Origin of the sequence: Ureibacillus suwonensis (genome assembly GCF_042655065.1) — a bacterium.
GTDB lineage: Bacteria > Bacillota > Bacilli > Bacillales_A > Planococcaceae > Ureibacillus > Ureibacillus suwonensis.
This window is the reverse complement of sequence record NZ_JBHSNQ010000075.1, coordinates 1-44,038: the sequence shown is the minus strand read 5'-3', so window position 1 is coordinate 44,038 and position 44,038 is coordinate 1. Positions and strand designations below refer to the sequence as shown.

Sequence of the window (44,038 nt, the reverse complement as noted above, 5' to 3'; positions counted from 1 at the left end):
CGCCCTTGTTGGTTCGAAATCAAACCATTGACGTGTTTGTCAAGAGCGATTGCGGCGGCATTTCCTCTAGTTTCGCTAGATCACATCCCTCCAAAACTAAGTTTTCATAGATTTTTTGACACTACCTTATTTTGTCCAAAAAGTTCACATTTTCTACACAACCAATAGTATATAACATTGTGAGGAGTTTCACAATATTTTTTGTGAATGATTTCACAAAATCTGATTTTATTGACGAATAAGAAAATTCAGAGTAGGATTTCTTTGAGTGAGGTGAACAGAAGTGAATCCGCTGGTTGAATTTTGCATTTCCAACTTGGCCATGGGATCGCAAGAAACTTATGATGTTTTGGAAAACGATCCGAATATCGATGTGCTTGAATATGGTTGCTTAAGTTATTGTTCACGATGCGCCGAAAAATTGTATGCGCTCGTGAATGGAGATATAGTCGAAGCTGATACACCTGAAGAATTGACCAAAAAAATATATCAACATATTGAAGAAAATCCGCTTTTTTAATGCAATAAATGGGGGGCTGTTTTGAAAATGGACAGCCCCTTTATGTTTTTCTAAATCTCCAAACCGCTTAAATCGTCTACAACATAAGTCGGTTGCAGCTCTTTTTCTTTCACGGTCTCCGTTCTCACAACCCCGGTATTGACATGGACGGTATCACAACCGAAACGGATTCCGCATAAAATATCCGTATCGTAATTGTCTCCAATCATCAGCATCTCTTCTTTCGCATACCCGTATTCCTGCCGGATCATGTCGAGCATCACCGGCGACGGCTTCCCCATAAAAACCGGCTCCACATTGCACACTTGGCTGACAAGCTTGACAAACGATCCGTTTCCCGGGTGGAATCCTTCCTCCGTCGGAAACCGGATATCCTCATTTGTCCCAATTAATGCGGCTCCATTTTGTACCGCAAGACAAGCCTTGGTCAGCTTGTCATAAGTAATTTCCCGGTCAATGCCCATCACCACCACATCGGGTTGCTCTTCCACCACCGCAATATTCTGCTGCTTGAAGGCATGGCGGATGCCATCCTGTCCAATGACAAACACTTTCGCCTTCCCGAAATGTTCCCTCACATATTTGGCGGTCACTAAGGCGCTTGAATAGATTTGTTTTTCTGAAGCATCCACCCCGAATTGCCGGAGCGTTTCTTTAATTTGGGACGGCGTTTTCGAAGAGTTATTCGTTACAAAAAAGACGTCCAACCGCTTTTTTTGTAATTGATGAATAAAATCTACCGCACTCGGGATGGCTTTCTTGCCACGGTAAATGGTGCCATCCAAATCAAAACAGAAAGCCCGATACCGTTTCATTCATGATCCTCCGGTAAGAATGCCGAAACGGGTCCCAGTTCATTTTCCAAATATTGAGTGACTTCCCCTGAAAAAGTTTTTAAATACGGCACTGTATTTTTCAATACCTCGTACACTTTCTCAATATCCACTTGTATAAATTCACGGACGAGGTTTTTGCGCAAACTGATCAACTCTTTGAACGGTTTTTCTTTCTCTGCGGCGATCACTTTCTCATCGATTAAAATGTCAATGATATCATCATAGCTTCCCGGATCTCTCATGATAAATCCGTCGATCATCAAGTTTCCGACATCGATAACCGATTCGATGGCATTATGGGCGATGCGCTCCAACGCCAATTTTGTTATATCATCTTTTAGCCAGTCCTGCTTTTGTTCAAAAATGGAGATGATTTCATCCAAATATTTTAATGTGCTTGTGATTTTTTTTCGGTCTACGAAATACATGACAAATGCCTCCAATTCGAAAAGTTGATTGATGTCTCGTTTCTATAGTAACATATTGTGTAGTATTGGAAGGAGAACAAAACTGCGATGGAACGTTTTTTCTTATATGATGATGTGGAAGATACAAAAACACGGTTCGTCAGCTTTACCGGCAGAAGTTTGCGCTATGATTTGGCCATTGTCCAATCCACAAAATTCTATGGAAAAGTGCTCGTTTTGGATATGCAATCCAGCCGCTTTGCCATCATCGGACCCGACGATTTGGAAGAGCCCGGCTATTTGGAATATGTTTTTAATAAAACGGAAGAAGAAGCTGAAGACTTGAGAGAATATTTAATGGAATTATTATCATAATAAACAGGCCATCTCCCGATTTGGAGATGGCCTGTTGGTTTTATGATCGCTTATCGTAAGAATGTCCATTTGGAGCTGATACATGCTTCTCTTGCGGCACACGGCCAATTTTCTTCAAAATGAAATAAGCACAGCCAAAATTGCAATACTCGAATAAATAATCTTGCACAGTGCTTATTTTATTGTCATAAGTGGATTTTTGATTGCGGTCATCAAAAAACCCCTTCAGTCTTAACTGGCCATATCCCCAATCGCCGACAATATAATCGTACTTTGCCAATACATCCGTATAACGGTTCACGAAGGCTTCCCCTTGGAATCCGTCACGATAATTCTCGATCAATTCATAAGCAATCCCATCGACCAATATCATCCATACACCTCCAATTCCAAGACGCTTACATTTCGGCTTGGAGTTGTCGAGTTTTCGTTGCTTCATTCACTTGTTCATCCGCATGATAACTGCTTCGAACCAATGGACCCGCTTCGCAATGTTTGAAGCCTTTTTCCATGGCTATTTTTCGGAGCTTTCCGAATTCCAATGGCGTATAGTATTTTTTTACAGGCAAATGTTTTTTCGTCGGCTGCAAATATTGGCCGATCGTCATGATATCCACATTGTTCGCCCGCAAATCATCCATAACTTCCAAAATTTCATCCCACGTTTCACCGAGACCGATCATTAAGGAAGATTTTGTCGGGATATCCGGTTGCATTTCTTTCGCTCTGCGCAAAAATTCCAGCGAACGGTCATACGTGGCGCGGGCACGCACCCGTGGGGTAAGTCTTCTGACTGTTTCAATATTATGGTTCAATATATCTGGTCTTGCTTCCATAAGGATTTGCAAATTCTCTTCCTTTCCGCCTAAATCGGAAGGAAGTACTTCAATGGATGTTTGTGGCGATTTGCGGCGAATCGCACGAATCGTTTCGGCCATGATGCCGGCCCCGCCGTCTTTCAGATCGTCCCGGGCCACCATTGTAATCACCACGTGTTTTAAGTTCATAATTTTCACGGAATCAGCCACACGTTCCGGCTCTTCCAAATCCAGCTCTGTAGGAAGCCCCGTCTTCACCGCACAGAATCGGCAGGCGCGGGTGCAAACAGAACCCAGGATCATCATCGTAGCCGTCCTTCTTTCTCCCCAACATTCATGAATGTTGGGGCAGCGGGCTTCTTCACAAACGGTATGCAAGTTTTTTTCCCGCATCAACTTTTTTAAATCTCTATATTCTTCATTCGTATTAAGCTTTATTTTCAACCATTCGGGTTTTCTCAAAATTTCTTTTCCGCTCACTTTGTATCAGCCCCTATCCATGAAGAAAAAATGGTTTTACCTACTACTTGTCAATATAACATGATAATGGTTTTGCAACAACTGACAATATCGCAAGTCCGAGAAAAAATTCTTATTATTCATATGGAACCGGCACTTCTACAGAAGGTTGCGCCCCATCTCCACCGTTTGTATAAATATTCGGCACTTGGCTTCTCGTCAATCCAATGGCCACCGGGATGGATTGTTCCACCGTTGTCGTTTTGCTGGCGAATGGAACAATGATTTGAACATTCACTTTAAAATTAATGCTGATTTCTACAAGCGCATTATTAATTCCGAACTCTGTAATCTTAGTGGAAACATCGCTTGCCACATTTCCAATGATATGGAATCGGATAGGCACTTTTGGCCCCAAGTTGCCCAAAAGAGGCAAATTCAATGCCTGGGCGATCGGCACAAGGAATACGATTCCATCCCCTTTTTGAATTTCATCCACATCATATTCCACATTATCCAAGTCGGGAAGTTGGGATAAGTCTCCCTTTTCCGCCATTTCAAGATGTTCTTTCACGAGGGTGGTCGTTTCCGCACGGACCTGGTTGATGATTTCGGTATTGAATTTTGTCGTCAGCATATAATCGGATTCGGTCGGCAAATCTTCTATAATCTCGTTGATGTCCAACACGCTCGATGTTCTGGCATTAATCGCTTTGCTGACGACATGGGAAGCGATCTTCCTCGTCTGCACTTCAGCATAATCCAAGTATATAGGCATTAAACGGGAATTTAAAAAATATAAAAATAATACCAACGTGAGAACAAAACTCATCAGAAATAGAGCGAAACGGTTCGATCTTTTCCTTCTTTTCGGCGCCCTGAACATCATTCTGCGAGGTCTTCGTGAAAACAAAAAATCTCCTCCTAGCAAATTTTATGACCAGGAGAAGATGACTATTCAAACACCCATTCTTTGCGCTCTTTGAACAAAACATTATATGATCCAAACATCGGAACGCCAATTTCTTTAGAGATGCCGTTTACAATACTCGATGAGCACATCCCTCAGAAAGTAAGGCAAATAATATTTCTTTTTTGCATATTTGAAATTAGGGAAGAAATAGCCAAAGGTGAACATATCAAGGGTCGCCAATTGATAAGTTTTATTCAAATCGCAAATTTCCCCACGTACGATCAATTCGCGATTTTGATTGACCGAAAATTCATAGGTCAAAATCTTGCCGAAAATTAATCCTCTAAAGCCCAGCCCCTTCAGTTCAAGCTGCGACCACTCTTCATTTTTCGCCTGCAGATACACTTCTTTCAGCTGACGGCCTGTCAATTCCACCACACACAAATTGATTGGATGAGGCAAAATCCGGTGAATATCATATTTGCTCACATTCCCTTTTTTCAAGCCATCCAAAAAGATGCCCGCGTTGAACATCGCACAATCGGCACCCGTATGTTCCAATACCGCTTTCGCAAAAAGCCTGGAAATCTGGGAATGATGGAACCATTCCTTATTATAACTTTTCGCCGATTGGAAAATGGTTTCGTCCATCAACTCTTTTCCCGTCTTGGCCAACTGTTCAAGAAACTCCAATTCCCCCTCGATTTCCGGCAACAACGCATTATCAATCACCATTTCTTCTTTGCGGATGATTTTTTTCCGTTCATGATCAAATTGGATCATTAAATGCCCAGTATAGGCCCCGAATTTTCCGCAGCCTGTGAGCAATACTCCATTCACCCATTTTCCTTCTTCCAAAAAATGATGGGTGTGGGCGCCAAAAATCACATCCAATTCGGGGCATTCCTGAGCCAATAATTCATCTTCCGTAATCCCCAAATGGGACAGGCACAACAGAATATCCACTTCTTTTCTCAATTCTTTGGCAACCGCTTTAATCTCATTTCTCGGCTCCGTAATATCCCAATGAAGCTCTCGATAAAATAATTCATAAAAAGCTGTGGCACCAATCACGCCAATTTTTGTACCGTATTTCGTCCTTAAAATGGTATAAGGTTTCAGCCACTTGGGATTCTCCCGGTTTGCCGCCTGCAAATTGGCGACGACCACCTCGAAATCCGCTTCATCATATAGATGATAAAGCTCCTCAAAAGCCAATGTGATCCCTTCATTATTGCCGATCGTCACCACATCATACCCGGCTTCATTCAATAACTTTACATTCCCCATACCGATTGTCGCTTCCGTATAAATATTGGAACGGTCCAAATGGTCGCCAATATCGAATAAAAAACTGGGCTCCCCTTTTTCGGCATAAGCAAGACGCTCGTTGCGAATGAAATATTGTGAACGCAGCCAATATTCGAAATGGCTATGTATGTCATTGGTATGATAAAAATGAATCGTTTCAAGCAAACTGCTCACCATCTCTCAACATTAAACTAGCCCTTCTATTATAGAACGGACGCCGATCAACACCATAACGATTTGCAACACAAGCACAACCGTTTTTGATTTCAGCCGTTTGTTTAAAGCCGATCCCAATTTTGCTCCGACATAAGCTCCGATAATGACAGGAACGGTATAATGCCATGGAACATTCCCCAAATAAATATGGCTCAAGGAATTAACAATGGATGTCAAAAACACCATAAACATGGACGTCGCGACTGCAACATGCGGCGGGAAACGGAACAACATCACCATTGCCGGAACCATTAATGATCCCCCGCCAATGCCGAATAAACCCGAAATCATTCCGACAAAAAAAGAAAAGACAAATGCAAACCATATCGGGTATCCGTATTCAAAAGTTTGCCCTTGGCGATCGGTAAAACTTCTTTTTAACCCGTGTTCAAGAAACCAGTGAATCGGTTTCAATTTGTCCCGAACAAATAATATCGCTGACAAAACGATCAATAAAATACCGAAATACAGATTAAATGAATCAATATTCAATCCCTTGTTCAACCATGCCCCCAAAACCGCCCCGGGCGCGCTTCCGATAAAAAAAATCAATCCGCTGACGAAATCCACCTGCTTTGATCTCATGTAGGAAATCGTTGATGATAACCCGATAAAAATCATCATTATGACGGATAAACCGACAACCCGCTGTGGCGTAATGTCCGGGAAAAAATTCAAATTGATTCCGAAATACAACGTTGCCGGGATCAGAATGACTCCCCCACCCAATCCGACAAGCGATCCCAGTATTCCGGCACAAAGCGCAATGACTGCGAGAAGCAAATATTCCATTAAAATTCCCCTTCGAAAAGATTTAATTGTTTCGGTGCAAGCCCCTCATATTCTATCTTTAATATTTCCTGAAGCGATTTGGCGTTATTTGCGGCATGGTGTCCGGAATTGTTGTTAAACAGCACGTACACTTCTTCCGCATCCGCTTCCAATTCTCTAATGGATGTTGCCAATTCTTCCAATTCCGCTATGCTATAGTCATATAGAAAGCGTACTTCTCTCCAGTTGGGTGCACCATTATTTCTCCATCCAAAAACATTTCTCCCGTGAAGACGCACCAATGCTTTCTTGTTCGTCGCTTTCGGAACAAACGGCACCGAACCGATACCTGCCTGCGGTTCATCGCAGACGGTATGGATGAAGCCATTCTCCCTCAAAAATTGGATCGTCGCCTCTTCCCTGCCCTGCTGAAACCAGGTCTGATTGCGGAATTCAATGGCGATTGGGAACTCCTCCAATTGCTTTTTTATATACAAAAGATACTTTACATTTTGAGAAGTGCAATCAAACCATGGCGGAAATTGGGCAAGAATCATCCCCAATTTATTGAACTTTTGAAAAGCATTGGCACACTGTCGGAATGCTTCAAACATTTCCCTTTGGTCCTGATAAGGAAGCTCATCTCTCTTATGGCCGGTCATCCCTTGATACGCCTTGACGATAAATTGAAAATTTTCCGGCGTTTCTTCCACCCATTTTTCAACGTTTTTCACCGATGGAATGGCATAGAAGGATGTATCGACCTCAACGATTGGAAAATGGCCGCTATAATCAAAGAGTTTATCTTTCTTCGCGGAATTTTCCCGATAAAGGGAAGGATGGTCCCCCCATCCAGTAAGACCAATTTTAATCATTTCTTCCTCTCCATTTTATCTCATTTTTACATATATAAAAAAGTATAAACGATTATACAAAAAAGTTCGATTACGCGATACGTAACCGAACTTTTCCTGAAAAAAAGGGGATGTAAGAGTATTTGTCATAAAAGGGTTGAAGACACAAAATGCGATCCTGGCAATATATTACGAATTTACACTACTCATAAAATTATTGAGTAATGAGGGCCCGATCCGTAACTTTCTGCAATTGGTCATCCAAGCGGCGAATGGCTTCATCAGCGATTTGATATTTACCGTTATCCAATCGTTCCACTTGCTGATCCAATACAAATACGGATTTCAATATTTCAGTTGCGCCAAGAACAGAAATGACCGGTTTTAACGCATATTCAATGGAAAGCAAATGGCCAAAGGAACCGCCTATTGCAATTGGGATCACCGTTTTATTTTCCAATCCATTTTGCGGAATCAAATCCAAATATGTTTTTAAGATTCCTGTATAAGAAGCTTTAAAGATCGGTGTTAAAATAACGACAATATCAGCTTCTTCAACAAGTTTGTTGGCTTTTTGAATTTCTTCACTTGCAAAATTGATAAGAATTAAATCTTGCGCCGGCAATTCATGAACATAAATGGAGTTTGTTTGAATATTCCCTTTCGTCAGATAATTTTCCACATACTCATGAATTCCTGTCAAACGGGATGACTTTTTATTGCTGCCATTAATAATCACTGCTTTTTTCACCATAATCAATTCCTCCTAAAATGAAATCTCAATCAACATTGACTGCAGATGTTTGAATGTCTCCTCCATGGGGGCCAAAGAAAGTGCGATGTCACCTATTTTCCTTTCTCTTTGCAAGCCGTTTAGGAAATAAACGTTCTGCAGTCGTGCAAGCTTCTTCTAAATGTGGATAACCCGATAATCCTTTTTTTCCTACCGGTTTTTATCTTATATATCTTATAAAAATACTAAGTATTAAGCGTGTATAATTTGTTCGTAAAACGCTGATGTTGCCAAAAATCTTCTAAAGCTTTCGTCAAACCACCCGGTCCAAATTTGACCTTTTCTTTGGTTGAACAGCTATAAAGCATGAACAGCAAAATTTTTTCTCTTCTTGCCAAAATATTGATGATGCCTTTTCGATAAAACCATTGATCGATTGTATTATAAATTCCTTTATTAACGGAAAATTGCTGTTCACAATATTGGGAAAACTGTAAATCAGGCAAATGCAGTAGTTCGTTGTATTTTTTCATGGCCACCACCCTCCCCATTGAATGATTGAAATTGGGAACGAGCATATAATACATCCTTTTCAATTTGACCGCTCAATTCTTCGATGCCATTAAACTTTTTTTCCTTTCTGACAAAAAAGGCGGGTTCCACCGTGAGATATTTGCCATATAAATTTTCATGAAAATCAAAAATGTGGACTTCTACCGTTTGATGATTTCCATCATTAAATGTCGGGCGAGTGCCAATGTTCATGATTCCTGCATATTTTCTTTTTTCAATGTATATGAAGACTCCATAGACACCCCCCTCCAACTTTATTTCTCCTAATGTATTTAAGTTCGCCGTTGGAAAACCCAATTGTTTTCCAAGTTGCTTTCCTTTTTTCACTTGGCCAACGATAAATCTTTCCCTTGGATGACTTAATGCGTTCATTTGCACCCTCCATTGAAGATGTTAAAAAATTAAGCCCCCTAAATAGTGGTTACTATTTAGACGGCCTCTAGTATATCTAGTCGGACTAAATGATTCATTTTTTACAATATAATACATAATTTCCGAGTAGTCAAGTGTGTTTTATAGGTTTTTAAAATAAAAAATTTTCCGCATTTGATATCCAATGTTTAAGCAGGGACAATAAATCCCCATTTCTTTTATTTTACTTGGTTATCATTTTCTCCATATTGTCTCGCAATGTTTGTTCCGTCAATTCTCCATTGATTTCTTCCATGATTTCTCCATCTTTAATAAATAATGTAATTGGCAAATTTAATACCCCATATGTTTTGGACACTTGTTCGTCACGATCCAATAAAATTGGAAAACTTACATTATTTTTGGAGATAAATGAATGGACGAAAAGCGCAGGTTCTCCAACATTAATAGCCAGCACTTCAATGCCTTGATCTTGAAATTCTTGATATGCTTTTTCAATCGTTGGCATTTCCTTTTGACATGGAGGGCAATAAGTGGCCCAAAAATTGACGACCACTCCGCTTCCTGAATAATCTGAAAGGCTGTGGATATTCCCATCGAGGTCTTTTAATGTGAATTCGGGTGCTATGGCTGCGCCTTTCGTCTGATTGTTTTCCGCATCATGAAAAAAATGAATATACACAAAATAACTGATCAAAACTAATGGAATTAAATAACCCGACTTTTTCAATCCACTCTTGATCGATTTGGCCATCCGCTTCACTCCAACATGTAGTAACTCGCCTTTCCCAAATTTGATGACTTTATTAAAAATCCCTATTCCGAAGCAAGAAATAGGGATCTTCAGTTTAACTTACTCCATTCAAAAACGATTACTCGCTTTTGAAATTCATCCAGAATAAAATCCGCTTCTTTATTTTTTCAAATGCAAGAATAATCGTCAGAATAATGACCGCATTAAATATAATGCCCGCCAACACATAATCATATTGGGAAAAGTCTGTATAGTACAATACAAAATGCCCCATTCCTGATTGGGCGCCAAACATTTCCGCCATGATCAAAACGATAAAAGACAATGTGAGCGCCGTTCCTGTACTGCTTAAAATATATGGGGCGCTTGCCGGCAAAACAAATTTCCAAATGAAATCTTTCCCTTTCAATCCGATCATCTTCGCGTTATCCCAATAATGTTTATCAATAAGCACGACTCCCTGGATGGTTCCGAGAAATATCGGCCAGAACGCCCCTATAAACAAAATCGCGATGGAAGCCGTTTTAAACGTCGGCAATAATGCGATGGCGTATGGAATAAACAACGTTGGCGGAAGGGGGCTTAAAATATGGAAGAAAGGGGAAAAGATTTCCCGGGCATTGGGCCGGAGTCCGAAAAAGACTCCTCCACCGATTCCTAAAATCAATGCCAAAGCGAGGGCGGGCACCAACAGCCCCATGGAACTCGCGAATCCTTTCACCATCTCATCAAAGGCATCCGCAAAAGCGCCCGCAATCGCTGTAATTGGAGGAAATATGACAGGATTTAGCAAATTGCTGAATCCTGTCATATATACCCATATCAAAATTAATGCCAGAAAAATGGCCAGCGTAATCGAGTAATGTTTTAGGTGTCTTTTCATCAATCCACCCCATTATCATAAATTTTGTTGTTTATAACGTTCCAACACTTGTTGATAATATTCATCATCCGGATTTTCCGCGATTAATTCCTCCAAGGCTTCCTCATAGAATTTCAGATTAAAATGTTTATTCAAATCGATATTTTGGGCTTCGCCTTCAATGTAGCCGAGACCTTTCATTTGTTTCCACAATTCTTCCACCTGATGCTTATGGGGATCCGCCGAGTTGATTAAGTGTTCTTCGTTGACAATTTCATTCACTTGTTCATCCGGCAAATTAAAGCGTTCTTTGGAAGCCTCCACGGCAATTTGCGGATTTTCCAGCTTTACTCGTTCCGCTTTGATTAATCCTTTTAAGAATTTTTTGAATGCGATTTGTTGATCTTCTGTGTAATCCCCGTGCGTCACTACCCGGCAGCATACATGTCCAGGCTGTACATCATTGCTCCACGCAAAAGGTACCAAACCCGCTTCCGTTGCTTGCGTTAAAAATCCGGAAAGTGAAAATGCCGCATCCACTTTACGGGCAGCTGCCGCTTCAATCAGATTGGCATTTGATTTAAATTCAACAAACTTCACGTCTTTTTCAATATCCAAACCGGCATTTAATAAAGCATTTTTAAATATAATATCCGGTACGCTGAGTCTGACTGTACCAATCGTTTTTCCTTTGAAATCGGCAAACGTTTTATATTGATCGGCATCTTCTTTCGGTACATAAACGGGATGTCCTCCCTCCATATGACCTCCGATAATGTTCAAGTCCGCCCCTTTTGCGATAAATGCTAATGGAGTCGTTGTTCCAAAGGTTAAACCAATATCAATTTTATTTGTTTGCAATGCATTGATGCCGTCTGTCGAAGCATTAAATGGAACCAGCTCAACTTCCAAATTCTCTTCTTCAAAAAATCCTTCATAAATGGCAATGTCCGCTAATGGAGCTCCATTCATTTTTAAATATCCGACTTTTAAGTGGTATTGTTTATCATCGTTGCTGCCTGTTGTGCTTTCCGTTTCATTTGCATTTTGTTTGGATCCGCATGCTGCCAAAATTACTGAGAATGTAAATACCATCACTATTATCAGGAATTGCCTATAATGGGATTTCATTCAGATTCCTCCTCCATCCTTTACCACTTCACTTTGACTCAATTTTTCAAAGATTCCTTTATTCATTACATTTAATAAATAATCGCGGAATTCGGTAAATTCGGTACTTTCAAATAGCTCGTCCCGTTTTCTCGGTTTTTCGAATGGAACATCGATACACTCCAAAATCTTACCTGGAGGGCCAGGTGAAAACATGACAATCCGATCCGCCAACATAATGGCTTCTTCCGCGTCATGTGTTACAAAAATAACGGTTTTCTTTTGCGTTTGGTTAATTTGTAAAACAAGTTCTTGCAACTGAATTCTTGTAATGGGGTCCAATGCACCAAAAGGTTCATCCATCACCAGCAAATCCGCCCCCATGGATAATGCCCTTGCTATGGCCGCCCGCTGCCGCATCCCCCCGGACATTTCACCCGGATATTTCTTGGCTGCATGCCCCAACTGAACCAAGGCCAAATACTGCTCCGCCAATTCAAACAGTTCTTTTTTCGATTTTTTTCCTTTCCACTTCTTCTTTAAAGCGAGCACAATATTTTCCTCGGCCGTCAGCCAGGGGAAAAGGGAGTAATCCTGGAACACCACTGCTAAATCAGGTATTTCTTTCGTCAATTTCAGATGATCGATCAAAATCTCACCGGATGTCGGTTTTTCAAGATTGGTAAGCAATCGCAGAAAGGTGCTCTTTCCTGAACCGCTCGGCCCCATCAATACAATGAATTCCCCTTCTCTTACTTGCAAATTGATATCTTTTAATATTTCTGTTTCCCCATAACCAAAATTTACATTCTTTACTTCAATTTTAATGGGCGCTAATATTTGATCGGGTTTCTTCGTTTCTTCCAATACTTGCACGAACTGTATACCCCCTTCCCACTTATTAAACTAATTAAATAGAAATAGTAGGTTTTATAAAAAATTTATACGTTTACTGTTGATAGACTCGGATAATCCAATCCCAATTTTTCCCGTAAAGTCCCGTCCGCATACTCCGTTTGGACGAGCCCCCGCTCTTGTAAAACCGGAATTGCATAGTCCACAAAATCTTTTATGCCCCCAGGGAAATAAGGGAATTTGATATTGAAGCCGTCCGCAGCCCCATTCAAGTACCAGTCGCTTAGTGTATCCGCAACTTGTTCCCCTGAACCGACTACAAACAAATGGCCTTGCGTCGCTACGAAATAACGGGCCAATTCTTTAATGGTATAATTTCTTTCCCTTGCCAAATCGGATAATAATTTAAATCTTCCTTTTTCCCCATTCACCTGGTCCACCTCTTTTAATTCCGGCATCGGATCATCAGGTGAATATTGGGATAAGTCATGGTCAACATACCGGGATAACCAGCCAATCCCCAACTGTGGAAGAATCAGTTCCTGGAAATGCTCGAACTTTTCGATTGCTTCTTTCTCGGTTTTTCCAACAAACGGAACGATTCCCGGCATAATTTTGAAATGCTCCGGATTGCGTCCGTAAACTGCCACTTTCCGTTTAATAGTTTGATAAACCGCTTTTCCTTCCTCCACAGTGGAAGGTGCAAGAGTAAATAAAATATCCGCATGCTTAACGGCGAATTCCCGGCCTTTGTCAGAAGCGCTGGCTGTTACCAAAAGTGGATACCCTTGCGGCGGTCTTGGAATATTAATAGGACCCCTCACTTTAAAATACTTTCCTTCATGATAGATTGGGTGAATTTTCTTTTCATCCAAAAAAATGCCATTTTCCCGGTCAAATAAAAGGGTATCTTTTTCCCAACTGTCCCATAACTTTTTCGTCACTTCGACAAACTCATCGGCCCGTTCATACCGAATGGAATGATCCAATTGTTCTTCCAATCCGAAATTTGCCGCTTCATGATCATGGGCGGTCGTCACAATGTTCCATGCCGCCCGGCCGCCGCTCATATGATCAATCGTAGCGAACTGTCTTGCCACATTAAAAGGATGGGTAAACGTAGTGGATAGTGTCGCTACTAATCCAATATTTTTTGTAATTGAAGCGAGCGAAGCCATCATTGTTGTTGCTTCCAACCGGATTTGAGGCGTATAGGCAATATCTTCTTCATTATGCGCCAATACATCGGCCAAAAAGATAATATCGAATTTTCCTTTTTCAGAAAGCTCTGCGATTTCCTTATAAAGAGAAAGGCTTGTCACCTCTTCCGTTTTTGTTTCAGGATATCGCCATGCAGCCAAATGATGTCCTAGAAAGGTTTGAAAAAATGATCCTAAAAGCATACGTTTTTGATTTGTCATCTATCATTCTCCTTTATACCAATTCCTTTGTTTTATTTGAATTTTGGTAATCCTGTATTGCTGCGTTCGCAATTTGCCTGATCACCATATCATCCAATGGCGGATTGAAGGCCCCGCACTGAACATCTCTGAAATATCTTTCCAGAGGAATGTCTTTGGACAATGAATGTCCTCCCGCAATTTGCATGGCCAACTCCACTATTTTTTTGGCATGATTGCATACCGTATATTTGGTGATGGCGACTTCATTGCTTAGCTGATCCCGGAGGTGCTCATTTTTGTCCCACTTTTCCGCGATACTATATAAAATGAACCTTGAAGCTGCAATCAGCGCTTCAATTTCCCCTATTTTTTGTTGGACATGGGGCGCTTCAAAGATATATCCCCCTAAACTGGGAGAATATTTTTCATGGACATATTTTAAGATGAAATCTCTTGCCGCGGTTGCAATTCCCAAATAAATCGCAGGCAATTGCAATGTGTATGCGCTGCTATAACCAATGAAACGGTTCGGTTTTCCCTTTTCCGAATATGCAAGCAAGGCTTCATCCGGAACAAAAACATTATTTAACTGGATATCCATGCTTCCGGTTCCTCTCATGCCAAGAACATTCCACGTATCAATGATTTCCACGGAGTCATTTTTTTCGATTAAAAATTCGGCGACTTTATCTTCTTCTTCCACATATGCCAGGACCGTAAAATGTTTTACTATCGGCGCAAGGGTAGCAAATGCCTTTCTACCATTAATGACATATCCGCCTTGCACCTTCCTTGCGATGGTCGATGGGTTTGATCCTCTGACAATATTTCCAGCCGCCCTTTCAGTGGCATAGACATTCAAGACCAGACCTTCTTCCACTGCCGCTCTGCACAATTTAGCAAAAATTTCTTCTTTCCACGGTCTAAAATATCGCAGGCTAAAAAATGTCATCAGATGCCAGCCTACTGCAAGAGCTGTGGAACCGGACGCTTTTGCCAACCGTTCCTGAACGAGTAATATCTCGTATAAAGATAATTCATCGCCGCCATATTCTTTTGGAATGACCAATTTCAAATAGCCTTCTTTTTTCAAAATCTCAAAATGTTCAAAGGGAAACTCCCCCGTTTCATCATATTGCCCCGCAGTTTCGCCAATCTGCTCGGCGACACGTTCCGCATACTCTACCAACTGTTGATCTCTTTCATTTCGGATCGTTTGATTTGCTCGATTCATTTTCACCGCTTCCTTCAATGGTTTGATATAAAGCTAAATAGAAAAATCTTCCGGTATGAACACTTTCAATTGTTTTGGCCGGACATATACAACATCGCCTTTTTGAATATTCAAGTTTTTATATTGTTCCTTCGGCAATTCCGCCTCCAAATATTCTCCGTTATCTTCCCTTTTCAATTCGATTCGTGCGGTTGGTCCAACAATGTGGATAAAAGTGATTTTCGCTGCAACGGTTTCATTATCCACTTTTTCCTTCTCGATTTGGATGTCGTGAGGACGAACGTATCCAACGGCTTCATCATGTGAATCCAAATAATGGGGAGCGTTAATTTCAAATTGGCCTTGTCTCAACTTTCCATTGTGCAAACGGCCTCTGAAGATGTTCACATTTCCCAAGAAATCATATACAAACGGACTTTTCGGATTTTCATACACTTCATCCGGAGTGCCGATTTGTTCGATTTTCCCGTTGTTCATCACGATGATGCGGTCCGCCACATCCAGCGCTTCTTCCTGATCATGGGTAACAAAAATGCTTGTCACATGAAACTCATTGTGCAACTGACGCAGCCATCTGCGCAGCTCCTTCCGCACCTTTGCATCCAACGCGCCAAACGGTTCATCAAGCAATAGCACTTTCGGTTCCACCGCAAGAGCTCTTGCCAATGCGACTCTTTGACGTTGACCACCTGAAAGTTGGGAAGGGTAGCGATCATGGAAATTTTCCAGTTTCACCAGTTTCAACAACTCATTGACTTTTCTCTTGATTTCCTGTTTTGAGGGACGTGTCTTTCTTGGACGGACTTTTAACCCGTAAGCCACATTTTCAAATACCGTCATGTGCCGGAACAAAGCGTAATGTTGAAACACAAAGCCCACTTTCCGCTCTTTCGGGCTGACATCGGTAATGTTCTCCCCATCGAATAAAATTGTTCCTTCATCCAGCCCCTCCAGTCCTGCAAGAATGCGCAACAGCGTCGTTTTCCCGGATCCGGATGGGCCCAGTAATGCAATCAATTCCCCCGATTTGATATCAATTGAAATATCTTTCAAAGCCTGAAAGGAACCAAAGGCTTTTGATACATTTTTGATTTGAATCCCCATAAGAATCCCCCTATATATCTTTCGCTTTCCATGAAACGATGTTTTTAATGATAATCGTGATGATCGCTAAAATTGACATTAAAGAAGCTACGGCAAAAGCGGCGGTAAACTGGTATTCGTTATATAAAATTTCGATATGTAACGGCATCGTATTCGTCTGTCCACGAATATGCCCCGATACGACTGAAACAGCGCCGAACTCTCCGATGGCACGGGCATTACATAAAATCAGGCCGTACAATAATCCCCATTTAATGTTCGGCAATGTGACATGGAGGAAAGTTTTCCATCCGCTTGCGCCCAATGAAATGGAAGCTTCTTCTTCCGTAATCCCTTGTGTTTGCATGAGAGGAATCAACTCCCTTGCAACGAAAGGGAATGTGACAAACAATGTGGCAAGGATAATCCCCGGCAACGCAAAGACGATTTTAATATCATGTTCAAACAGCCAATCACCGAACAATCCTTGCGCCCCAAATAGCAAAATAAAAATCAGCCCTGCAATGACGGGGGAAACGGCAAAGGGCATATCAATGAGTGTAATTAAAAGATTTTTTCCCTTGAAGGAAAATTTCGTGATCGCCCATGCAGCGGCAATGCCAAAAATTGCGTTCAATGGAACGACAATGAGCGCCACTGTAATGGTCAATTTAATCGCTGCCAGCGCATCCGGATGGACGATGGAAGCTACATAAGTTTCCCAGCCTTTTTCAAATGCGGTCACAAAAATCGAAATCAATGGAAGAATTAAAAAAAGGCTGATATACAGTAATGAAATGGCGATCAGCGACCATTTCACAATAGCCGATTCCTTCAATGGATATGGACTCACCGCTTTTTTCACAATGGGTATTTCCCGGTTGACATCCAAGGGTTTTGTCATAAAATGCCCTCCTTCCTAGTAATTGAATTTCCGGTTCATTCTCCATTGGATGAGATTAATGATCAGTAGTGCGACAAATGAACCGACAAGCATGACAACAGCGATGGCGGTAGCTCCAACGTAGTCGTATTGTTCAAGTTTTGTCATGATAATGAGCGGTGTGATTTCCGTTTTCATTGGCATATTCCCCGCAATAAATACAACCGAACCATATTCACCAATCGCTCTTGAAAAGGCCAAAGCAAATCCTGTGATCATGGCCGGATACAGTTCAGGCAAAATCACTTTCACAAAGGTTTGGAACCGGTTCGCACCGAGGCTTGCAGATGCTTCCTCCACCTCTCTGCTCAGATTTTGCAAGACCGGTTGAACTGTCCGGACAACAAATGGCAACCCGATAAATGTGAGGGCAATGACAATGCCAAGCGGCGTATACGCAATTTTAAAATCAAAAAATTGTCCAATCCATCCGCTTGGGGCATAAAGTGCCGTCAACGCGATCCCTGCAACCGCAGTTGGCAACGCAAAAGGCAAATCTACAAGCCCATCGATGATTTTCTTTCCCGGAAAATCATATCGGGTAAGCACCCATGCAATAATCGTCCCGAAAATCACATTGACCATCCCGGCAGCCAAAGCACTGCCAAAACTCAATTTATAAGAAGCCACTGCCCGGGGATGGGTGATGGTTTCGTAAAATTCGCTCCAACTCATCGAAAGCGTATTTATTACAATCATTGATAATGGGAGCAAAACAATCATGCTCAAATAGAGCATTGTATATCCGAGGGTCAGAGAAAATCCAGGGATGATTGTGCCTCTTTTCTTCCTTTTCAACGTGAATTCCACATAAATCACTCCATTATGAAGATTCAGCATAAAGGAATGGCGCTGTCGACCCCCTTTATGCTGATTCATTAAATCCCAACCGAAAAGCTGTTCAATTCAAACAGTTCAAGTTAGCCATTATTGATAAATTTCATCAAATGTTCCGCCGTCAGCAAAATGCGTTTTTTGAGCTTCCTGCCAGCCGCCGAATTCTTCTACAGTGACCAACTCCAGATCTTGGAATTGATCTTTATATTTTTCCAACACTTTTTCATCGCGTGGACGATAGAAGTTTTTCGCTGCAATTTCTTGGCCTTCTTCGCTGTATAAATATTTCAAGTATGCTTCCGCCACTTTGCGTGTACCTTTTTTATCAACGATTTTGTCCACAATGGCCACTGGAGGTTCAGCCAAAATACTTAAAGAAGGTGTGACAATTTCAAATTCATCTTCCCCAAATTCTTTTAAAGACAGATATGCTTCGTTTTCCCATGCAATCAACACGTCACCAATGCCGCGTTCCACAAATGTTGTTGTAGATCCGCGCGCGCCTGAATCCAACACTTCCACATTGCTATATAAATCTTTCATAAATTGTTTGATTTTTGCTTCATCGCCGTTATATTTTCTGCTGGCAAATGCCCATGCCGCCAAGTAATTCCAGCGTGCACCACCGCTTGTTTTCGGGTTAGGTGTGATGACGGACACACCTTCTTTTGTCAAGTCATCCCAATCTTTGATATTTTTCGGATTCCCTTTGCGAACTAAAAAGACAATGGTTGAAGTGTATGGCGAAGAATTGTTTTCAAACTCTTTTTGCCAATCTTCGTTCAATAATTGGCGTGTCAAGGCAATTTCATCAATGTCATAAGCCAATGCCAGTGTGACAACATCCGCTTCAATTCCATCAATGACAGATCTCGCTTGTTTTCCAGATCCGCCGTGGGATTGCTGGATTTTCACTTCCTGGCCGGTTTCTTCTTTCCAATGGGCTGCAAAGGCTTTGTTGAATTCTTCATATAATTCCCGTGTCGGGTCATAGGAAACATTTAATAGTTCAACAGGTTCCTTGGAAGCGGTAGTGTTGTTTCCGCTTGCGCTATTGGAAGTTTCATCGCCGCTTGCCCCTTTTCTGCCGCAAGCTGACAATACTAATAAAAGTGAAATGATTCCAATTAATAATAGTAATCTCCTTTTCTTTTTCATGTTTTCATCTCTCCTTTTCTTTTTAAAAAATAAAAGAAGGCTGCCTACAAGCCCCATCAAAGAGGGCATGCAGGCAACCTTCAGTTTGTCTGATCAGTTGCGCTTTCTTGTCGTATTCTTTGTTTCATACAATAATCAAATTTTTCCGATAAGTCAACATGGTTTTTAAAAAATTTATAAATTGCCATTTTAATATTGATTTCTCCAAGTAAAATAGTATACTTTAAATTACATTTTATTTTTAATCAATTGAATATCATACGCTGACTAGAAAACTAGAGGCGTTTTAATGTAAGGTTTTTGAAATTTTTTATTACATTAAAACGCCTCCTTTTTTATTGAAAGGAGGAAGTACATGCTGACTTATCAAACTTGGCAAGATCCGCCCATTGATTTCGAAGTGGATGAAACATACAAGGGCGCTTTGAATGTCCTTCGGTGGGCCTATGACCAATATGGTGAAGATGTTATTTACGCATGCAGTTTTGGTATCGAGGGGATTGTGCTCATTGACCTGATTTCAAAGGTGAAGGCTGATGCACAAATCGTCTTTTTAGATACGGAGGTTCATTTCAAAGAAACCTATGAAACCATTGAAAAGGTGAAGAAAAGATATCCATCGTTAAACATCATACTTAAAAAACCAGCCATTTCATTGGAAGAACAAGCAAAATTGTATGGAGATGAACTCTGGAAAAAAGACCCAAACAAGTGTTGCGAAATCCGGAAAATCATCCCTCTCCGGGAAACTTTGACCGGTGCGAAAGCATGGATTTCCGGATTGCGCCGGGAACAATCGGAAACTAGAAAACATGTGAACTTCCTGAACAAAGATAATAAGTTCCAATCCGTTAAAATCTGTCCGTTGATTCATTGGACTTGGAAAGATGTGTGGCGTTATGTAAGCAAACATCAGTTGGATTACAACCCGCTCCATGACCAAGGTTACCCCAGCATCGGATGCGCCCACTGCACAAAACCGGCTTATACATTGGATGATTTGCGTTCCGGCAGATGGGCAGGTTTCAATAAAACAGAATGTGGATTACATGTTGATTAGGAGGAATGAAAAATGACAACCATTCAACCCCATGGCGGCGTATTGGTGAACGCCTACGACCCAAATGAGCCCTATGAACATCTGCAAAAAGAAATTCCCCTTGATGGGATTGCGATCAGTGATTTGGAGTTGATCGGAGTCGGTGCTTATAGCCCAATCGACGGCTTCTTATCCGAAGAAGATTATAAAAGCGTAGTAGAAAATATGCGTTTGGCAAACGGGATTGTTTGGAGCATTCCCATTACGCTTCCGGTAACAGAAGAATTGGCTAGCACATTAAAAGTTGGCGACAAAGCCAAGTTAGTCTTTGATGGAGAAGTATACGGAATCATCGAAATTCAAGATATTTACAAACCGGATAAAACCGTTGAAGCCAAAAATGTGTATGGAACAGATGATTTAAACCATCCTGGCGTGAAAAAATTGTTTGACCGTCCAAATGTGTATGTCGGCGGGAAAATCACCCTTGTCAAGAGAACAATCAAACAATTCCCCGACTACACTTACGACCCGGTTGAAACTCGGGAATTATTTGAGAAAAAAGGATGGAAAACGGTCGTTGGTTTCCAAACACGAAACCCGGTACACCGCGCCCATGAATACATCCAAAAAGTGGCTTTGGAAATCGTTGACGGGCTATTCCTCAATCCTTTAGTGGGAGAAACAAAATCGGATGATATTCCGGCAAAAATCCGCATGGAAAGCTACGGAGTATTGCTTGAAAATTACTATCCGAAAGATCGGGTGCAGTTAGGCGTATTCCTTGCAGCGATGCGCTACGCCGGACCAAGGGAAGCGATTTTCCACGCCCTTGTGCGCAAAAATTACGGTTGCACCCATTTTATTGTGGGCCGTGACCATGCCGGTGTGGGAAACTATTACGGCACATACGACGCCCAAAAGATTTTTGACCAATTCAAACCGGAAGAAATCGGCATCACGCCGCTTAAATTTGAACACAGCTTCTATTGCACAGCTTGCGACGGAATGGCCACAACGAAAACATGCCCGCACGATGCATCCACCCGCATCATTTTATCCGGAACGAAAGTGCGCGAAATGTTGCGCAACGGGGAAGTTCCGCCAAGCACATTCAGCCGCAAAGAAGTGGTAGAAGTCTTAATCCGCGGGCTTCGGGAAGAAGTTCATTCATAAGGAGTTGTTACAATGAGTTCTAACATCGTATGGCATGATACATCCATCACAAAAGCGGATTATCGCAAGAAAAATGGTCATCACAGTTTCATCCTATGGTTCACGGGATTATCCGCATCCGGAAAATCCTCCATTGCTAATGCATTGGCAAAGGAATTGTTTGACCGGGGAAATCAAGCCTTTGTCCTCGATGGCGACAACATCCGCCACGGTCTGAACAAAGATTTGGGCTTTGACGAACAATCCAGAAAGGAAAACATCCGCCGCATTGGCGAAGTATCCAAACTCTTTGTAGAAAGCGGACAAATCGTGTTGACGGCTTTCATTTCACCTTATAAAGAAGACCGGGCTTCAGTCCGATCCCTTGTGGAAGCAGATGAATTCATCGAAGTGTATGTACAATGTTCCATTGAAGAATGTGAACGCAGAGATCCGAAAGGGTTGTACAAAAAAGCCCGAAATAATGAAATTCCAAACTTTACGGGCATCAGCGCCCCTTATGAAGCGCCGGACAATCCGGAAATCGTCGTGGACAGCGAAAAATATTCCATTGAGGAATGCAAAAATCAATTGATTGAATTTTTACTTGAAAAAGGATATATCAAATAGCTTTCAGTCCGCCATAAACCTTCATAGAAACTTCCTTATAATTCGAGTAGGAGGGAGCGATGAACTCCCGTCCTCTCACACCACCGTACGTACAGTTCCGTATACGGCGGTTCAATTAAGATAATTTTGACGCAAGTTTTTATAACTTCCGTGAATAGCTGTTCTCTTTATGCCAGTGGTCACTCCACGCTCCAAGAGGTCTCCCACGGGATTCACCGCTTCCTTCCTCAAGTGAGGTACTACGTTTTCTGTGTTCATCATGACTCACCGAATGCCAAGGGCTATTCTCTCTTCATTGTTCGGTCCTTCTTAGTAGTTCTAAACCAACTAATACGATGACCTCTGCTGACTTCTGACGGTTCAGCTCCTTATCACTAAGTAGGTTATGAAGCGTACTTCACCTATCCGCCAGACCTCCCCGGGTAAGTACATGCACTTTCACACCATCTATCCGCCTCATTTACTCGATATGACCTTCGACAGAAAGAGCTTTGTTTTGTTGTGCAAACTCACTCAATCATACCTAGCCTTATATGAGGTTCGTGTTCCTCGGACCGGTGTTTTGCCTCCAGCTTCCTTCAGATTCCGCGTCACCACGGACACCCTTGCGTTAAGCTAACCTCTACTTCTGTCTTCGGGGTTCGGGACTTATACCCCATAGTTCATGTACATGCCGGGCGCACATATAGAAAGCAGGGCAACGTGCGCCCTGCTTCTTTTTTATTAGGAGAAGGTTTTGGGAATTACAAGCTTAATTGCAATCACAATTATTTTGCTTTCATCTTCCATTCTTCTTCTTGAAGTTGTCTCCATAAAATTTTTCCGCTTGCTGTTGTTGGCAATGTTTTTCTAAACTCTATAATTCTTGGGTACTTATAAGCGGCCATTTGCCCTTTTGACCATTCAATAATTTCCTCTTCCGTTACCTTTCCAACATAGTCATCATTTAAAATGACAAATGCCTTTACCGTTTCACCTCGTTTTGGGTCTGGAACGCCGACAACACAAGCTTGCTGAATCGCTGGATGTTTATACAAAATGGACTCCACTTCCGTAGGCCACACTTTAAAGCCAGATGCATTAATCATCCGTTTGACACGGTCCACAATAAAGAAGTATCCTTCCTCATCCACCCGTCCAATATCGCCAGTGCGGAAAAATTTCTTCCCATCTAGTTCAACAAAAGCTTGTTCTGTTTCTTCAGGCTGATTATAGTATCCTTTAAATACTTGAGGACCGTTTACAACAATTTCTCCTACTTCACCTACTCCTAGTTCTTTCAAAGTCACAGGATCTATGATTCGCGCATCTACTTCAAAAGCAGGAACTCCTAAACATTGCAGTTTTGGTCGATCAGGCGGATTAAAGTGCGTATGGGAAATGGTTTCAGATAGCCCATAGCCTTCTACAAACTTTAAGCCAGTAGCCTCAAATAATTTTTCGCCCACCGCTTCCGGCAAAGGAGCGCCTCCCCCAGCAATAACTGAAAGGGAAGATAAATCGTATTCTCTTAATTTGGGATTCGCCAAGAAATCAATCACCATTGTGCTAATATTAATCCAGTGGGTGCATTTATAATCTTGAATAAATTGAACGGCGTGTTCTCGGTTCCATCTTGTTAAAATAACCATTGCAGACCCTGTAAAAATTGGCGCATGCATACTATGCACCATGCCTGTCACATGGAATAAAGGCAAAGTCGTTAAATGAACGGCATCAGATGTAGTATTTAGCCAATAGCTTGCACTTACAACATTGGCTTGAACTGTTTCATTTGTATGGATGCAACCTTTAGGCAAACCGGTAGTGCCTGAAGTGTATGGCAAAACTATTACATCATCGCTTTTCCCTCCATAAGGAAAAGGCGTTATTGTTTCTTCTAAAACATCTTTCCATAAAAACTGATGTTCTTTGAGATTTTCTTTTCTAGGAGCAGTTAATTCGCTTGATAAATTGTCAATCTTCAATTCTTCCGGCAAATAATCAGAATAAGTTGCTACAATGATATGTTCCAACGAAGTGCTTCCTTGGAGCGGTTCAATTTGAGGGAACAGCTCTTGCCCAACAATTGCTGTTTTCACTTCGCAATCTTTAATATAATAAGAAAGTTCATTCGTCGTATTCATCGGGTTAATTGGTACAACGATCGCTCTTGCCCGCAATATCGCATAAAAAGCAATGAGATATTGTGGGGAATTTTGCATATATAAAATCACCCTGTCTCCAGGTTGAACGTCCAATTTTTGTTGAAGGTATCCGGCTAAATTATTCACTTGCTGCAAGATTTCTTGATAACTATACTGCGCCCCATAGTAGTAGACTGCTGTTTTATCGGGATATCTTCTTGCCGTCACCACGAGATTATCATATAGAGTTGTTTTAGGCGTCGTTAATGTTTTTGTGAGCCGTTTTGGCCAAAATTTGATATGCACTGTGTTCAAACGCAATACCTCCATTTCAAAATCTCGAATATTCAAAAAAATAATTTTTGTACTATAGCTTTATAGAATGTTCTGCAACAATTTTTTGCCCTTTTAAAATCGGAACAATGGGAATCGTCCCTTGCTGCGCTGCAAAGGCTAATTCATCAATGAACTGATTTTTTTCAAATAATTTCCCGACATAAGAAGAACGGAAAATTTCAAAGGCATCACCAGCATTTCCTTTATAAAATAGAAGGGCTGCCATTGCCGCATCGGTTAATTTCAACTGTCCATCATCATGCTCCAACAAACAGGAAAGAAAATGCCCTGCTCCATAAAAATCTTCTAAACTCAACTTTCCAGAAGTACCGGAACATATCACAAGAATCGTCTCTTCTAATCCCTGTTCCTTCACCTTTTCCGCCACAAAAGGATTATTCAATAAAGACGAAACATAAGTCCTTTTTGCACCAGAGGCTTTTCTAATCGCAACTGTACCATTCGTCGTAGATACAATTAAAGCTTTTCCCTTTACTTTTTCCCGAAGGATGGATGGACTTGGATAAACAAATCCTTCAATGGGTTTTGCTTTACTTTCACCGGAAAGGATATATTGCCCCTCTTCATATGCTTTTGCCGCTTCCAATGCTTCCAAAGAATTCATCACCGGGACAACTTCAGTGGCTCCATTATGCAAAGCGGAAGTGATGGTGGTCGTTGCTAGCAAGACGTCCAAAACTACAACAATTTTATTTCCTTCTTTTATTTTTTCCTCATCAATTTCTTCCTTTGTTAAGAGAAGGTGAATTTTTCCCATTATGCCGCCCCTTTGTTTGACAATGTTTCCTATGAATTTAGCTTTTCATTGATATAAACGATAAGAGATTTTACTAATTGACCAAACTTGGCAAAACGTTCATCCCTCGTTTGCCCTTTCTTGTAGCGATAGTAAATTTGCTGGGCAATGACCGCTAATTTAAAATAAGCAAAGAGCATATAAAACTGCATATTGTCCACATCGCGTTTGCTTTTCTTTGCATAGGCTTCGATAAATTCATCCCTTGTCATAAACCCATCCATTACTGTAATAAGGGGTTCCCCAAACATTACTTTCAACAGTTTCGGGTCATCGCCTTGCACCCAATAACTCATGGCAACCCCAAGATCGGCAAGCGGATCGCCTACTGTCGTCATCTCCCAATCAAATAATCCAACCATTTTCGTTAATTCTTCATTAAACATGGCGTTGTTGAATTTATAATCATAATGAATAATCGTTGCTTCATCCCGTAACGGTATATGCTCTGCTAACCATTTCATTACCAATTCTGCTTCTTCAATTTCATCTGTTTTAGACTTCTGAAATCTAGAAATCCAGCCATGGACTTGCCGTTCCATAAAGCCTTCAGGTTTGCTCATCTTCACTAATTCCGTTTGTTTAAAATCGATAGAATGAAGATTGACAAGCTGGTCCACCATAATTTCCGACAACCGTCTGCCTAACTCTTTAGTTGGTTGAATATGGCTCGGAAAAGCTGTGTCTAGAAGGACTCCATGTTTTCTTTCCATTAAGAAGAAGGGGCTTCCAACAATCGACTCATCATTGGAAAACAATATTGGCTTTGGTGCAGCATCAAAAAATGGATGGATGGCAGAAATAATGTTGAATTCCCTTTCCATATCATGGGCCTTTGGTGCAACAGGTCCTAATGGCGGTCTTCTTAAAACAGCCTCCCAATCTCCTATTTTAATTTGATACGTTAAATTGGAATGCCCAGCTGAAAATTGCAGCAATTCTAAAGGGACATCTGGGAGATGGTCAATATTTTTTCTCAAAAAGGATTCAAGAACTTCTAAATTTAATTCTTCTCCTTTTCGCACAGGAATCGTTTCATTATAAACCCCCGCCATCAAAATCACTCCTTCCGATTTTTTCATCCAGCCATCACATACTAACCGGTTGGTATGTGATGGCTAGTATATAAAAAACAGCAAGAACAAATTTTTTTAACGTTCTTCTTTTTCTATACCATGTAAAATGATTTCCGTATAAATTTCTGATACTTCTTTATCTGAAAGCGGACCATCTGGTTTAAACCACTTATAGCTCCAATTCGTCATTCCTAAAATACCTAAAGTGATGATGGATGGATTTAAATCCGGACGAAACTCTCCACTACTTATGCCTTCTTGGACTACCTTTTCAATATTGAAACGAAACTTATCTCTCTTTGGAATGATTTCTGCTAAACTTGCTTCGCTTAAATTATTCATTTCCCTGAAGAAAATTAATGCACTTGATCCATGAGTTTTGATGCTTCGAAGCAACATATAAATAATTTCAAAAAGCTTTGTTCGATTATTTTTGCTTTCGTCGGAAATGATGTCCTCTTGAACCTTCAAAATATGGTCAATATAGTTTTGATGGATTTCCATCAACAATTCTTCTTTGCTAGAGAAATAATAATAAAATGTTCCTTTTGTTACTCCCAACTCATCTACAATATCTTGAATGGAAGTTTCACTATACCCCTTGTTCTCAAATAATCGGATGCTTGCTTCAATAATTTTTTCTTTCACTCTCTAATCCCCGCAATCTTCCAATATTGTTGTCGTAATTATATCATAAAATTTTCATGCAAAATGAGCATCCCAGAAGATTGGAGGACTAGATTCAGCGTCAATCCTTTATTATTTTGCATGCATTCCGCCATCCACGATGATGATTTCACCTGTAATATAATCAGAAGCCTTTGAAGCTAGAAACAGCGCGACACCCTTTAAATCATTTTCTGAGCCAAAGCGATTTAATGGAGTTGCTTCTAAAAAGGCATCTTTTCCTCTCTCAATGATGACTTTTGACATTTTTGTAGGGAAAAATCCAGGAGCGATGGCGTTGACGTTGATGTTATATTGTCCCCATTTAACCGCCAAATCTTTTGTTAATGTATTGACTGCTCCTTTGCTGGCATTATAAGCAACTGTATCCATCAGCTTCGGATCTGTTCCAATAAACCCTGCAATGGAAGAAATGTTAATAATTTTTCCCGCTCTTTGTTTAATCATTTCCCTGCCTACCGCCTGGCTCATTAAAAAGGTTCCGGTAACATTTACATTCATCACTTTTTGCCATGCTTCCAAAGGCATATCAACGGCTGGCGCTCCCCATGTTGCTCCGCTATTGTTGACTAAAATATCAATCTTCCCAAAATGATTGAGCGTTTGCTCCACCACGTTCTGTACATCTTCTGGATTCGTTACGTCACATTGTAATGCCAACGTTTTCACACCAAGCTGCTCTAATTCATTGGCAACTTCTTGGCAAGCTTCCACTTTTCGCGAACATAAAACGACATTGGCACCCGCTTCAGCAAGGCCTGTTGCAATTTGTTCTCCAAGTCCTCGTCCTCCGCCAGTGACTATGGCTGTTTTTCCAGTGAGATCAAAAAGCTCTTTAACATGCATACTTTCCCTTCTTTCTTTATTTTCTTTTGAAAAAATAAAACGCTTACATAAAACGATGTTCGATTCTGGAATTCTATTTCATTATTGATATTTTTTTAGTTCCAGTTTTGCAATTTGTCTTTTGTGCACTTCATCTGGCCCATCAGCGATTCTTAACGTGCGAGAATTTGCCCACATCGCAGCGAGCGGAAAATCATCAGAAACCCCTGCTGCCCCTAATGCTTGAATCGCCCGGTCGATGACATTCAATGCAATATTCGGCGCAACCACTTTAATCATGGCAATTTCCGTCTTTGCTTCTTTGTTTCCAACTGTATCCATCATATAGGCAGCTTTTAAAGTCAACAGTCTTGCTTGTTCAATTTCAATTCTTGATGTGGCAATCCAATCGCGAACGACTCCTTGTTCTGCCAATGTTCTTCCAAAAGCCACACGATTTAATACCCGCTTGCACATGATTTCAAGGGCGCGTTCAGCAGCACCAATCAGTCTCATGCAATGATGAATTCTTCCTGGCCCTAGCCTTCCTTGGGCGATGGCAAATCCTTTCCCTTCTCCCCAGATGATGTTCTCTGCTGGCACCCGAACATTTTCAAAGGTAATTTCCCCGTGGCCATGTGGAGCATGGTCATATCCAAACACCGGAAGCATTCGTTCAATTTTGACACCTGGTGTATCAAAGGGAACAAGAATCATGGATTGCTGCTCATAACGGTTGGCATTCGGGTTTGTTTTTCCCATCACTATGGCAATTTTGCATCGAGGATCCCCCGCGCCCGAAGACCACCATTTTCTTCCGTTAATTACATATTCATCTCCATCGCGCACAATACTCGCTTCAATATTCGTCGCATCCGATGAAGCCACATCCGGTTCTGTCATTGCAAAACATGAGCGTATTTCTCCATTGAGCAATGGAATAAGCCACTCTTTCTTTTGTTGTTCAGAACCATATCTCACTAGCACTTCCATATTTCCTGTATCCGGCGCATTGCAGTTAAACACTTCCGGCGCTATTAGCGAACGGCCCATAATTTCACATAAAGGAGCATATTCTAAATTGGTTAGTCCTGCTCCATATTCGCTGTCTGGCAAAAACAGATTCCAAAGCCCTTGCTCTTTTGCCTTTTCCTTTAATTCTTCGATAATGGGCGGCACGGCACTCCACCTGTTTTCTTGTTGGATTAGCTGTTCTTCATATACTTTTTCGTTTGGATAAATGTACTCTTCCATAAAATGGTTTAATTTTTTGATTAATTCCTCCACTTTTGGAGAAAAGGAAAAATCCATTTTAATCAACTCCTTTCATACTGACCGGTTGGTATGTTACGTTTAATTTTAGTATACAAGTTTTTTAGAATTAATCAATCTGTTTTCTGAAAATTTTTACAGTTATTTTAGTATAGCATTTTGATTGAATTTGGGACAATTCAGTCATTCTCAGTGAAATATTAGCCAACTGAAAATCCTCAGCTATATTGCCTGTGGATATTCACCATGCTCATGAACATATTTGTGTTTATGTATATTAAAAAAATCGAGTGCAGCAAAATGCACTCGATTTTTACAGGTAAAGCGTACGTTTAATAGGTTTATCCAATAGAACCTTCCATTTCAAATTTAATTAAACGGTTCATTTCTACCGCGTATTCCATTGGTAGTTCGCGAGTGAATGGTTCAATGAAGCCCATAACGATCATTTCTGTCGCTTCCTGTTCAGAAATGCCGCGGCTCATCAAGTAGAATAATTGTTCTTCGGATACTTTGGATACTTTCGCTTCGTGCTCAAGGGACACATTATCATTCAATATTTCGTTGTATGGAATTGTATCGGAAGTCGATTCATTATCCAAAATCAATGTGTCACACTCGATATTCGCACGGGCGCCGCTTGCTTTCGGACCGAAGCGGACAATACCGCGGTATGTTACTTTACCGCCTTGTTTTGAAATGGATTTGGACACGATTGTGGATGACGTATTCGGTGCCAAGTGGATCATTTTTGCACCGGCGTCTTGGTGCTGACCTTTACCCGCCAATGCGATGGATAACGTCATACCGCGGGCTCCTTCACCTTTCAAAATACATGCAGGATATTTCATTGTGAGTTTGGAACCGATGTTGCCGTCAATCCATTCCATTGTACCGTTCGCTTCCACAACCGTACGTTTTGTCACCAGGTTGTACACGTTGTTGGACCAGTTTTGGATTGTCGTATAACGGCAGTAAGCATCTTTCTTCACGATGATTTCAACCACCGCAGAGTGAAGGGAGCTTGTAGTGTAAACAGGTGCTGTACATCCTTCCACATAATGTACGGAAGCCCCTTCGTCCACAATGATTAACGTACGTTCGAATTGCCCCATATTTTCAGAGTTGATCCGGAAGTATGCTTGAAGCGGAGTTTCCACTTTCACGCCAGGTGGAACGTAGATGAATGAACCACCGGACCAAACAGCTGTATTCAAAGCGGCAAATTTGTTGTCGGAAGCCGGCACCACTGTTCCCCAATACTTTTTGAACAGCTCTTCGTTTTCTTTCAAAGCGGAGTCTGTATCTTTGAAGATGATTCCTTTTTCTTCAAGTTCTTTTTTCATGTTGTGGTAAACCACTTCTGATTCGTATTGGGCGGAAACGCCGGCCAAATATTTTTGTTCCGCTTCCGGAATACCTAAACGGTCGAACGTTCTTTTGATTTCTTCAGGCACTTCATCCCAGGAACGTTGAGTCGCTTCCGTCGGTTTTACATAGTAAGTGATTTCATCGAAGTTTAATTCGGATAAGTCGCCACCCCATTGCGGCATTGGTTTTGAATAGAATATATCAAGGGCTTTTAAACGGGCCTCGAGCATCCATTCAGGTTCATTTTTCATTGTTGAAATTTCACGGACGATTTCTTCGGTTAATCCACGTTTTGAACGGAATACAGAAACGTCCTTGTCACGGAAACCGTATTTGTAATCGCCAATATCAGGCACATTTTTTGCCATGTTCTCTCCTCCGTTCAAATTATTTTAACTCTTGGCTTACTCCTTTTTCCATCGCTTTCCAGGCAAGAGTCGCACATTTAATGCGGGCAGGGAATTTGGATACACCTTGAAGTGCAGCAATATCCCCCATTTCTTCCAACGTCTCTTCATCAATTTCCTGGCCTAGCATCATTTTTGAAAAAATCTCTGCCAGTTTGAGTGCTTCTTCCACTTTTTTTCCTTTGATGATTTCCGTCATCATGGAAGCGGATGACATGGAAATGGAACAACCCTCGCCATCAAATTTGGCATCTTCCACAATACCGTCGTTGATTTTTAATGTTAAATGGATACGGTCACCGCAAGTTGGGTTATTCATATCAACGGTTACGTTATTTTCATCCAAGTGGCCTTTATTTCGCGGTTTTTTATAATGCTCCATGATGACCGCACGATATAGTTGATCTAAATTATTCAAAGACATTGTTAAAATACTCCTTCGCTGCGAGCAATCCTTCAACGAGCGCATCGATATCTTCTTTGTTGTTATAGAGATAGAAGCTTGCCCGTGCCGTTGCAGAAACTTTCAACCATTTCATCAACGGTTGTGCACAGTGATGTCCTGCACGGATGGCAATTCCTCTCATATCGAGAACCGTTGCAAGATCGTGAGGATGCACGCCATCTAAATTGAATGTAATCAGACCGCAACGTTTATTCGGATCTTTCGGACCATAAATTTGGATCCCTTCAATTTTCTCCATTTCAGATAAAGCATATGCTACCAATTCATGTTCATGTTGTCGAATCCGTTCCATTCCAATATTCGTCAAATAATCGATTGCAGCCCCTAAACCAATGGCGCCGGCGATGTTTGGCGTACCGCCTTCGAACTTCCAAGGAAGCTCTTTCCATGTGGAATCATATAAATCAACGAAATCAATCATTTCGCCGCCAAATTCAATCGGCTCCGTTTTTTCCAAAAGTTCTTGTTTGCCGTAAAGGACACCGATTCCTGTAGGACCGCACATTTTATGACCGGAAAAGGCCAAAAAGTCGCAATCGATATCTTGTACGTCAATCGGCATATGCGGCGCTGCCTGGGCTGCATCCACCACCATGATCGCACCATTTTCATGGGCAATGGCAGCAACTTCTTTTACCGGGTTGATGGTACCCAATACGTTGGAAGCCATTGTCATTGCCACAATTTTCGTTTTCGGTGTGATCGTTTTTCTCACTGTATCCAATGAAATCGTTCCGTCTTCTTCCAAATCGATATATTTTAATACCGCCTTTTTTTCTTTTGCGAGTTGCTGCCATGGAATCAAGTTTGAATGGTGTTCCATATAAGTGATGACGATTTCATCGCCTTCCTCTACATTTTGTCTTCCATAAGCACTCGCAACTGTATTCAAGGAAGTCGTTGTGCCTCTTGTGTAAATGATTTCTTTTGTTGATCTGGCATTGATGAATTTGCGGATTTTTTCCCGGGCCCCTTCATACGCATCCGTTGCACGATTTCCAAGCGTGTGAACTCCGCGGTGCACATTGGCATTGTCAAAATCATAATATTTGCGAACGACGTCCAAAACTTGCACAGGCTTTTGAGATGTTGCGGCGCTGTCAAGGTAAACGAGCGGATGCCCGTTTACTTCTTGATTCAATATAGGAAAATCTTTTCGAAATTCATTCATTTACGAACTTTCCCTTCAATAACTTTCGTTAACTGATTTTTTACTCCTTCAATTGGCAATGAGTTTACAACCGGCGCAAGGAAACCATGGATGATCAAGCGCTCCGCTTCTTCTTTCGAAATGCCACGGCTCATCATGTAATAAAGCTGGGTCGGATCCACCCGTCCCACAGAAGCTGCATGTCCAGCCATAACATCATTTTCATCGATTAATAAAATCGGGTTGGCATCCCCGCGGGCTTTGCTTGAAAGCATTAATACGCGGGATTCTTGCTGAGCGTTGGATTTGGATGCACCATGTTCAATTTTACCGATGCCGTTAAAGATGCTTTGAGCCGCATCTTTCATTACACCGTGAGTCAAAATAAAGCCTTCCGAGTTTTTGCCCCAGTGGCGAACTTCCGTTGTAAAGTTTTGCTTTTGGCTTCCTGTTCCCACCACTACTGTTTTTGTATCCGCATGGGAGCCGTCGCCAACAAGGTGGGTAATGTTCTCGGAAATTGTATCCGAGTTGTTCATTAAGCCCAATGCCCAATCGATTTTTGCATCACGGTTTAAATGGGCACGGCGGTTTACATAAGTTGTAAATCCATCGGCAAGGACATCGACTGCACCGAAAGTAACTTGTGCATTATCCAATGCGATGACTTCTTCGATCAAGTTGGCTTGGCCTTTTGCCTTTTCTACTGTCGATAAGTAGTTTTCCACGTATGTGACGGACGAATTTTTATCCGCTACGATCAACACATGATTAAATAATGAAGCTTCTTCATCATCGTTCAGGAATACCACTTGAATCGGTTTTTCGATGACAACATTTTGCGGAACGTATAAGAACACTCCACCATTCACCAAAGCCGCATGATAAGCGGATAATTTATGTTCATCCAATTTGACAGCTGTCGTCATAAAATATTTTTGAACCAAATCCCCATGTTCGCGCACAGCTGTCAGGAAATCTGTGAATATAACGCCTTGGGATTTAAGTTCATCTGAAAGTTTTAAAATGACCGGCGTGTTGTTTCGTTGAACATAGAGATTTTCTTGCTGTTCAACATCGATTAATTCCTTTACTTCTTCCGGCAATTCTTCAATGGCAAAAAGTTCACTTTTCACCGTATGTTTTGGGAAATTGATGAAATCCCACTTTTCAATATTTGTTTTATCTGGTTTCGGCATTGGTAAATCAACAGCTTTTTCAAGGGCAGCCGCACGTAAATCAGTAAACCATTTCGGTTCGTTGTTTGATTCAGAGAACGAGCGGACTTCGCTAGCTGATAACGCCAATTTTGTTTCAACCGTCATCTTTCATCGTCCTCCTAATTAAGCTTCTTTTTCAGTTACTGCGTCTGTATCTTCAATTCCCAACTCTTTTTTGACCCATTCATAACCTTCCGCTTCCAATTTCTTAGCCAGCTCAGGTCCGCCGGATTTCACGATTTTGCCTTGCATCATAACATGAACATAATCTGGAGTGATGTAGTTCAATAAGCGCTGATAGTGGGTGATCACCAAGCAGCCAAAATCTTCGCCACGCATTTCGTTAACGCCTTTGGAAACGACTTTCAAAGCGTCGATATCAAGACCGGAGTCGATTTCGTCCAAAATGGCGAATTTAGGTTTCAGCATCATCATTTGAAGAATTTCGTTACGTTTCTTTTCCCCACCGGAGAAACCTTCGTTCAAATAACGTTGAGCCATTTCAGGATCCATTTCCAGGAATTCCATTGTTTTATCCAATTCACGGATAAATTTCATGATTGAAATTTCATTGCCTTCCCCGCGGCGGGCATTAATGGCTGAACGGATGAAGTCGGCATTGGTAACACCTGAAATTTCGGATGGATACTGCATGGCAAGGAAAAGCCCCGCTTTAGCCCGCTCGTCCACTTCCATTTCCAATACATTTTGTCCATCTATTTCAATTGTTCCTTGAGTAACCTCATATTTAGGATGACCCATGATCGCTGAAGCCAATGTGGATTTTCCTGTACCGTTTGGCCCCATGATTGCATGTACTTCATTTGTATTGATTGTCAGGTTTACACCTTTTAAAATTTCTTTTCCTTCGATTGATACATGAAGATCTTTAATTGTTAAAGTTGACATCTATATACCTCCATTTTTGTTATGGTTGGCAGTACCATTACTAATTTATTATCATTCTAATCTTAACCTAAATCAAGGGGGCATGCAAAAGTTTTAAACTTTTATTCCCATAAATCAGCAAAAACCTCACCAATATTAGTGTTTACAATTCCCAATTCAGTTTTTTCAGTGATCGTTTTTGTAAAAAGTAGGCATGTTCATTTTCAATAAACCCCGACTAATTGAGAACAATTATTAATGAGTGAATATTAAGAAAATATTCCAATATACTTTCTTCTTGCATATCCTTTCAATGGCAGGAATAGGAATCATTTTTTTAATAATTGTTATTTAATAAATTTATAAAGTAGGAAGAAAAAATTCAAATAAGCGCTTCCGGCCCCTTTCATTTTAAAGGTTCATCATTACTTTCCATCGTTTACATTTATATAATTTTCTTTTAATATAAAAAATACATATATATCATATATAGACTCATCTGTTTTTTAGATGATTAGGAGGGAGTACTCTGGAATTACGTCAATTGCGCTATTTTGTTGAAGTGGCAGAGCGGGAACATATTTCAGACGCTGCTGAACACCTTCATGTAGCTCAATCTGCTGTGAGCAGACAAATAGCAAATTTAGAAGAAGAGCTTGGCACACCACTTTTTGAACGGGTCGGGCGGAATGTGAAATTGACACCGATCGGCAAAATCTTTTTGGAGCATGCCATTACCGCACTCAATGCCATCGATTATGCGGTCAAGCAAGTGGAGGAATATTTGGATCCTGAAAGGGGCTCCATTAAAATCGGGTTCCCTACCAGTTTAGCAAGTTACGTTCTTCCGACAGTCATTTCCGCCTTTAAAAAAGACTATCCTGATGTCAATTTCCACTTGCGTCAGGGTTCTTACCGATACTTGATCGAAGCGGTGAAAAATCGGGAGTTGAATCTTGCCTTTCTTGGCCCGGTACCCCGAAAAGATGAAAGCATCAATTCAATGATTTTGTTCAACGAAAATATTTGCGCCCTGCTTCCCGCCAATCATCGGCTGGCGAAACGGGATAAAATCCATTTGGATGAACTGCGGAATGACAATTTTGTTCTTTTCCCGGAAGGATACATTCTACATAAAGTCGTGGTCGATGCATGCAAATCGGCTGGTTTTCTTCCTAAAGTCACTTCGGAAGGGGAAGATATGGATGCTTTGAAAGGGATGGTGGCAGCAGGCATTGGCGTCACATTGCTTCCTGAAAGCTCCTTCTATGATTCAACCCCGCGTTTAACGATCAAAATGAAAATTGATAACCCAAACATCACACGCAACGTAGGAATCATTTATCCGGCGAACCGGGAATTGGCTCCTTCTGAACAAGTATTTATCAAATTCGTCAATTCATTCTTCTCCAGATTGAATCAATTCCAATAGCCTTTTAAATTAGAAAAAGAGGCTGGGATAAAAGATAAAAAACACCATTTTTTCCCGGGAGAAAATGGTGTTTTTTTGATAATTGAAGAAAATTGATTTCCGTTCCGGGGACGCTTTCCGCGGGCCCGGCTCGAGCCTCCTCGGAGCTCAATCCTTCGCTCCTGCGGGGTCTCGAGAGGGCTCGTCGCAGGAAAGCTTTTGCTTTGCGACTAAGCGTGCGCGACAGAAACTCGCCCCGTCACTCCAATCAATTTTTTACAAAAAATCTTTTTGCAGCTCGTTCACTTTATTAGTTATGTCCCAGCCTCTTTTTACCGCTAAATTATTCGCTTACTGGTACTACTGAGCCGCCCCATTCTTCAAGAATGAAGTCTTGGATTTCTTTGGAGCGCAATACTTCTACCAATTTTTTGATTTCTTCGCGGTTTTCATCGCCAGAACGTACAGCAATTACGTTTACATAAGGTGATTCTGAACCTTCAATGGCGATGGAATCTTTTACAGGGTTGATGCCTGCGTCAATCGCAAAGTTGGAGTTGATGACAACTGCGTCTCCTTCTTCGTTTTCATAATATGTAACCATCATTTCAGGAGCGTCAGTTGCTTCAATTTTCAAGTTTTTCGGATTTTCTACAATATCATCCAATGTGGCTTTTGTTTTATCAATGCCGTCTTTTAATTTGATTAAACCTTGCGCTTCAAGCAATGATAAAATGCGGCCATGGTCAGGAATTGAGTTTGAAATCAGGATTGTCGCACCATCAGGCAGTTCATCCAAAGATTTATATTTTTTGGAGTAGATGCCGATCGGTTCGATGTGGATACCGCCAGCATTGACTAGATCATAACCTTCTTCGGCCACTTTTTGTTCAAGATACGGAATGTGTTGGAAGTAGTTTGCATCAAGGTCGCCATTGTTCAAATCTTCGTTTGGCAATACATAGTCTTGATATTCTTCAATTTCCAGTTCAATTCCTTCTTTTTCCAAAATAGGTTTGGCTTTTTTCAAAATCTCCGCATGCGGTGTATGGGAAGCACCCACTTTTAATGTTACTTTTTCTTTTGTTTCGTCGTCTTTTGTTCCTTCATCAGACGAAGAATTTGCATCGTCTTTCGTACCGCATGCTGCTAGTGCGAGTACAAGAACGGATAAAAGCAAAAATGATAATAATTTCTTCATGCCTCTTTCTCCTTCTCCTTCAATTTTTTTATGTGAACGGCTTTCGCCAAATCACCCAACTAACGCTTGTCCGTTTTGGCAGTAATAGTATCGCCAATCCATTGTATGATGAATACAATGACCAAAATAAAAATCGTTGACATTAACGTGACATCTTCCCGGCTTCTTTGGAAACCTTCCAAAAATGCCAAGTTACCCAGACCGCCAGCACCGATGATTCCCGCCATTGCCGTATAGCCGACAAGGGCAACAGCCGTTACCGTAATGCCGGAAATGAGGGCAGGTTTGGATTCCGGAATCAACACTTTCCAAATAATCTGAAATGTATTGGCGCCCATTGATCTTGCCGCTTCAATGACCCCTTTATCCACTTCTCTGAATGCGATTAAAACGAGACGGGCATAGAATGGCGCAGAACCGATAATCAGCGCCGGCAAAGCGGCATTTACTCCACGGATTGTTCCAAGTAAAAACTTCGTAAATGGAATCAACAAAATGATCAATATGATAAACGGAATCGAACGGAAGATGTTGACAAGGGATCCCGTCAAGAAATGAACCACTTTGTTCGCCCACAATTGATGGGGACTAGTTAAAAAAAGCAAAATACCGATCAATAATCCAAGAACGAAGGTGACCGCCGTTGAGACAACCGTCATGTAGACCGTGTCATAAGTAGCTTGCCACATGAGGTCCCACTTTACATTTGGAAATAAAGTTTCAATCATTGGAAATCACCTCCGTTTTAATGTTCATCGTCTGCAATTTTTCCAACGCCTTTTCCACTTTTTCCTTATCTCCGTCAAGTTGGACGATCAATGTTCCATAAGGGCCATTGGCAGTTTCGGATATATTGCCGTAAAGGATATTAACATCAATTTGGAATTCTTTGATCAAGTAAGAAATAACCGGTTGATCGGATGTATTTCCTACAAAAATCAATTTCACCAATTTCCCTGTTGGGTAATTTTTCAAAATATGCTCAATCGCTTCTTTGGATTCTCTTGAATCGGACACTTGCATCACAAAGTTTTTCGTAATATCCGCTTGAGGATTTCGGAACACCTCAAGTACGTCCCCTTGTTCAACTATGCGCCCGGCTTGCATTACCGCCACCCGATGGCAAATTTTGCGGATGACATGCATTTCATGGGTAATCAACACAATCGTTAATCCGAGGCGCTGATTAATATCTTGCAACAGACTCAAAATCGAATCGGTTGTTTCCGGGTCCAATGCGCTCGTCGCTTCATCGCAGAGCAGCACTTCCGGATTGTTTGCCAACGCTCTCGCAATCCCCACACGCTGCTTTTGTCCCCCGGAAAGCTGGGAAGGATAAGCATCCGCTCTTCCGCCCAGCCCCACAAGTTCGATCAATTCTTGAACTTTCTTGTCCCGTTGCGCCTTTGGAACACCGGCGATTTCCAGAGGGAATGCGATATTTTCCGCAACCGTTCTCGACCACAATAGATTGAAATGTTGGAAAATCATACTGATTTTTTGGCGCGCTTTGCGCAACTCTTTTCCTTTTATCGATGATATCTCAAGACCATTCACAGTGACTGAACCGCTTGTTGGTTTTTCAAGTCCATTCAAAAGGCGGATCAATGTACTTTTTCCGGCACCGCTATATCCGATGATTCCGAAAATTTCACCTTTTTGAACGGATAAACTGACATGATCAACTGCGGTTAATTCTCCATCTTTCGTTTTAAATATTTTTGTGACATCTTTTACTTCAATCATATGAGTACTCCTTTGACAAACCGCAATAAAGTTTTAATACTGCATCTGTGAATTTTACAGTTTTTATTCTATTACTTTAGCAATGTAAAAAGAGGAAATTTCAATAAAAAAACCTCCTACTTTGATAAGTAGAAGGGAAGTTGAACAACCCAGAAGAATTTGTAAAACTTCCTCTTATCTTTCAAAGTAATAAATACTTTGCGTGATTTGGCACCTTATCATATCAAAAATATGATGGTTGCCGGGTTTCATAGGGCACTTCCCTCCACCACTCTTAATAAGAGTTTTCTATTTAATTATGGAACCAATGTACCATGTAATCTATCATATGTCAACTATAATCTCAACTTTTCATATAAGTTTTGTACGGATTCAAAGGCATAAACTTTTTCATGCTCTTTTCCATTCTTCGTAATCAAAAGACAAGGCACGCTTTCGATTTGCTGTTCAAAAGCGAAATCCTCCAGAAAATTGATATTCGCTTTGCCAATGGGAATCTGTGGCAGCAACACTTCGACGACTTCCAACATTTTTGATGCCACTTTGCATGTTCCGCAAAAGGGTGTGTATAAATATAAAGCCGTTACTTCATGATTTTTTGCTTTCTCTTTCCAAGTTTCAATTGTCCATTCTTCCATTTCGATCATTTCCTATACTAAATATTCTTTGTGTACTGAAAATTTCGCTTCCTTCAGTAATTGTGCCAATACTTTTCTTGGGGCATTCGCCACTTCCATATAAGTCTTCGGAACGTTGAGATGGGTAGCCTCAGAATAGATCCGCTTCATCAATTTTCTTAATTTATCGCCCGATTGATCCGCATCAAAAAATGTATATAGTTCGCATTCCTCATAAGGCTCAAGGAGTTCCAGCAACGCATCTTCGCTGATGGTTCCATTTGTACAGACGATTTTCACCTCTTCCGCAAATATGGGGGCCAATTTCATCATATCCGAACGACCTTCAACAATAATACATTTTTCATAATGCATGTTGATCACCCCAAGTACTATAATAAAAACCGAAGAAACAAAAATAAAATAAAAAGGTTGTTTATTTATTATATTTTGTTTTAAAAAAAACGCCAGTTCTTTCACTGGCGTTTTTCACATACTATTCCGAAATGATTTCTTCGTATTGTTCCGCAGTCAATAATTGATCGATTTGGGAAGCATCTGAAGGTTCAACGACAATCATCCAAGCTTTTTCATATGGTGATTCATTCACAAGTTCCGGGCTGTCTTCCAGTTCAGTATTCACTTCAACAACTTTGCCGGAAACCGGTGCATATAATTCAGAAACCGTTTTTACGGATTCAACGCTTCCAAACGGCTCGTTCATTTGAATTTCGTCACCCACTTGCGGAAGTTCCACGAACACAATATCGCCAAGTTCAGATTGCGCGAAATCAGTGATTCCAACACGCACTTTACCATCTTCCACTTTTACCCATTCATGTTCTGAAGTATAACGTAATTCCTTAGGTACTGTCATACTTTAACCTCCATCATATGTAATCTTTTAACCAGTTTGACATATTTCCATAGCAAAAAACAAGCCATTTCAGTGGATTACTTCCATGTCTTTTCAAACTCTTCCTCTTTGAATCCAAGAGTGACTTTTTCCCCATCCGTCACGATTGGACGCTTGATCAACATTCCATCAGAGGCAAGCAATTCCAGCTGTTCCTCTTCGGACATCGCATTTAGTTTATCCTTTAAACCAAGGGATCTATACTTTTGTCCGGATGTGTTAAAAAACTTTTTCAGAGGCAGTCCGCTTTTTTCCCAATAGGATTTTAATTCTTCCTTCGTAGGAGTTTGTTCTACAATATGAATGGCTTCATAGTTTATTCCATTTTCGTCCAACCATTTTTGCGCTTTTTTGCAAGTTGTGCATTTTGGATAATGGATAAATTTCAACGTCATCTCTTTTTTCTCCTTGTATTCATAATATTTCTAACTTCTCTTATTTTTATCATGCATGATTCAAATCATGTGTTCAAGCAGAATTTTCATGAAATTATAATGCATTCGAATGGGATTCGAAGTAGAATGAATTATATGGCAATTAGTAGATTGGAGGGAATGTGATGGGCTTATTGAAAGCGGGGGTTGGCGCTTTGGCCGGGGTGCTTGCGGATCAATGGAGAGAGTATTTTTATTGCGACTCCATCCCGGCGGACGTATTAATAACAAAAGGAAAAAAACGCGGAGGCAAACGGGGCTTTAATCGAAAAGGAAGCGACAATATCATCAGCAACGGTTCCATCATTGCCATCAACGAAGGGCAAAGCATGATTATTGTCGACCAGGGAAAAATCGTGGAATTCTGCTCTGAACCGGGGGAATACGTATACGATTTTTCAACGGAACCGAGCATTTTTTATGGGGACTTGAACGAATCTGTCCAGGCAAGTTTCGAATCCCTCGGAAAGCGTTTCAGTTTCGGCGGCGAACCTGGAAAAGATCAGCGGATTTATTTCTTTAATATGAAAGAAATCACAGGAAATAAATATGGAACGCCTACACCGATTCCTTTCCGCATCATCGACCGGAACATCGGGCTGGATATCGACATCTCCATTCGTTGCCATGGAGAATATTCCTATAAAATTGTGGACCCGATTCTTTTTTATACGAACGTTTCCGGAAATGTGCAAGAAGAATATAAACGGGCTGAAATCGATGGCCAGCTGCGGTCGGAATTGTTGACGGCATTGCAACCGGCCTTTGCAAAAATTTCGGCGATGGGCGTACGCTACAGCGAACTTCCCCAACACACGATGGAGATCGCCCAAGCACTGAATGAAGTGTTATCGGATAAATGGAGAAAGCAAAGGGGCATCGAAATCGTTTCATTCGGCATCAATGCGGTCAATGCTTCGGAAGAAGATGAAAACATGATCAAACAACTGCAAAGAAGCGCCGTGTTCCGCAATCCATCCATGGCTGGTGCGACGATGATTGATGCCCAAAGTGAAGCGATGAGAAAAGCGGCGGAAAATGAGGGTGGAGCTTTCGTCGGATTTGCCGGCATGCAAATGGCACAACAGGCAGGGGGAATAAACTCGAAAGATTTATTGGAAATGGGGGCAAAACAACAACCTGCTCATGTCCAGTCACAAAACGCGGTTTGGCAATGTGCTTGCGGGGCTCAAAATCAAGGAAATTTCTGCACGGAATGCGGGAACAAGCGGCCGTCTTCCCACACTTGGATTTGCCAATGCGGCACGGAAAACAAAGGCAAGTTCTGCCATGAATGCGGTGCACCGAAGCCGGCTGATTTCAAGCTGACATGCGACAAATGCGGCTGGCAACCGGAAGACCCGTCCTTCACGCCAAAGTTCTGCCCGGAATGTGGAGATATCATTGATGAGAATGATCGCAAATAAGGGGGACCAGCATGAGCAACGAGGAAAAGCGAATCATCGAAGTCGATGAGTATGATGCGAAATGTCCATCTTGCGGAGCCTCTATCAAATTTCATCCCGGAACCGGCAGCTTGGTATGCCCGTATTGCCACCATGAAGAGCATATTCCGGATGCGGATATGCAAGTGGACGAGGAAGTGCAGGAGCTGGATTTCCATGAAGCGGAAGCAAGAAGCAGTTTCCGGTGGGGTGAAGAGAAAAAGTTGGTCGTTTGTGACGCCTGTGCCGCGGAATTGGTATACGATGCATTGGAAGTCGCAAACGTCTGCCCTTATTGCGGTTCCAATCATGTGATGGAAATCGATTCTGAAAATACGATTGCACCAAATGGCATCATTCCATTTCAAATTACGAAAGAGCAGGCCAATGAAAATTTTCAGAAGTGGATCAAAGGGCGCTGGTTCGCTCCGAATGAAGCAAGAAAATCGGCAAAGGCGGAAGCATTTACGGGCATTTACTTGCCGTATTGGACCTTTGATACAAAAACGGCTTCCCAATACACTGCCTCTTACGGACGAAGAAGAACGGTTTATGATAAAGACGGGAAACCGCAAACCGTCACGGATTGGTATCGCACAAGGGGATTTTATCAAGAATTTATCGACGACCATCTCGTGCTCGCTTCCAAACGTTATGACCCTTTCATTTTAAACAAAGTGGAACCTTTTCAATTGAAACAGGCAAGGTCCTATAATAAAGATTATTTGCAAGGGTTTGCGGCCGAACGCTACAGCATTGGCCTTGATGAAGGATGGCAAATCGCAAAGGAAGAAATACACGATTATCTTGAAACCCAAATTACCCACCATATTTTGTGGAAACATCATGCCGATGTGGTGAAAAATTTAAGATTTTCAACCGTCCATTCGGATATTACATATAAATATCTCATGCTGCCGCTATGGCTATCCACCTTCCGTTATCGGGACAAAACCTATCAATTTATGGTCAACGGACAAACCGGCAAAGTGGGCGGCAAGTACCCTGTATCTCCTATTAAGGTGACAATCGCCGTCATCGTTACTCTATTAATTCTTCTGGGGCTTTATTTATATTTTGAAAACCAATAATTGATGAAAAAAGAGCGGTTGGAGAAATGTTCAAACTCATTCCGCTCTTTTTCTTTATTTAACACCATTTCAGACTAGCGGACTTTCACGGATGATAAAAAAATGGGGCTGTCCGAAAAGTCGATTGAATCGACCTTCGGCTCAGCCCTTTTTTCTGTTTTTAGGGTACAAAAAAATCGTCCTTTTTTATAGAATGAAATTGACCAAAATACATTCTAAAGAAAGGACGATTTTTTATGAATAATCAAATGACTATTCAAGAAAATTATAACACGCAATTAGAAATGACTCTAGAGGGTATTCAAAAAATAGAGG

At 41.3% G+C, this 44,038-nt stretch carries 47 protein-coding genes and 1 riboswitch; of the genes, 8 read left to right on the top strand and 39 right to left on the bottom strand.

The window, feature by feature from the left end; all coding sequences use genetic code 11:
* Window positions 1-283 precede the first annotated feature (283 nt).
* Window positions 284-520: a YuzB family protein gene (locus tag ACFPOH_RS08930; RefSeq protein WP_342468817.1), complete on the top strand. Its 237-nt coding sequence runs from the start codon at window positions 284-286 to the stop codon at window positions 518-520.
* A gap of 50 nt (window positions 521-570) precedes the next feature.
* Here ACFPOH_RS08930 and ACFPOH_RS08925 read toward each other — a convergent pair whose 3' ends face one another.
* Together ACFPOH_RS08925 and ACFPOH_RS08920 are read right to left on the bottom strand one after the other, a co-directional pair.
* On the bottom strand, window positions 571-1,335 hold the full coding sequence (locus ACFPOH_RS08925) for a TIGR01457 family HAD-type hydrolase (protein WP_342581700.1): 765 nt from the start codon (window positions 1,333-1,335) through the stop codon (window positions 571-573).
* Window positions 1,332-1,784, bottom strand: a complete 453-nt coding sequence (locus ACFPOH_RS08920; protein WP_342468815.1) for a DUF86 domain-containing protein — start codon at window positions 1,782-1,784, stop codon at window positions 1,332-1,334. Before ACFPOH_RS08920 ends, ACFPOH_RS08925 begins: the two co-directional genes overlap by 4 nt.
* A gap of 87 nt (window positions 1,785-1,871) precedes the next feature.
* Here ACFPOH_RS08920 and ACFPOH_RS08915 point away from each other — a divergent pair, with 87 nt between their 5' ends.
* Complete coding sequence (locus tag ACFPOH_RS08915; RefSeq protein WP_342468814.1) at window positions 1,872-2,138, top strand: DUF3055 domain-containing protein; 267 nt, start codon at window positions 1,872-1,874, stop codon at window positions 2,136-2,138.
* A gap of 40 nt (window positions 2,139-2,178) precedes the next feature.
* Here ACFPOH_RS08915 and ACFPOH_RS08910 read toward each other — a convergent pair whose 3' ends face one another.
* From ACFPOH_RS08910 to ACFPOH_RS08820, 19 genes are all read right to left on the bottom strand, one after another.
* The gene (locus ACFPOH_RS08910) at window positions 2,179-2,511 is read right to left on the bottom strand and encodes a YutD family protein (protein ID WP_342581701.1); all 333 of its coding nucleotides are present in this window, start codon (window positions 2,509-2,511) and stop codon (window positions 2,179-2,181) included.
* Between the two features lie 25 nt (window positions 2,512-2,536).
* Complete coding sequence (gene lipA / locus ACFPOH_RS08905) at window positions 2,537-3,436, bottom strand: lipoyl synthase (protein WP_342468812.1); 900 nt, start codon at window positions 3,434-3,436, stop codon at window positions 2,537-2,539.
* A 115-nt stretch (window positions 3,437-3,551) separates the two neighbouring features.
* On the bottom strand, window positions 3,552-4,304 hold the full coding sequence (yunB, locus tag ACFPOH_RS08900; RefSeq protein WP_342581823.1) for a sporulation protein YunB: 753 nt from the start codon (window positions 4,302-4,304) through the stop codon (window positions 3,552-3,554).
* Window positions 4,305-4,442: 138 nt separating this feature from the next.
* Window positions 4,443-5,804, bottom strand: a complete 1,362-nt coding sequence (locus ACFPOH_RS08895; protein ID WP_390309434.1) for a bifunctional metallophosphatase/5'-nucleotidase — start codon at window positions 5,802-5,804, stop codon at window positions 4,443-4,445.
* 21 nt (window positions 5,805-5,825) lie between these two features.
* The gene (locus ACFPOH_RS08890) at window positions 5,826-6,647 is read right to left on the bottom strand and encodes a sulfite exporter TauE/SafE family protein (RefSeq protein WP_342468809.1); all 822 of its coding nucleotides are present in this window, start codon (window positions 6,645-6,647) and stop codon (window positions 5,826-5,828) included.
* On the bottom strand, window positions 6,647-7,501 hold the full coding sequence (locus ACFPOH_RS08885) for a DUF72 domain-containing protein (protein ID WP_390309432.1): 855 nt from the start codon (window positions 7,499-7,501) through the stop codon (window positions 6,647-6,649). The genes ACFPOH_RS08890 and ACFPOH_RS08885 overlap by 1 nt, the downstream gene beginning before the upstream one ends.
* A gap of 193 nt (window positions 7,502-7,694) precedes the next feature.
* On the bottom strand, window positions 7,695-8,234 hold the full coding sequence (gene ssuE, locus ACFPOH_RS08880) for an NADPH-dependent FMN reductase (protein ID WP_342468807.1): 540 nt from the start codon (window positions 8,232-8,234) through the stop codon (window positions 7,695-7,697).
* 224 nt (window positions 8,235-8,458) lie between these two features.
* Window positions 8,459-8,746, bottom strand: coding sequence for a hypothetical protein (locus ACFPOH_RS08875; RefSeq protein ID WP_342468806.1), 288 nt, complete (start codon window positions 8,744-8,746; stop codon window positions 8,459-8,461).
* A complete protein-coding gene (locus ACFPOH_RS08870) occupies window positions 8,712-9,158 on the bottom strand; it encodes a riboflavin kinase (protein ID WP_342468805.1) in 447 nt (148 codons plus the stop codon). Before ACFPOH_RS08870 ends, ACFPOH_RS08875 begins: the two co-directional genes overlap by 35 nt.
* Window positions 9,159-9,381: 223 nt before the next feature.
* Window positions 9,382-9,912 carry a thiol-disulfide oxidoreductase ResA gene (gene resA / locus ACFPOH_RS08865; protein WP_342468804.1) on the bottom strand — a complete coding sequence of 177 codons (531 nt, stop codon included), beginning with the start codon at window positions 9,910-9,912 and terminating at the stop codon, window positions 9,382-9,384.
* 118 nt (window positions 9,913-10,030) lie between these two features.
* Window positions 10,031-10,795, bottom strand: a complete 765-nt coding sequence (locus ACFPOH_RS08860; RefSeq protein ID WP_342468803.1) for an ABC transporter permease — start codon at window positions 10,793-10,795, stop codon at window positions 10,031-10,033.
* 15 nt (window positions 10,796-10,810) lie between these two features.
* Window positions 10,811-11,905, bottom strand: a complete 1,095-nt coding sequence (locus tag ACFPOH_RS08855; protein ID WP_390309431.1) for an ABC transporter substrate-binding protein — start codon at window positions 11,903-11,905, stop codon at window positions 10,811-10,813.
* On the bottom strand, window positions 11,906-12,760 hold the full coding sequence (locus ACFPOH_RS08850) for an ABC transporter ATP-binding protein (protein ID WP_390309430.1): 855 nt from the start codon (window positions 12,758-12,760) through the stop codon (window positions 11,906-11,908).
* A 65-nt stretch (window positions 12,761-12,825) separates the two neighbouring features.
* The gene (locus tag ACFPOH_RS08845) at window positions 12,826-14,160 is read right to left on the bottom strand and encodes an LLM class flavin-dependent oxidoreductase (RefSeq protein WP_390309429.1); all 1,335 of its coding nucleotides are present in this window, start codon (window positions 14,158-14,160) and stop codon (window positions 12,826-12,828) included.
* A 13-nt stretch (window positions 14,161-14,173) separates the two neighbouring features.
* Window positions 14,174-15,376, bottom strand: a complete 1,203-nt coding sequence (locus tag ACFPOH_RS08840; RefSeq protein WP_342468799.1) for an acyl-CoA dehydrogenase family protein — start codon at window positions 15,374-15,376, stop codon at window positions 14,174-14,176.
* Between the two features lie 33 nt (window positions 15,377-15,409).
* Window positions 15,410-16,480, bottom strand: coding sequence for a sulfate/molybdate ABC transporter ATP-binding protein (locus tag ACFPOH_RS08835; protein WP_342468798.1), 1,071 nt, complete (start codon window positions 16,478-16,480; stop codon window positions 15,410-15,412).
* Window positions 16,481-16,490: 10 nt separating this feature from the next.
* A complete protein-coding gene (gene cysW / locus ACFPOH_RS08830; RefSeq protein ID WP_342468797.1) occupies window positions 16,491-17,363 on the bottom strand; it encodes a sulfate ABC transporter permease subunit CysW in 873 nt (290 codons plus the stop codon).
* A 15-nt stretch (window positions 17,364-17,378) separates the two neighbouring features.
* Window positions 17,379-18,242 (bottom strand): sulfate ABC transporter permease subunit CysT, encoded by an 864-nt coding sequence (gene cysT / locus ACFPOH_RS08825; protein WP_342471259.1) that lies wholly within the window; start codon window positions 18,240-18,242, stop codon window positions 17,379-17,381.
* Window positions 18,243-18,329: 87 nt separating this feature from the next.
* Complete coding sequence (locus ACFPOH_RS08820; protein WP_390309427.1) at window positions 18,330-19,397, bottom strand: sulfate ABC transporter substrate-binding protein; 1,068 nt, start codon at window positions 19,395-19,397, stop codon at window positions 18,330-18,332.
* A 355-nt stretch (window positions 19,398-19,752) separates the two neighbouring features.
* On the opposite strand from ACFPOH_RS08820, the gene ACFPOH_RS08815 reads away from it, so the two are divergent.
* Genes ACFPOH_RS08815 through cysC form a run of 3 tightly spaced genes read left to right on the top strand, consistent with a single transcriptional unit; the run spans window position 19,753 to window position 22,221 of the window.
* Window positions 19,753-20,457, top strand: a complete 705-nt coding sequence (locus tag ACFPOH_RS08815) for a phosphoadenylyl-sulfate reductase (protein WP_342468795.1) — start codon at window positions 19,753-19,755, stop codon at window positions 20,455-20,457.
* Window positions 20,458-20,469: 12 nt separating this feature from the next.
* Window positions 20,470-21,612 carry a sulfate adenylyltransferase gene (sat, locus tag ACFPOH_RS08810; RefSeq protein WP_390309426.1) on the top strand — a complete coding sequence of 381 codons (1,143 nt, stop codon included), beginning with the start codon at window positions 20,470-20,472 and terminating at the stop codon, window positions 21,610-21,612.
* Window positions 21,613-21,624: 12 nt separating this feature from the next.
* Window positions 21,625-22,221 (top strand): adenylyl-sulfate kinase, encoded by a 597-nt coding sequence (gene cysC / locus ACFPOH_RS08805; protein ID WP_342468793.1) that lies wholly within the window; start codon window positions 21,625-21,627, stop codon window positions 22,219-22,221.
* A 767-nt stretch (window positions 22,222-22,988) separates the two neighbouring features.
* On the opposite strand, the gene ACFPOH_RS08800 is transcribed toward cysC, so the two are convergent.
* The 11 genes from ACFPOH_RS08800 to sufC all read right to left on the bottom strand — a co-directional run bounded on the left by ACFPOH_RS08800 (window position 22,989) and on the right by sufC (window position 34,883).
* Window positions 22,989-24,662, bottom strand: coding sequence for a long-chain fatty acid--CoA ligase (locus ACFPOH_RS08800; protein WP_390309425.1), 1,674 nt, complete (start codon window positions 24,660-24,662; stop codon window positions 22,989-22,991).
* 52 nt (window positions 24,663-24,714) lie between these two features.
* Entirely contained in the window at window positions 24,715-25,461 is a 747-nt protein-coding gene (locus ACFPOH_RS08795) for a 2-phosphosulfolactate phosphatase (protein ID WP_208650325.1), read from the bottom strand.
* A 29-nt stretch (window positions 25,462-25,490) separates the two neighbouring features.
* Window positions 25,491-26,555 carry a phosphotransferase family protein gene (locus tag ACFPOH_RS08790; RefSeq protein WP_390309424.1) on the bottom strand — a complete coding sequence of 355 codons (1,065 nt, stop codon included), beginning with the start codon at window positions 26,553-26,555 and terminating at the stop codon, window positions 25,491-25,493.
* Between the two features lie 96 nt (window positions 26,556-26,651).
* Complete coding sequence (locus tag ACFPOH_RS08785; protein ID WP_390309423.1) at window positions 26,652-27,224, bottom strand: TetR/AcrR family transcriptional regulator; 573 nt, start codon at window positions 27,222-27,224, stop codon at window positions 26,652-26,654.
* Between the two features lie 111 nt (window positions 27,225-27,335).
* Window positions 27,336-28,109 carry an SDR family oxidoreductase gene (locus ACFPOH_RS08780; protein ID WP_390309422.1) on the bottom strand — a complete coding sequence of 258 codons (774 nt, stop codon included), beginning with the start codon at window positions 28,107-28,109 and terminating at the stop codon, window positions 27,336-27,338.
* An 81-nt stretch (window positions 28,110-28,190) separates the two neighbouring features.
* A complete protein-coding gene (locus ACFPOH_RS08775) occupies window positions 28,191-29,399 on the bottom strand; it encodes an acyl-CoA dehydrogenase (protein WP_390309421.1) in 1,209 nt (402 codons plus the stop codon).
* Window positions 29,400-29,701: 302 nt separating this feature from the next.
* Window positions 29,702-31,099: a Fe-S cluster assembly protein SufB gene (sufB, locus tag ACFPOH_RS08770; protein WP_342468791.1), complete on the bottom strand. Its 1,398-nt coding sequence runs from the start codon at window positions 31,097-31,099 to the stop codon at window positions 29,702-29,704.
* A gap of 19 nt (window positions 31,100-31,118) precedes the next feature.
* Window positions 31,119-31,562 carry a Fe-S cluster assembly sulfur transfer protein SufU gene (sufU, locus tag ACFPOH_RS08765; RefSeq protein ID WP_342468790.1) on the bottom strand — a complete coding sequence of 148 codons (444 nt, stop codon included), beginning with the start codon at window positions 31,560-31,562 and terminating at the stop codon, window positions 31,119-31,121.
* Window positions 31,549-32,775 carry a cysteine desulfurase gene (locus ACFPOH_RS08760; protein WP_342468789.1) on the bottom strand — a complete coding sequence of 409 codons (1,227 nt, stop codon included), beginning with the start codon at window positions 32,773-32,775 and terminating at the stop codon, window positions 31,549-31,551. The genes sufU and ACFPOH_RS08760 overlap by 14 nt, the downstream gene beginning before the upstream one ends.
* Window positions 32,772-34,079, bottom strand: a complete 1,308-nt coding sequence (gene sufD / locus ACFPOH_RS08755) for a Fe-S cluster assembly protein SufD (RefSeq protein ID WP_342468788.1) — start codon at window positions 34,077-34,079, stop codon at window positions 32,772-32,774. Before sufD ends, ACFPOH_RS08760 begins: the two co-directional genes overlap by 4 nt.
* Before the next feature lie 18 nt (window positions 34,080-34,097).
* Window positions 34,098-34,883: a Fe-S cluster assembly ATPase SufC gene (gene sufC / locus ACFPOH_RS08750; RefSeq protein WP_342468787.1), complete on the bottom strand. Its 786-nt coding sequence runs from the start codon at window positions 34,881-34,883 to the stop codon at window positions 34,098-34,100.
* Window positions 34,884-35,391: 508 nt separating this feature from the next.
* Here sufC and ACFPOH_RS08745 point away from each other — a divergent pair.
* Window positions 35,392-36,294 (top strand): LysR family transcriptional regulator, encoded by a 903-nt coding sequence (locus ACFPOH_RS08745; protein ID WP_342471258.1) that lies wholly within the window; start codon window positions 35,392-35,394, stop codon window positions 36,292-36,294.
* A gap of 322 nt (window positions 36,295-36,616) precedes the next feature.
* Here the strand turns inward: ACFPOH_RS08745 and ACFPOH_RS08740 are convergent, their stop codons facing one another.
* From ACFPOH_RS08740 to ACFPOH_RS08710, 7 genes are all read right to left on the bottom strand, one after another.
* A complete protein-coding gene (locus ACFPOH_RS08740) occupies window positions 36,617-37,474 on the bottom strand; it encodes a MetQ/NlpA family ABC transporter substrate-binding protein (protein WP_342581710.1) in 858 nt (285 codons plus the stop codon).
* Window positions 37,475-37,533: 59 nt separating this feature from the next.
* On the bottom strand, window positions 37,534-38,202 hold the full coding sequence (locus ACFPOH_RS08735; RefSeq protein WP_390309419.1) for a methionine ABC transporter permease: 669 nt from the start codon (window positions 38,200-38,202) through the stop codon (window positions 37,534-37,536).
* Complete coding sequence (locus ACFPOH_RS08730; protein ID WP_342468784.1) at window positions 38,195-39,220, bottom strand: methionine ABC transporter ATP-binding protein; 1,026 nt, start codon at window positions 39,218-39,220, stop codon at window positions 38,195-38,197. The genes ACFPOH_RS08735 and ACFPOH_RS08730 overlap by 8 nt, the downstream gene beginning before the upstream one ends.
* A 171-nt stretch (window positions 39,221-39,391) precedes the next feature.
* A riboswitch (SAM riboswitch) is annotated at window positions 39,392-39,504 on the bottom strand.
* A 51-nt stretch (window positions 39,505-39,555) separates the two neighbouring features.
* Complete coding sequence (locus ACFPOH_RS08725; protein WP_342468783.1) at window positions 39,556-39,858, bottom strand: thioredoxin family protein; 303 nt, start codon at window positions 39,856-39,858, stop codon at window positions 39,556-39,558.
* 12 nt (window positions 39,859-39,870) lie between these two features.
* Window positions 39,871-40,212, bottom strand: a complete 342-nt coding sequence (locus ACFPOH_RS08720) for a toprim domain-containing protein (RefSeq protein ID WP_342468782.1) — start codon at window positions 40,210-40,212, stop codon at window positions 39,871-39,873.
* Between the two features lie 121 nt (window positions 40,213-40,333).
* A complete protein-coding gene (gcvH, locus tag ACFPOH_RS08715; protein WP_342468781.1) occupies window positions 40,334-40,714 on the bottom strand; it encodes a glycine cleavage system protein GcvH in 381 nt (126 codons plus the stop codon).
* Window positions 40,715-40,791: 77 nt separating this feature from the next.
* Window positions 40,792-41,148 (bottom strand): arsenate reductase family protein, encoded by a 357-nt coding sequence (locus tag ACFPOH_RS08710; RefSeq protein ID WP_342468780.1) that lies wholly within the window; start codon window positions 41,146-41,148, stop codon window positions 40,792-40,794.
* 164 nt (window positions 41,149-41,312) lie between these two features.
* Here ACFPOH_RS08710 and ACFPOH_RS08705 point away from each other — a divergent pair, with 164 nt between their 5' ends.
* Both ACFPOH_RS08705 and ACFPOH_RS08700 read left to right on the top strand, forming a co-directional pair.
* Window positions 41,313-42,614, top strand: a complete 1,302-nt coding sequence (locus ACFPOH_RS08705; RefSeq protein WP_342468779.1) for an SPFH domain-containing protein — start codon at window positions 41,313-41,315, stop codon at window positions 42,612-42,614.
* A gap of 11 nt (window positions 42,615-42,625) precedes the next feature.
* Window positions 42,626-43,723 (top strand): TFIIB-type zinc ribbon-containing protein, encoded by a 1,098-nt coding sequence (locus ACFPOH_RS08700; RefSeq protein ID WP_342581713.1) that lies wholly within the window; start codon window positions 42,626-42,628, stop codon window positions 43,721-43,723.
* Window positions 43,724-44,038 lie beyond the last annotated feature (315 nt).

What these genes read in the sequence shown, in the direction of transcription:
- ACFPOH_RS08925 (WP_342581700.1), bottom strand. Translation starts at nt 1,335, where the DNA reads ATGAAACGGTATCGGGCTTTCTGTTTTGATTTGGATGGCACCATTTAC.
- ACFPOH_RS08920 (WP_342468815.1), bottom strand. Translation starts at nt 1,784, where the DNA reads ATGTATTTCGTAGACCGAAAAAAAATCACAAGCACATTAAAATATTTG.
- ACFPOH_RS08915 (WP_342468814.1), top strand. Translation starts at nt 1,872, where the DNA reads ATGGAACGTTTTTTCTTATATGATGATGTGGAAGATACAAAAACACGG.
- ACFPOH_RS08910 (WP_342581701.1), bottom strand. Translation starts at nt 2,511, where the DNA reads ATGATATTGGTCGATGGGATTGCTTATGAATTGATCGAGAATTATCGT.
- yunB (WP_342581823.1), bottom strand. Translation starts at nt 4,304, where the DNA reads ATGATGTTCAGGGCGCCGAAAAGAAGGAAAAGATCGAACCGTTTCGCT.
- ACFPOH_RS08890 (WP_342468809.1), bottom strand. Translation starts at nt 6,647, where the DNA reads ATGGAATATTTGCTTCTCGCAGTCATTGCGCTTTGTGCCGGAATACTG.
- ACFPOH_RS08885 (WP_390309432.1), bottom strand. Translation starts at nt 7,501, where the DNA reads ATGATTAAAATTGGTCTTACTGGATGGGGGGACCATCCTTCCCTTTAT.
- ssuE (WP_342468807.1), bottom strand. Translation starts at nt 8,234, where the DNA reads ATGGTGAAAAAAGCAGTGATTATTAATGGCAGCAATAAAAAGTCATCC.
- ACFPOH_RS08875 (WP_342468806.1), bottom strand. Translation starts at nt 8,746, where the DNA reads ATGAAAAAATACAACGAACTACTGCATTTGCCTGATTTACAGTTTTCC.
- ACFPOH_RS08870 (WP_342468805.1), bottom strand. Translation starts at nt 9,158, where the DNA reads ATGAACGCATTAAGTCATCCAAGGGAAAGATTTATCGTTGGCCAAGTG.
- resA (WP_342468804.1), bottom strand. Translation starts at nt 9,912, where the DNA reads ATGGCCAAATCGATCAAGAGTGGATTGAAAAAGTCGGGTTATTTAATT.
- ACFPOH_RS08860 (WP_342468803.1), bottom strand. Translation starts at nt 10,795, where the DNA reads ATGAAAAGACACCTAAAACATTACTCGATTACGCTGGCCATTTTTCTG.
- ACFPOH_RS08855 (WP_390309431.1), bottom strand. Translation starts at nt 11,905, where the DNA reads ATGAAATCCCATTATAGGCAATTCCTGATAATAGTGATGGTATTTACA.
- ACFPOH_RS08845 (WP_390309429.1), bottom strand. Translation starts at nt 14,160, where the DNA reads ATGACAAATCAAAAACGTATGCTTTTAGGATCATTTTTTCAAACCTTT.
- ACFPOH_RS08840 (WP_342468799.1), bottom strand. Translation starts at nt 15,376, where the DNA reads ATGAATCGAGCAAATCAAACGATCCGAAATGAAAGAGATCAACAGTTG.
- ACFPOH_RS08835 (WP_342468798.1), bottom strand. Translation starts at nt 16,480, where the DNA reads ATGGGGATTCAAATCAAAAATGTATCAAAAGCCTTTGGTTCCTTTCAG.
- cysW (WP_342468797.1), bottom strand. Translation starts at nt 17,363, where the DNA reads ATGACAAAACCCTTGGATGTCAACCGGGAAATACCCATTGTGAAAAAA.
- cysT (WP_342471259.1), bottom strand. Translation starts at nt 18,242, where the DNA reads ATGCTGAATCTTCATAATGGAGTGATTTATGTGGAATTCACGTTGAAA.
- ACFPOH_RS08820 (WP_390309427.1), bottom strand. Translation starts at nt 19,397, where the DNA reads ATGAAAAAGAAAAGGAGATTACTATTATTAATTGGAATCATTTCACTT.
- ACFPOH_RS08815 (WP_342468795.1), top strand. Translation starts at nt 19,753, where the DNA reads ATGCTGACTTATCAAACTTGGCAAGATCCGCCCATTGATTTCGAAGTG.
- sat (WP_390309426.1), top strand. Translation starts at nt 20,470, where the DNA reads ATGACAACCATTCAACCCCATGGCGGCGTATTGGTGAACGCCTACGAC.
- cysC (WP_342468793.1), top strand. Translation starts at nt 21,625, where the DNA reads ATGAGTTCTAACATCGTATGGCATGATACATCCATCACAAAAGCGGAT.
- ACFPOH_RS08795 (WP_208650325.1), bottom strand. Translation starts at nt 25,461, where the DNA reads ATGGGAAAAATTCACCTTCTCTTAACAAAGGAAGAAATTGATGAGGAA.
- ACFPOH_RS08790 (WP_390309424.1), bottom strand. Translation starts at nt 26,555, where the DNA reads ATGGCGGGGGTTTATAATGAAACGATTCCTGTGCGAAAAGGAGAAGAA.
- ACFPOH_RS08780 (WP_390309422.1), bottom strand. Translation starts at nt 28,109, where the DNA reads ATGCATGTTAAAGAGCTTTTTGATCTCACTGGAAAAACAGCCATAGTC.
- ACFPOH_RS08775 (WP_390309421.1), bottom strand. Translation starts at nt 29,399, where the DNA reads ATGGATTTTTCCTTTTCTCCAAAAGTGGAGGAATTAATCAAAAAATTA.
- sufB (WP_342468791.1), bottom strand. Translation starts at nt 31,099, where the DNA reads ATGGCAAAAAATGTGCCTGATATTGGCGATTACAAATACGGTTTCCGT.
- sufU (WP_342468790.1), bottom strand. Translation starts at nt 31,562, where the DNA reads ATGTCTTTGAATAATTTAGATCAACTATATCGTGCGGTCATCATGGAG.
- ACFPOH_RS08760 (WP_342468789.1), bottom strand. Translation starts at nt 32,775, where the DNA reads ATGAATGAATTTCGAAAAGATTTTCCTATATTGAATCAAGAAGTAAAC.
- sufD (WP_342468788.1), bottom strand. Translation starts at nt 34,079, where the DNA reads ATGACGGTTGAAACAAAATTGGCGTTATCAGCTAGCGAAGTCCGCTCG.
- sufC (WP_342468787.1), bottom strand. Translation starts at nt 34,883, where the DNA reads ATGTCAACTTTAACAATTAAAGATCTTCATGTATCAATCGAAGGAAAA.
- ACFPOH_RS08740 (WP_342581710.1), bottom strand. Translation starts at nt 37,474, where the DNA reads ATGAAGAAATTATTATCATTTTTGCTTTTATCCGTTCTTGTACTCGCA.
- ACFPOH_RS08735 (WP_390309419.1), bottom strand. Translation starts at nt 38,202, where the DNA reads ATGATTGAAACTTTATTTCCAAATGTAAAGTGGGACCTCATGTGGCAA.
- ACFPOH_RS08730 (WP_342468784.1), bottom strand. Translation starts at nt 39,220, where the DNA reads ATGATTGAAGTAAAAGATGTCACAAAAATATTTAAAACGAAAGATGGA.
- ACFPOH_RS08725 (WP_342468783.1), bottom strand. Translation starts at nt 39,858, where the DNA reads ATGGAAGAATGGACAATTGAAACTTGGAAAGAGAAAGCAAAAAATCAT.
- ACFPOH_RS08720 (WP_342468782.1), bottom strand. Translation starts at nt 40,212, where the DNA reads ATGCATTATGAAAAATGTATTATTGTTGAAGGTCGTTCGGATATGATG.
- gcvH (WP_342468781.1), bottom strand. Translation starts at nt 40,714, where the DNA reads ATGACAGTACCTAAGGAATTACGTTATACTTCAGAACATGAATGGGTA.
- ACFPOH_RS08710 (WP_342468780.1), bottom strand. Translation starts at nt 41,148, where the DNA reads ATGACGTTGAAATTTATCCATTATCCAAAATGCACAACTTGCAAAAAA.
- ACFPOH_RS08705 (WP_342468779.1), top strand. Translation starts at nt 41,313, where the DNA reads ATGGGCTTATTGAAAGCGGGGGTTGGCGCTTTGGCCGGGGTGCTTGCG.
- ACFPOH_RS08700 (WP_342581713.1), top strand. Translation starts at nt 42,626, where the DNA reads ATGAGCAACGAGGAAAAGCGAATCATCGAAGTCGATGAGTATGATGCG.